Below are 57671 nucleotides of genomic sequence, written 5' to 3'. Positions count from 1 at the left end.
TCGCATCGACGAGCGCCTGCGTTTCCGGCGCAATTTCCCCGCCGGTGCCTGCACCCGGTTCCTCGGCCTGCGGTGTGGGGGTCAGGCTCGCGGTCAGCGCCACCGATGCGATCGCCTGGCTTTGAGGGTCGTCCGCGCGGCCGCCATTGCGCGCCAGCCGGTCGACAGCGCTTTCAAGGCTCAGCGCCGGCTCGTCCTCAAGCCCGCTGCCAAGCAACCGCTCTTCCGCCGACAAGACCGGCGCGCGCGTCCCCGCGAACTCTTCCGAGCGCGTCTCCAGGCGCCGCTCGCAGAACGCGATGACGGCCTCGATGTCGGGCGGGTCTGCGCAAATGTCGGCGCCTTCGACCGCGTCCAGGACGATCTGCCGGTCCGCTTCGGGCAATTGGGCCAGAAGGCGGCTCATCTCCGCGGTGCTGAGCTGCGGCACCGGCTGGTTCACGGCTTCGCCAGGGCTGACCTGATCGGTGGCAAGGCCGCTTTCATCCGGCGCCGGACCAACAGCGCTTTCAGTGATGTCGGCGCGCTTGTGTCCATCGCTCACCTGATCGGTCCAGATCGTTTGCACAGGTGGCTGTACAGGCGGCTGGGCGGTTTCATCGGGCGCGAGCTCGCCGATCTGGACGACTTGCGTGCGGCTTTGGCTGGGTCTGGGCCCTTCGTCTGGCGGGGAAGCGTCCTGAGCGGCGCAGAGCCCAGGCAGCGAGACGAGCCCGACGCCGATCAGCCCAAGGATTGTCCGCTGCGAAAAGACGCTTTGCACGTCATGGCCTCCCTTATTCGCCAACGGCCACAATCGGCAGAGCCTTAATTGGAGGGCGGCGGCGCAAAGGCCACCCCTCCGCCCGAGCTCTGGGTGATCTCGATCACCTGGCCACCGGTCTGCGTCACGCGTGTCCCCTGCCCGGCGGGCGCGGGGCCGAGGTTGGAGCCTGTCTGGGTCCAGGTCAGTCGGTTCCCGTTGCCAAACTGTTCGGCGATCATCGAATTGTTGTCGCCTGTCTGAAGCAGGTTTGCCTGATTGTTGCTGCCGCTTTGTGTCAGCTCGATGCTGTTGCCGACTCCCGCTTGGGCAATCGCGGCCACACTACCGTCACCGCCGAAATCGCTTTGCGACAGCAGAACGCTGTTGCCGTTGCCCTGCTGCGCGAGCAGCAGCGTCGTCGCGCCGGTGCCCTGCTGGCTCAGTTCGACAAGGTTCGCATCGCCATCCTGCAGGATCTGGGCAAAGTGGTCGCCGTCATCGGCCTGTAAAACGCTCGCCTGGTTGTCATCGCCATCCTGCCCGATCTGAACGAACTGACGGGCGCTGGACTGGGCGGTGCTGGCGCGGTTGTTCACTCCGATCTGCGTGATGAACACGCCTGAATCCGCGGCCCGTTCCGGGCGTTCCAGAGTGTCCGAAGCGATCTCGACGTCGCTGGCGGGATCGAGCGACTGGGCCGCCAGCGCGCCGGGCAAGAGGACCAACGCCGCAGCGGCTAGGGCTCGCAGTGAAGTCATCTTGGAACGCATGGCTGGCTTATATCCTGTTCCGAACATGGAAGCGAATCCTGGAAAGATACACTTGGCTCACCGTCGACCCCGGTGCGAGCGATGAGGCTTGAAGCGTGATCAGCCGGGTGAGACGCGGTGGTCGTCTCACCCGACCGATCAGGCGGCCACGCTCAGGGGCTGACCGGAACGTTCTGAGCAACGACAGCCGAGTTGCCGGTGCCGTTCTGGTCGACGCTCGAGAAGTCGGCGACGCCGCCCTGACGCACGCTGGCGAAGTTGTCGAAGCCGCCTTGCATGATCACGGATTCGTTGCCTTCACCCCCGGCGAGCTGTTCGAGCAGGGCGGTGTTGTTGTTGCCGTCCTGCATGATCGTGGACACACCGTTGTCGCCGCTCTGGTTGACGTCCGCGACATTGTCCATGCTCGAGCCGCTGCCGACGAAGAACGTGCTGCCGGTGCCCTGCTGAACGACGGAGTTGTTGCCATCGCCTTGCTGCAACACGTTGGCAACCTGACCGATACCGACCTGGCGGATGCCAACGGCGCCCGCGCTGTCGCCAGCGGTGTTGTTGTTGCCGATCTGCGTGATCGAGGCCTGCTGGAAGCGGCCGTACTGGCGGATCGTGCCCTGGTTGCCGTTGCCTTCCTGGGTGATCGAGGCGCTGTCGAACTCGATGTTTCCACCAAAGGTGAATTGAAAGGCATCCGCCTGACCAATCGCGCCATAATTGCCGTCACCGGTCTGGGTGATCGTGGCGCTCGACGCTTCCGCGCGTTCGCGAATGATCGCCTCGTTGTCGTTGCCGGTCTGGTCAACCCGGGCCAGGGCGCCGCCGTTTAGCTGATCGAGGGTGGAGAGATTGTCGTCTCCGACCTGATCGACATCGACCAGCGCGCCGAGCGCGGTCTGCTCAACGATCGAGCGGTTGTCGTTTCCGTTCTGATCGACATTAATGGTGGCGCCAAGCCCAGCCTGGTCCACTTCCGATCGGTTGCGGTTGCCCGTCTGGGTCACGCTGACATTGGTGAAGGCGCCCGCCTGATCCACAAAGGATTCGTTTTGAGTGCCACTTTGCGTGACGAACACGTTTGCGTTGTTTGCGCTCTGGCCGACTTCCGAGGCGTTCTCCTGACCGGTCTGGATCACCGAGACGTTCGCCCCTTCGCCGGTTTGCGTGACAACGGAGCTGTTGCCGGTCGATCCGGGAAGAAAGTTCGACTGGGTCACGTTCACGCTTGCGCCGTCATCGGTCTGGGTGATTTCCGAGGCGTTTGCATCGCCAAACTGGCTGACCGCTACCGACGAAAAGTCGGAGAAGACGCGCTGATCGACCTCGGAGCTGTTGCCCGAGCCATCCTGGACGACGGTGGCTGTAATGTCGTCACCCGCCTGATTAACGAGCGACAGGTTGCCCTCGCCGGTCTGGCTCACGCTGGCCTCGGCGTTCACGGCTGCCGAGCCTTGCGTGATCAGGGATTCGTTCGCATTCCCGGCGGTGCTTGTCTGTGTGACCGTCGCCGTGTTGCCGGTGCCGGTCTGGTCGATGTCCGAAACCGAGGTGCCGGTTCCACTTTGGCTGACGCTGGCCGTTTCGCCGGTGCCGGTCTGCTCAACGTCAGAGCAATCGCCCGTGCCCGTTGTGGTGCAGTCCGCAACGCCGGGGCTGAGCGGTGTGGCGGTGACAGGCGCCTGCTGCGCGAGGGCCGCGCCGCTGATCGAAAGCGCGAGGGCCGAGGCGCTGATAAGTGCAATTTTCTTCATGGTTTTCTCCTATGGGAGCGCTTGAAAAATGGGTCGGCCGACGGCTCTGGACCGCCGGCCGGACCGGTCAGTTCTGGATCACGGTTGCGGTGTGGCCATTGCCCAGCTGCGTTACGTTCGAGGCGTTGTTGTCGCTCGACTGCGTTACCGTCGCGCTGTTGCCCCAACCGTTCTGGAGAATGTCCGACTGGTTGGCGTCGCCCGACTGGGTCACGTCGGCGGTGTTGCCGAAACCGGACAGGGTGCCGTTTTGCGTGATGGTGCTGGAGTTGTTCTCGCCAGACTGAAGGACATCGGCGTCACCGCCAAAGCCACCCTGCTCGATCAGCGAGGTGTTGAGCAAACCGCTCTGGGTGACGTTCGCGTTGTTCCAGGACTGCGGCCCGCCCGCGCCGATCTGATTGATCCGCGAGACCGAACCGTCCGAACCGGCGAGCTGGTCAACGAAGGCAAAATCGTTGCGCCCGTCCTGGTCGATATACGATTCAGCGCCATCGCCCGACTGCAGAACATCGGCGGTGTTGTTCAGGCCGCGCTGGTCGCTTTCCGAGTAGTTCGCGTTGCCAGACTGGAGCACGGTGAGATTGTTGCCAGCGGTGCCCTGGAAAGCGAGCACTTCGTTGCCGTCGCCGGTCTGGTCGATGTCGGCAAAGGCGGATTTGTTTTCCTGGATCAGGTTCGAAAGGTTTCCATCGCCCGTCTGATTGACTTCGGCGACAAGGCCTCCATCCGCGTTGCCGATCTGGCCAAAGCCCTCATCGCGCTGGGTGACGTTGGACAGGTTTCCGACGCCTTCCTGATTGACCGTCGCCGAGAAACTGGCGGTGCCATCATTGTCGAAGGTCTGCGTGATGTTCGAGGTGCTCGCGCCATTCTGCGTGACGAAAGCGTCGGCGGTGTTGGACCCGTCGCCGAACGCGTTCTGGGTGATGTTCGAGATCGCCCCGTTATCCTGATCGACGCTGGCGAACAGGTTGCCGGAGTTGGCGCCCGCTGCGGTCTGGTTGATCGTCGACGTCGATCCGTTGTCCTGACGGATGATGGCATCGATGACCGTTGCGCCGGTGCCCGACGCGGTCTGATTGACCGTCGAAAACGACCCACCCGACTGGCGGGAGTCGACGTCGAGGAACTTGGAATCGTCGCCCGATGCCACCTGGTTTACGTTCGACGTCGAAGCGTTCTGACGAATGGTGGCGAAGATGTTCTTCGCGTTGTCGCCGGTTGCGATCTGGTCGAGGTCGGACGTGGAACCGTCCGCCTGGATGACCCGTGCGCCCAGAACGCCGGTGAAACCAGCGCCGGTGGCTTGCTGGTTCACATCCGAGGTGTTGCCGCCCACGCTTTGGGTCACATCGGCCGCAATGTTGCGATCGCCGTCACCAGCGGTCTGCGTGACGAACGAGGTGTTGTCGCCACCCGTCTGGACCACATAGGCTTCCGGGTCGAAGGCCTTGTCCGGCTCGGTTCCCGAAGATTGCTGCAGCGTGCTGTCGGTCTGCACGATGTCCGAGATGTTGTTGTTTTCCGACTGGCTGTTGAACGCGCTCGCGCCCTGGGCGTTCTGATCGATCGCCGATACGTTGTTGTCGCCGGTCTGGAAGATTTCCGCCTGGGTGCCGAAAGTATCGGCAACCTGACCCTGATTGATGATCGCGGTGTTGGGACCGCCCGCGCTGGTGGAAACCTGCGTGATGATCGCCGAGTTGTTGAACGTGCCATCGTCGTTCACGATGACGTCTAACGATGCGTTGCCGCTCGTCCCGGCGCTCGATCCGTCGATGCTGTTCTGGTTGATGGTAGCCGAGTTGCCAGGGCCACCGGCTTCCTCCGAGAACTGATCGACACGCGCATAGCCCGCATCACCGGTCTGGTTGATCTCCGACTTGTTGGCCGGAACGCTGAACCCGGCAATGCCCGGCTCGTCATCGTTTTGCGTAACCGACGCGAAGTTGTCCGTGCCGTCCTGATCGATATCGGAATCGTTCTCATTGCCGGTCTGCGAGACCGCCGCGGTGTTACCCGAACCGGTCTGGGTGATGTCGGAATCGCTCGCCTGCGCAAAGGCTGACGAGGCTGTCGAGAGCGCCAGTATGGAGGCGCCTGCTAGAATTATCTTTTTCACGATTGTTTCCCCTGAATTGTGAAAGGTGACTTGTGAAACGTGAATGACGGAATGTGGGCGGGGGCCTTAGAGGCGCCCCCCGCCTGCGATTGAGCTCGGCCTACGGAGCTGTGGGAAGGGCAGCCCCACCCTGCGAGACAGAGGCGGTGTTGCCATTGCCCGTCTGGGTGATGGTTGAGCTGTGACCATTCCCGGCCTGCCCCACCAGCGCGGTGTTATTGAAACCCGTCTGCATGATGCTTGAGAACAGGTCGGAGCCCATCTGCTCGGACAGGGCCACGTTTTCGCGACCGGTCTGCACGATGGTCGAGGTGTTGTTGTCACCGCCACCCTGCACAATGCTGGCAAGATTGTCCGAGCGCAGACCATCGGCGGCGCCGTTCTGGGTGATGCTCGCCGTGGAATTGCTGAGGTCGGCGAGCTGGGTGATGAACGCGTCTTCCTGACGCGCCGTCCCTTGCTGCAGCACGTTGGCTGTGTTCATCGTGCCGAGCTGATCGATCACCGCCCGCTGGTTGGAGCTGCCGGTTTGCGTCAGGTTGGTGGTGTTGTTGCTCCCCCCTTGCGTGACCGTCCCGGTGCCGCCTCCGTTCTGGATGCTGAAAATGCTGTTATCGTTACCGGACTGCGACGTGACCGTCAGCGCGTTACCGACGCCGTCCTGCAACGCGTCGATCAGGTTGGCATCGCCGCTTTGCGTGATGTCGACCGCCTGGTTGCGGTTGAACTGGCTGACGAAGATGTCGTTGCTGTTCCCGCTCTGCAGCACCGTTGCTGAAACATTGGCGTCGCCCACATCGTCGGACAGATCGGGAGTGCCGTTGGTGTTGATGTTGGCCGCGCCCTGATCCTGCTGGAGGATGCTGGTCAGGTTGTCGGTGCCCGACTGGGTGACATCGGCCACGAAGTCGCGCGAGAAATCGGGCCCGGTGCGATCGATGAAGGTCTGGTCGATCTCGACCGTGCTCATACCGTTCTGATTGACGATCGCTTCCTGACCGCCAGAGGAATCGCCCAGAACCGTCTGGTTGATCCGCGCCGTTGCGCCGTTCGCTTGCGTAACATCGGCGTCGATGAAGCCCGCCTGCGGGGTTCCGCCCGGCGTGGTTGTGTCGACGGTCTGATTGATCAAAGACGTCGAACCGCCGGTCTGGACGAGCGTCGCGTCGAGATCGCCGCTGTTGCTGCCGTTGCCAATCTGGTTGATGACCGAGCTTGAATCGTCGGAAGTGACGGTCGCGCGGAAGTTGCGGATGCCCTGCCCATCGCCGGTTTGCACGACATCCGAGGTTGAGCTGCCGGTCTGGATCACGTTGGCGCGATACGTGCCGGTGAAGCCCGGTCCATTGGCGTTCTGGTCGATCGACGACATGTTGTCGTCGCCGGTTTGAAGAACGTCGACGACAAGGTTGCGAGACCCACCATTGGGGTTTGCATCCTGGTTCACGAACGAGGTGTTGAAGTTGCCGACCTGGGTGACGGTCGCCTCGGGGTCGAACGGCGCATCGAGACCGCCGCCGATCGACTGGGTCAAGGTGCCATCGTTCTGTGTAATGAACGAGGTGTTGTTCTGCCCGCTCTGGATGTTGATGGCGCCCGCGCCCAGCGCTTGCTGGTTGATTTCCGAAGCGTTGCCATCGCCGAACTGATCGATATACGCCCCATTGCCATACACGGGGTCACCGGGGGCGCCCTGGGTGATCGTGGCGGTGTTGGGCCCGCCAGCCGTTCCAGCCGACTGGACGATGATCGCAAGGTTGTTGGCCGGATCCGAACCGGGCACGAAATCTGCCACCGGCACAATCGCAGGAGTGGCCTGGGCACCGCTGCCGGCCGCCCCGTCGACACCGTATTGGGTGATCTTCGCCGAGTTGCCCGGACCGCCGGCTTCGCGTGTCGTCTGGTCAACCAGGGCATACCCGCCCTGACCGAACTGCTGCACGTCCGACGCGTTCGCCGGTGTGCTGAAACCGACCGTGCCCGGTTCGAGATCGCGCTGGGTGACGATGGCTGTGTTGTTCTCCCCGTCCTGTTCGACATCGGACACGTTTTCGACGCCCGCTTGCGTAACGAGGGCATCGTTTGCGGTGCCGGTTTGGTCGATTTGCGATTGGTTGGCTTGAGCAAAGGCCGGGGAGCCCATTGCGAGCGCCAGGGCCGAGGCGCTCAGAAGCACGGACGTTTTCATCTTGCATCACCTTCTTCAATAGGCGATGGCAAGGATTCACCACGGCGCAACAGAACGCCGGGTGCCTTGCATCACCGCAATTACACACTGCACGCATCGGAGTGGCAGCTCCTTTGCGTGCTTCTCTTTTTGCGACCGTGAAACGCGCTTTCTTTTTCTTTGAAGCGCGCCCGTATTCCTTCGGGGCGGGGTAACGATGCCCTTTAGAATTCTTCTTCGTCTTTATCCTCCTTGTCGACGATGGTCAGCGCGGTCAGCGAGCCGGCCTTGCGCACGGCGTTCTGCACATCGCGCGCGTCATAAATCCCATCGCGTTCGGCCCGATACGTGCTCCTGAGAGCTTCCGCAGCGGCCATGTCCTGAAAACGCCACAGATCGAGTTCCACTCCTTCGAGAACGAGCCCGTAGACCGCTTTTTCGATCGCTTGTTGCAGCGCGACCTGATCGGGCTCGTTGGCGGTTATGCCCCATTCGGCCTCGAGCAATTCCTGAAACGCCACGAACTTGTAGGCGTTCGCACCGATGGCCTGGCTGGCGATTGTCTTCGATGTCTGGACGTTGGCCAGCACCTCGCCGGTGCGGACCGATACGGCGCGCAGGTAGACCGTCACCGTATCCTGGCGATACTCCGTGCGAGCGCCGATCCCAAGGAAAGCCGCGCCAGCGCCTCCAGTCACCGTGTTGGTGTCGTATCCGACAATGCCGCCTTCGAGCAGAACGCCGGCAAAAAGCAGCGCGGGCAGGGCGTTGGGGTCCACCCGCTCTTCGCCGAGATAGCGCTTGCGCATCTCGCCGATGATCTGGCGTTCCTTGAGCAGGTTATCGAGACGCTCGCGCTCGACCACCGTGAACCAGGACCTCTGGCCCGCGTCCTGGAGCGCTTTGACCAGGATCGCCCCGGCGCCTTGCGTGACCGCGCGCGAAAGCGTTTGCCCGGTCTCCGAGGGCTTGAACTGACCCGTCTGATCGGTGAACCCGTAAACCGCAATCGCGACCTGGCGTTCGGGCGGAGGCAGCTCGTTGAGCAGGTTCTGGGTCTGTGTTTTCTTCGGGAAGTAGGCGAGCGAGGTGTTCTCGGGCAGCAAAGCGCGCCCGTCATCGCCAACAGTCGTGATGCAACCGGCAAGGCCCAGGCTCAGCGCCGAAACAACCATCGCCGCGAACCGCGACTTCATCACTGCATCCCCCATCAAAACTATCTGATCAATTCACTTCGACAAACAAAGGCACCACGATGCGCGTTTCCTCTCCCGTCCCCTCATCGCGAATGATCAGCGTGACTTCGTCAAGCGAACGGAAGAATTCGATAGTCTGTTCGCCAAAACTGATCGTCCCCTGATCTTCGGGGTTCTCGCCAAAGATGGCGTCCACGACTTGCGTGGAGAGCGCGGAAAGCAGCCGCGATTCAAGTTGCCGGGCAAAGGCGTCCGCTTGCGTTTCTTCATTCTGGGTGCGCGGATCACGCGTGTCGTTCTGCGCGTTGGCGATGCCAAGGATGTGCGTCGAATTGAAAGGATTGCCGCCAAATGTGGGCGAAATCGGTTCGTGCACGAGGTCCTGCGCGTACGCAGGATGACAGAGCATCGCCGCAGCAAGTGCCGCAGCGCTAAGCCGGAAAACGTTCATCAAGCCCCTCTCGCAAAAATTGTGACGGTTGCGCCCGTTAACAGATCGTTAGTCGAAGTCCGGGCCGGAAAGAAAGGTTGATTCCGTCAGAGTCTGGGGGTGTCCCATTTTTGGATTCGCGCGTTCGCCTAGGGAATCCGCTGGCCGACGGTGAATTCCGGTCATCTAGCCTGCAAAAAATTTCACCGCCTTGCGCTGACCCCAGTTTTGAGCGCGGAAATTTTCGTGCACGCGCTGCCCCTAATGTAACATTTTGTATCATCAACTCGTAATCTTGCCGAATCCAGACCGGCGAGCGGTGCGAATCGACGTCGCCGAGTCGCGCGGTTTCGTGGCGTGAGACCGCTCCCAACCTCCGCGCCTTCGGGCGACGATGCCGTTGCGACAGACCGTCCTTTGGAAGCAATGGATTAAGGCTTTGCGGCTAATCCTGCGGCGGTTCGCCCACTAAGCGCGCGCCGCTGGATTAGCGGCCAGAAAAAGGGGAGCAGAATGAAACCCGGAGCCTTTATCTCGGCCTTTCTGGCTGGCGGTCTAATCGCGTTGTTGCCCGCTTGCGCAACGGCTCGCGCTGGCGCTGCGACCGCTGCCGATCTGGAGGCAGACGCCGTTAGCCTGGAAGACGCGGTGGAGGGTTCGAATGCCTTCGCGCTCGATCTGTATCGCGAAGTGGCGAAAGATGGTGACAATCTGTTCTTCTCCCCCGCCAGTGTCTCGCTTGCCATGGGCTTCGCCTATCGCGGCGCGGACGGTGAGACGGCTGAACAAATGGCTAGGGTGATGCGCTATCCCGGCAGCCCTGTTTCCTATCTGCGCGCCGCGGGAGAGCTTGATCAGACGATGAACCTGTCGGGCGAGGGCCGCGAACTGCGCAGCGCCAACGCCTTCTGGGTTCACAAGGATCTAAAGCTCGAGCCGGATTACACGGCCGATCTCGAGCAAAAAGCATCTGGCGCTTTCAGGCGGGTCGATTTCACCGCCGATCCCGAAGCGGCGCGTAAGGCGATCAACCTTTGGGTCGCAGGCCAGACCGAGGACCGGATCGCGAACCTTATTCCCCCAAAGGTTATCCGCGAAACAACGGCGGCTGTGCTGGTTAACGCGATCTACTGGAAGGCCGATTGGCTCAAGCCCTTCCGCAACGAGCAGACCAAGACCGAGCCCTTTACGATGAGCGACGGCGAAAAGATCGACGCGGAACTCATGAACACGCGCAACGACTTCCGCGGGATCGAGCGCGGCTCGGTCAAGCTAGTGGATCTGCCTTACAAGGGCGAAGAGGTCAGCATGGTCGCCATTCTGCCCGATAGGCCTGATGGTCTCGCGCGGCTGGAGCGCACGCTTTCGGCCGGGAAGCTTGAGAAGTGGCTGGAGGAACTCGACCAAACAGAACCTCGCGACACTGTGTTGACCGTCCCGAAGATGAGTCTCGATTGGAGCGCCGACCTTGCAAAGGTGATTGAGGCCATGGGCGCGCCGCTGCCGTTTTCGAAGCAGGCGAACTTCGATCGGATGGCTCGCTTTCCTCTTACTGAAGACAGAATGCCAACCGTGACCATTGGCGACAAGTCCACCTGCGGCTTGACCATCTCGAATATTATTCATCAAGCCAACATCGATGTCGACGAGAAGGGCTCCGAAGCCGCAGCCGCCACGGCGGTCGTGATGGGAACGATTACTGTAACTAGCGCGAAAAGAGGCCCTCCGCCTCCGCCGCCCTTCATCTTTCGCGCGGATCATCCCTTAATGTTTCTGCTGCGGGACAAACGGACGGGCGCGATCCTGTTTGTCGGGCGGCTGGTCGATCCACGTCAGGAGACCACCGATGGGCCGGCGCCCGATCTGTCGCCTGATCCTGTTGTCAGCGCAGCGCAAGGCTGCCCGCCCAAGCTGTAAGCGCACACGAAAAAGGGCGGCGCCATCGCTGGCACCGCCCCTTCTTTGTCCGACCAAGCGGATCGAGATCCCGGATCAAGTCCGGGATAACGCTGCGACTAAGGCCCGCGCTCGCGCGCGACCCAAGTCTCGCGTTACTTGAGCTCGACGGTGCCGCCGGCTTCTTCGACCTTCGCCTTGATCTCTTCGGCTTCGGCCTTGGGCGCGGCTTCCTTCAGCGGCTTGGGCGCGCCTTCGACCAGCGCCTTGGCTTCGGTGAGGCCCAGACCGGTGATCGCGCGAACGACCTTGATGACCTGGATCTTCTTGCCGCCGTCGCCGGTGAGGATGACGTCGAATTCGTCCTTCTCTTCGGCAGCGGCTTCGCCGCCACCACCGCCAGCGGCGGGGCCTGCCACGGCGACAGCTGCGGCGGCGCTCACGCCCCACTCTTCTTCCAGCGCCTTGGCGAGTTCAGCCGCCTCAAGGACGGTCAGCTTCGAAAGTTCTTCAACAAGCTTGGAAATATCAGCCATGATGGTTCACTCCAATTAAGTGGCGGGGTCGATTGGACCCCAAATGTTTCGTTGTTCGCGAATACGTCTGTTCGGCCTCCCCTTGAGGAGGCGTCTCTTAAGCGTCTTCCTTGGCGCCATAGGCACCAAAGACACGGGCCAGCTTGTTGGCGGGCGCATTGACGACCTGAGCGATCTTGGTCGCCGGGGCATTGATGAGGCCAACAAGCGTGCCGCGCAGCTCGTCGAGGCTGGGCATCGAGGCGAGCGCCTTGACCCCGGCTTCGTCGAGAACCTGCGTGCCCATCGAACCGCCGACGATCTCCAGCTTGTCGTTCGACTTGGCGAAGTCGACAGCGGTCTTGGCAGCCGCGACCGGGTCCTGCGACCAGGCCAGCGCGGTCGGGCCGGAGAGAAACTCTTCGATCCCGACATAGTCGGTGTCCTTCAGGGCGAGCTTGGCGAGACGGTTCTTCGCAACCTTGTAGGAAGCTCCGGCTTCACGCATCTTGCCGCGCAGTTCGGTGGACTGGTCCACGCTCAGGCCGAGATTGCGGGTCACAACGACCACGCCAACCTCATTGAAGACGTCGTTGAGCTGGGCAACCGCTTCGGCTTTTTGCGAACGATCCATGCCATACTCCTTCACTAATGGCCGCGCGCGATTTGAGCGCGCACGACCGGCTCATATTCACCCATGCCGAGCATCGACACGAGCGTAAGGTCCAGCGATGGGGAAGGAGGGTGAGCCACAAGGCTCGAGGGCAAACGTCACGAATGACGCAGCGAATAATCTCGTTTCCCCGTCTAGGCTGCGAATTAAGAGCGGTGTGTTCCGCTCAGCAACGGTCTTGGACGGATGACCGGTTACCCGGTCGGCCCGCGCCATTAGCCGCTGCGCCGGCAAAGTCAAGCGTTGCGGAGTTTTAAGCGTTCTCCCGGCTTGTGAAAGCGAGGCCGCGCGCTAAGGACGGCCCGACCGGTCGCGCGAGGGTCGCGCGGTGATCGACAAGGGGGTTCCCGGTGAACGAACAACAGGCCTTTGAGCCCGCGCGCGGCTTCGATCTCTTCTCGATACCCGAGCTGACCGAGAGATCGCGCTACGAGTGCGAGAAGCGGATCAGGGCGCGCTGCCAGAACGCGTATCTCGGTTCCGACATCGCGCTTTGCAGGGTGCTTGGGCGGTACAAGATGTTTGTGGATACCAACGATCGCGACATGTCGCCGCATCTGATGTTTGATGGCTTCTGGGAATTCTGGGTCACCGAGGCGGTGTGCGAGCTGGTGAAACCCGGAATGGTGGTCGCCGATATTGGCGCCAATCACGGCTATTTCAGCCTGCTGATGGCCGAGCTGGTCGGGCCGGAAGGCTTCGTCCACGCGTTCGAGCCGAACGCGCGCCTTGCCAAGCTTGTGACGCAGTCGCTCGCGGTGAACGGATTTGGCGAGCGATCCGAGGTGAACACAGTCGCGCTGGCTGGCGAGGATCGCGTGCCCATGGCTCTGGTGATCCCGCCTCAACAGGAAAGCAAAGCCTATCTGGAGCCCTGGGAGGGCGAGCTGTCCGAACACGCGGCGCTGGTCCAGACGCGCCGCCTCGATAGCGAGGAGCGCTGGTCGCAAATCGAGCTCGCCAAGGTCGATGTCGAGGGCGCCGAGGAGCTTTTGTGGGCGGGGGCGAGAGGTCTGCTCGATAGCGGGACGCTCAAGACCGTGCTGCTTGAATTCACGGCCGCGCGATACAGCGATCCCGCTGCGTTTCTGGATCGGCTTGCCGCCCCCGGCTTTACAATTTTGCGGATCGATCACGTGGCCGGAATTGTCCCGACCACGCACGAAGAACTGTTGGCGCGTTCGCCGATGGAGGACGTGATGCTGGCGCTTCGGCGTTGAGGAAACGGGAACAGGCGCGCCATCGCCGCGCACCTGCTTCCGATCAAAGACCGCTCGCCTCGCTCTCATAGCTCAGCAGATCGCCCGGCTGGCATTCCAGTTCGCGGCAGATCGCGGCGAGCGTGGTGAAGCGGATCGCCTTGGCCTTCCCGGTCTTGAGGATGGACAGGTTGGCGAGGGTCAGGCCGACCCGCTCCGCCAGTTCGGTCAGCGTCATGCGGCGTTCGTGCAGCAGGTCATCGAGTTTGACCATGATCGCGGCTCCTTCGTCGTCTGCCAGAGGTTTGGGAGGCATCACACGGTCCCTTCGAGATCTTCGCGCATTTCGGCGCCATGCTTGAACACGCGGGCGAGGATGAAGAGGATGACGACCAGCAGCAGCCCCTCAAGCTCGATGCCGACATCGATGGTGGCCTCCACGTTCTCCATGGGCTCAGCCCATTTGGCCAGAAACAAGGCGAGTCCCCCGATGGGAAGGATGATCACCTGGCACGCCAGCATGATCCACGCCATCAGCTCCAAACGCACGGCGTTGATGGGCGCGAAGGGATCGCCTTCGCCGACCGTGCCGATGATCGCTCGCAATTTGCCGAAGAACACGAAGGCGAGGCCTAAAAGGGCAATGATCAGACCGATCAGGCCGATGATCGCAAGCAGCGGAAGCTTGCCCACGTCTTCGCCGAATTCGGCCAAGATCTGAGCGTTGATCTCGCCCTGAAAGACGATCACCAAAGGCAGCGCGATGACGCAGGCGATCGCTCCCAGTGCAAGGAAGAACTGCATGATGAGCGCCAGCGCCTTGCCCGCAAGCAGCAGCAGGTCGTTGGGTTTGTCTGTCATTTGATAGCCCCTCTTGGTGGTGTTCAGGCCAGCGCCGGCGTCAAGGTGACGGCCTGGGCCGCCGGAACGGTGACGATCGCGCTAACCGAGATGATCGTCAGAAACACCGCGGCGAAAGCGGCGACTGATTGGGAAACGATGCGGTTCATATTGATCTCCTTGATGTCCCTTATTGAAATTCAATAAGTCACAGCTAGGCCGATTCGGATTTATTGTCAATCAATAATATTGAAAAACAATATGTCGAAGATTGTTTTGCGATAATTCCGCGTCGACGAAATTGACGAAGTTGACACCCTGTCATCCGGGAAATCCACAAGATTTGGCTTTGAAAATAGTTGCTTGGTGAAGCAGAGCGAAGTTGACACTTTTCCAACTTCGAATGGCCTTCGGGCGAACGGGGGTGGTATGCATCGCCATGGCGTCGGCGCTACTCATCCACTGGCGAGTAGGAAAGTTTTCGGCCGATACCTCGATCCGGCGGGCACTTTGGTTTGCGCGCGGACTTCGCTCTTTACAAATTGGGCAGAGCTCTTACATGCCTCCTCACACGCCGACTTCGAGACGGTCTGATTCATGCGCGTAGGATCGGGCCAAGAATGGAAGCGGCGCACTGCCATATTCGCGACCCAGGGAACCTGCTGCTGAACGGGCCGATGAGCCTCGTCAGGTGGTCGGGTTTTTTGCGTGGGTGATGGCTTGGTTTTCGCGTGACATCGCACGATCCCCCAGGCGAGTGGGCCGATCCACTCGCGCGTTCTGATAAAAAGAGGCACAGCTCTCCATGGCAACCAAGGCTCCGAGCTCAAAAAAGCCGGTTCGCTCGCGCACGGCGCAGGGCACCGCAAAGCGGCGCATCCGCAAGATTTTCGGCGACATTCACGAAGTCGTCCAGATGCCCAACCTGATCGAGGTCCAGCGCGAAAGCTATGAGCAGTTCCTGCGCTCGGACAAGGAAACGGGCTATGTGTCGGGTCTTGAAAAGACGCTGCGCAGCGTCTTCCCGATCCGCGACTTTGCCGGGACCGCCGAACTCGACTTCGTGCATTACGAACTCGAAGAGCCGAAATACGACACCACCGAGTGCCGTCAGCGCGGCATCACCTACGCCGCGCCGATGAAGGTGACGCTGCGCCTGATCGTCTTCGAAGTCGACCAGGAAACCGAAACGCGCTCGGTTCTCGATATCAAGGAGCAGGACGTTTACATGGGCGACATGCCGCTCATGACCGAGAACGGCACCTTCATCGTCAACGGCACCGAGCGTGTGATCGTTTCGCAGATGCATCGTTCGCCTGGCGTCCTTTTCGATCACGATCGCGGCAAGACGCATTCGTCGGGCAAGCTCTTGTTCGCTGCCCGCGTGATCCCCTATCGCGGCTCGTGGCTCGACTTTGAGTTCGACGCCAAGGACATTGTCAACGTGCGCATCGACAGGAAGCGCAAGCTGCCGGTGACCGCGCTGCTATACGCGCTCGGCCTCGACAGTGAAGGGATCCTGCATCACTTCTACGACACGGTGAAGTGGGAGCGGGCAAAAGACGGCTGGAAGATCCCGTTTGTCGCCGAGAACTGGCGCGGTCAGAAGCCGGCCTTCGCGCTGGTTGACGCCAAGACGGGCGAAGAGGTTTTCCCCGCCGGGCAGAAGATCAGCCCGCGCGCGGCCAACAAGGCGGCCAAGGATGGCCTTGCCGAGCTGCTGCTACCGACCGAGGAAGTCATCGGTCGCTACGCTGCGTATGACATGATCAACGAGCAGACCGGCAGCATCTATATCGAAGCGGGCGACGAAGTGACGCTGGAGCACATCGAAGCGCTCGACGATGCTGGCTTCGACGCGATCGAGCTGCTGGACATTGACGAGGTCAACACCGGCCCGTGGATCCGCAACACGCTTAAGGTCGACAAGGCCGAGAACCGCGACGAGGGCCTTGAAGCGATCTACAAGGTCATGCGTCCGGGCGAGCCGCCGACCAAGGAAACCGCCGAAGCGCTGTTCGAGGGTCTGTTCTTCGACAGCGAGCGCTACGACCTTTCCGCCGTTGGTCGCGTGAAGCTCAACATGCGCCTTGGCCTTGACGCCGAGGACACGGTGACGATCCTGCGCAAGGAAGACATCCTAGCCGTGGTCAAGGAACTGGTTGGCCTCAAGGACGGCAAGGGCGAGGTTGACGACATCGACAATCTCGGCAACCGCCGTGTGCGTTCGGTCGGCGAACTGCTGGAAAACCAGTACCGCGTTGGCCTGCTCCGTATGGAGCGCGCGGTCAAGGAGCGTATGTCGAGCGTCGATGTCTCGACCGTGATGCCCAACGACCTCATCAACGCCAAGCCCGCTGTGGCCGCTGTGCGTGAGTTCTTCGGTTCCTCGCAGCTCTCGCAGTTCATGGACCAGACCAACCCGCTCTCCGAAGTGACGCACAAGCGCCGCGTCTCGGCGCTTGGGCCCGGTGGTCTCACGCGTGAGCGCGCAGGGTTCGAAGTGCGCGACGTGCACCCGACGCACTATGGCCGCATCTGCCCGATTGAAACGCCCGAAGGCCCGAATATCGGCCTGATCAACTCGCTTGCGAGCTTTAGCCGGGTCAACAAGTATGGCTTTATCGAAACGCCGTATCGCCAGGTGGTCGACAACAAGGTCACGGGTGATGTGATCTACCTCTCCGCGATGGAAGAGCAGAAGCACACCGTCGCGCAGGCTTCGGCCGATCTGGATAGTGATGGCGCGTTTGTCGATGAGCTGGTCTCCGCGCGCCACGCGGGCGACAACCTGATGGCGCCCAACGATCAGATCACGCTGATGGACGTGTCGCCGAAGCAGCTTGTCTCGGTTGCGGCCTCGCTCATCCCGTTCCTTGAAAACGATGACGCCAACCGCGCGCTGATGGGCTCGAACATGCAGCGTCAGGCGGTGCCGCTGGTCAAGGCCGAAGCGCCGTGGGTCGGCACCGGGATGGAAGAGACCGTGGCGCGCGACAGCGGCGCGGCGATTGCAGCGAAGCGCGGCGGCATCGTCGATCAGGTCGATGCAACCCGTATCGTCATCCGCGCCGTGGGCGATGTCGAACCCGGCCAGTCGGGTGTTGACATCTACACGCTGCAAAAGTTCCAGCGTTCAAACCAGAACACCTGCATCAACCAGCGTCCGCTGGTGAAGGTGGGCGAGACGATCGAGGCGGGCGACATCATCGCCGACGGTCCCTCGACCGATCTGGGAGAGCTGGCGCTCGGCAAGAACAGCCTCGTCGCGTTCATGCCCTGGAACGGCTACAATTATGAGGACTCGATCCTCATTTCCGAACGCATCGTGAAGGACGACGTCTTCACCTCGATCCACATCGAGGAATTCGAAGTGATGGCGCGCGACACCAAGCTGGGCCCCGAAGACATCACCCGCGACATCCCCAATGTCGGCGAGGAAGCTCTGCGCAACCTCGATGAGGCGGGCATCGTCTATATCGGCGCCGAAGTGCATCCGGGCGATATCCTGGTCGGCAAGATCACGCCCAAGGGCGAAAGCCCGATGACGCCGGAAGAAAAGCTGCTTCGCGCGATCTTTGGCGAGAAGGCATCGGACGTACGCGACACCTCGCTGCGTCTGCCGCCGGGTGTGGCCGGAACGATCGTCGAGGTTCGCGTCTTCAACCGTCACGGTATCGAGATCGACGACCGTACGCGCGCGATCCAGAACGAGGAAATCGAACGTCTGCGCAAGGACGCTGCCGACGAGCGCAACATCCTCAACCGCGCGACCTATAACCGCCTCAAGGACATGCTGCTGGGCCAGACTGCCTCGGCCGCGCCCAAGGGCGTGAAGAAGGGCATCGAGATCGGCGAGCAGGTGCTCCATGATGTCGAACGCCACGAATGGTTCAAATTCGCGGTCGCGGACGACAAGCGCCAGGCGCAGCTTGAGGCGATCAAGTCGCAGTATGACGAAGCGGTCGCGATGATCGATGCCAAGTTCGAAGACCGCAAGGAGAAGCTCGAACGCGGTGACGAGCTGGCTCCGGGCGTGCTCAAGATGGTCAAGGTCTTTGTCGCGGTGAAGCGCAAGCTGCAACCGGGCGACAAGATGGCGGGCCGCCACGGGAACAAGGGTGTGATTTCGCGCATCCTTCCAGTTGAGGACATGCCGTTCCTCGAAGACGGGACGCCGGTCGATCTGGTGCTCAATCCGCTGGGCGTGCCGAGCCGCATGAATGTGGGGCAGATCTTCGAGACGCACCTGGGCTTTGCCGCGCGCGGCGTGGGTATGCAGATCAAGGACGCGCTGGAGGAATGGCACCGCGCCAACCCCAACGCCGCCGAAGACTACGCCGACGCCAAGCCTCCGCAAGCGGTGGTGGAGCGTCTCAAGGACGTCTATGGCGAGCAGTATCACGAGGACCTCGACAGCCGCTCGACCGAGCAGATCGTCGAGCTTGCGGGCAATCTGACCGCCGGTGTCCCGATGGGCACGCCGGTGTTCGACGGCGCGCGCGAAGCGGACGTGACGGACATGCTGGTGAAGGCCGGTGTCCACTCCTCGGGTCAGTCGGTGCTGTACGATGGGCGCACGGGCGAGGCGTTCGACCGCCGCGTGACCGTCGGCATCATCTACATGCTGAAGCTCCACCACCTCGTCGACGACAAGATTCACGCTCGCTCGATCGGGCCGTACTCGCTCGTCACCCAGCAGCCGCTGGGCGGTAAGGCGCAGTTCGGCGGACAGCGCTTCGGCGAGATGGAGGTCTGGGCATTGCAGGCATATGGCGCCGCCTACACCTTGCAGGAGATGCTCACCGTCAAGTCGGACGATGTCGTGGGCCGGACCAAGGTCTACGAAGCGATCGTCAAGGGCGACGACACCTTCGAAGCGGGCATTCCGGAGAGCTTCAACGTGCTCGTCAAGGAAATGCGCTCGCTGGGCATGAATGTCGAATTGAAGTCGCTGTCTGACGGCGAGGACGAGGACGGCGATATGCTGGAGGCAGCGGAGTAAATTGCCTCCCCTCCCCATCGGGGAGGGGATTGAGGGGTGGGGGCTGCGGCCTCTGCCTGAGAGCACTGACCCCCCACCCCCACCCCCTCCCCGAGGGGAGGGGAGCAGGAAGGCGGAAACGAAATGAACGAACTGACCAAATTCACCAACCAGCTGGCCAAGCCGGAAACCTTTGACCAGATCCAGATCGGTATCGCTTCGCCTGAGCGTATCCGTTCCTGGTCTTTCGGCGAGATCAAGAAGCCGGAGACGATCAACTACCGCACGTTCAAGCCCGAGCGTGACGGCCTGTTCTGCGCGCGCATCTTCGGTCCGGTGAAGGACTACGAATGCCTGTGCGGCAAGTACAAGCGCATGAAGTACAAGGGCGTCGTGTGCGAAAAGTGCGGCGTTGAAGTCACCGTCACCAAGGTGCGCCGTGAGCGTATGGGCCATATCGAGCTCGCCGCCCCGGTCGCGCATATCTGGTATCTGAAGTCGCTGCCCTCGCGCATCGGCCTGCTGCTCGACATCCAGCTCAAGCAGCTGGAGCGCATCCTCTACTTTGAAAGCTATGTCGTGATCGAGCCGGGCCTGACCCCGCTTGAGAAGTATCAGCTGCTCACCGAAGACGAGCTGCTCGAAGCGCAGGACGAATACGGCGAAGACGCGTTCTCGGCCGATATCGGCGCGGAAGCGGTCAAGGTCATGCTGATGGACCTCGACCTGGAGCAGGAGCGCGAAGACCTTCTGGAAGAGCTGGCGACCACCAAGTCGACGCTCAAGCCCAAGAAGATCATCAAGCGTCTGAAGGTCGTCGAGAGCTTCATCGAATCCGGCAACCGTCCCGAGTGGATGATCCTCGAAGTCATCCCCGTGATCCCGCCCGAGCTGCGCCCTCTGGTGCCGCTCGATGGCGGTCGTTTCGCGACCTCGGATCTCAACGATCTCTATCGCCGCGTGATCAACCGCAACAACCGCCTAAAGCGCCTTATCGAGCTGCGCGCTCCGGACATCATCGTACGCAACGAAAAGCGCATGCTTCAGGAAGCGGTGGACGCGCTGTTCGACAACGGTCGCCGTGGCCGGGTCATCACCGGCGCGAACAAGCGTCCGCTCAAATCGCTCAGCGACATGCTCAAGGGCAAGCAGGGCCGCTTCCGCCAGAACCTGCTCGGTAAGCGCGTCGATTATTCGGGCCGTTCGGTCATCGTGACCGGCCCCGAACTCAAGCTGCACCAGTGCGGCCTGCCCAAAAAGATGGCCTTGGAGCTGTTCAAGCCGTTCATCTACGCGCGCCTTGACGCCAAGGGACTGTCGATGACCCTCAAACAAGCGAAGAAGTGGGTCGAGAAAGAGCGCAAGGAGGTCTGGGATATCCTCGACGAAGTGATCCGTGAGCACCCGGTTCTCTTGAACCGTGCGCCGACGCTTCACCGTCTGGGCATCCAGGCGTTCGAGCCGGTTCTGATCGAAGGGAAGGCGATCCAGCTTCACCCGCTGGTCTGCTCGGCCTTCAACGCCGACTTCGACGGTGACCAGATGGCGGTCCACGTGCCGCTTTCGCTGGAAGCCCAGCTCGAAGCGCGCGTGCTGATGATGAGCACTAACAACATCCTCTCGCCCGCCAACGGCAAGCCGATCATCGTGCCCTCGCAGGACATGGTGCTGGGCCTCTACTACCTCTCGATGGAGCGACAGGAGAAGACGCCCGAATTCCTCGAAAACGAGGATGGCTCCAAGGTCGAGAAGCTGCCGCGCTTTGCCGATATGGCCGAAGTGCACCAGGCGCTCGAAACGAAGGCTGTCACGCTGCACACCAAGATCCTCGCCCGCGTTCCGCAGGCCGATGAGGATGGCAATATCGTGATGAAGCGGTTCGAGACGACGCCGGGCCGCATGCTGATCGGTGAGTGTCTGCCCAAGAACCACAAGGTGCCCTACGACATCATCAACCGCCTGCTCACCAAGCGGGAAATCGGCGACGTGATCGACCAGGTGTACCGTCACACCGGCCAGAAGGACACGGTGCTGTTCGCCGATGCCATCATGACGCTGGGCTTCCGCCACGCGTTCAAGGCCGGCATTTCGTTCGGCAAGGATGACATGATCATCCCCGATGCGAAGGAAGGGCTGGTTGCCGAGACCAAGGCGCTCGTCTCCGATTACGAGCAGCAATATCAGGACGGCCTCATCACCCAGCAGGAAAAGTACAACAAGGTGATCGACGCCTGGGCCAAGTGCGGCGACCAGGTGGCCGACGCGATGATGGAGCGCATCAAGGCGACCCCGATCGACGAGGATGGCCGCGAGGCCGAGATCAACTCGATCTACATGATGAGCCATTCGGGCGCGCGTGGTTCGCCCGCGCAGATGAAGCAGCTCGCCGGGATGCGCGGCCTGATGGCCAAGCCTTCGGGCGAGATCATCGAAAACCCGATCATCTCGAACTTCAAGGAAGGCCTCAACGTTCTTGAATACTTCAACTCCACCCACGGCGCGCGCAAGGGCCTCGCGGATACCGCGCTCAAGACGGCGAACTCGGGCTACCTGACCCGCCGTCTGGTCGACGTCTCACAGGACTGCACGATCGTCGAGGAGGACTGCAAGACCGAGAACGCGCTGGAAATGCGCGCCATCGTGCAGGGCGGCAGCGTGATCGCTTCGCTGGGCGAGCGTATTCTGGGCCGCACCGTGGCCGAGGATATCGTCAACGCCTCGACCGATGAAGTGATCGTCAAGGCGGGCACGCTGGTCGATGAAGCGATGGTCAAGGTGATCGAGGAAGCCGAGGTCCAGTCGGCCAAGATCCGCTCGCCGCTGGTCTGCGAATCCGAACAGGGCGTGTGCGCGACCTGTTACGGGCGTGACCTTGCGCGCGGGACGCCGGTGAATATCGGCGAAGCCGTGGGCGTCATCGCGGCGCAGTCGATCGGCGAGCCGGGCACCCAGCTGACGATGCGGACCTTCCATATCGGCGGCGCGGCACAATTGAACGAGACCAGCCACCTTGAATCGATCTCGGACGGTAAGGTCGAATATCGCGACATGCCGACGATCACCGACAAGAAGGGCCGGATACTTTCCATGGCCCGCAACGGTGAACTGGCCGTGATCGACGCCGAGGGCCGTGAGCGTGAGATGCACAAGGTGCCCTATGGTACCGTGCTGATGTTCAAGGACGGCGCGAAGGTGAAGGAAGGCGACCGGCTTGCGGAATGGGATCCGTTCACGCTGCCGATCATCACCGAGCAATCGGGCGTGGTGCGTTATCAGGATCTGGTCGAGGGCACGACGCTCGAAGAGCAGACCGATGACGCCACCGGTATCGCGCAGCGCGTGGTCACCGAGAACCGCGCCACGGGTCGCAAGAAGAAGGAAGAGCTGCGTCCGCGCCTCATGCTCCAGGGCGAAGGCCAGTCGGCGGATGACAGCGATGCGCAGCGCTATATGCTGGCTCCGGGCACCACGCTCTCGGTCGAAGACGGTCAGCAGGTTGAGGCCGGCGACATTCTGGCGCGCGCGTCGCGCGAGGCGGCCAAGACCCGTGACATCACCGGCGGTCTGCCGCGCGTCGCCGAGCTGTTCGAAGCGCGTCTGCCCAAGGACAACGCGATCATCGCCAAGATTTCGGGCAAGATCGAGTTCGTCCGCGAGTACAAGGCCAAGCGCAAGATCGCGATCGTTCCGGAAGACGGCGATCCGGTCGAGTACCTGATCCCCAAGACCAAGGTGATCGACGTGCAGGAAGGCGACTTCGTGAAGAAGGGGGACACCCTGATTTCCGGTTCGCCTAACCCGCACGATATCCTTGAGGTTCTGGGCGTCGAGGCGCTGGCCGAATATCTCGTCAACGAAATCCAGGAAGTCTACCGACTGCAGGGCGTGAAGATCAACGACAAGCACATCGAGGTGATCGTTCGCCAGATGCTGCAGAAGGTCGAGATCACCAAGGGCGGCGACACCACGTTGCTGCCGGGCGAGCAGGTCGACCTTGCCGAGATGCTCGAGATCAACTCGAAGCTGGGCAAGGGTAAGGAACCCGCGGAAGGCACGCCGATCCTGCTCGGGATCACCAAGGCGAGCCTTCAGACCCGCAGCTTCATCTCGGCCGCCTCGTTCCAGGAGACGACCCGTGTGCTCACGCAGGCGAGCGTCGAGGGCAAGAAGGACACGCTGATCGGTCTCAAGGAGAACGTGATCGTGGGCCGTCTCATCCCGGCGGGCACCGGCGCGGGGATGAACCGCATGCGTGTGGCCGCGTCCAGCCGCGACGCCGCCTTGAAGGCGCAGTGGAAGAAGCAGCAGGAAGCTTTGGCCGCAGCCAATGCGGTCGAAGAAGAGCCTGCCGCCGATCCGGTCTCCAGCGAGGAAGCGATGAAAGCCGCGATGGGTGCTGCCAGCAGCGAAAGCAGCGAGACTCCGGCAGCGGAGTAAGCCTCGCGCTTGAACAAGCAGGGTCTGGCCCTCAAAAACCCCGCCGAAAGCGCGTGCTTCCGGCGGGGTTTTGTAAAGCTGCAATCAGGACGCGCAGCGCGGGACTGCGCGCTGATCGACTTGCGTTGCGATTACGAAATCGACTTCGGCGCCGCTGTCGAAATACGGCGACAGATCGAAGGTTAAGCGCTCGGGGATGATGGCTTTGCCCGTGTCGTTATTGCCATTGTGGCTGAGGTACAGAGTCGCTTTGGGCGGATTCGATTTATCCAGCGCGCTATCCCAGCTCGGGCGGAAGTCGTGCCGCGCAATGCCTCCGCCATAGCGAACATCAGCAATGAGCTTATCGTCATTCACGCAAACCGCTTCAAGAAAATACATGTCGTCGCCAATCGGATCGCCCTCTTTCACCAGACCCCTGATGGAGGCGATATGATCCAGCGATGATCCTCTAATCCGTGCCCCTTCGGCCCATGCGGGCAAACTGCCGCCGAGCGGGAACACTTGCAAGGCTGGTAAAGTATACGGGCCAGAAGGCGGGGTCACTGACAAAACGAATTCTTGGATTTTGTCGTTCGGCTCAACAACATAGATGATAGGGTCGAGCGAAACCCTGTATCCTAATGTTGGCGCAACGAAGTTTGCGCTGATGTGAAACGTGCCATCTTTTCCAAAAAGATCGAGATCAGCAACATTGTGCATATCAGTCCTCCAGTCACTGGTGTTACGCGACCCGGACCTTCACTTTTTTCTTAACATGAAACGCAAATGCACGGCTGGCAGGAGTCTTGGATCAAAGAGTCATTCTTGGCCCCAAAATGCTATTGATAATCGTTCGCGATAATGTAGGATGGGAATCGCAACACCAGAGGAGTCCTTGTGACCAAGCCCATTCGCCGGTTCGCCAAATCCGCCGCCCCCGACCACGCCCCCGACCACGCCAGCGCATCCAGCCTCATCGAAGAACTGGCGCGGCCCGCGCGTCTCGCCTCGCTCGGCCCGATTGCGGCACGCTTTCTCTATTCGCTCCGTCTCATCGCGCTGCACGAGCGGGCAAAGCGCGATCCGGTGCCCGAACTTGCTGTCCGCCTGGGCAGTGTCGAGGTTGCGGCCAAGGCGTTGCACCTTAGTCAGGCGATTGCTTCGAGCTGGCCGGAAAACGTTCAGCTTTCGTGCTTTTGTTCACCCCGGCTCACGCATGACGAGGCGACAATCGGCGCGTTGCTGGATACAGCGTCCGCGCGCGATCGCGGGGGTTTCGAAGCGCAGATCGACGGGCTGATCCGGCCTGCGCGCGTGCACCGTCTATGGGAAGCGGTGCTGGGTCTGGTCGCGGCGGAGGCCCGCGCTGCCCAAGCGCCGCAATAGCTTGCAGGCATCGGGTGGGCTGGCTACCGCGCTCGCCATGACCAGTGATCCCAGCTCGATAACCACCCGCTTTGCACCCTCGCCCACGGGCCGTCTTCACGTCGGCAATATCCGCACCGCTTTGCACAACTGGATGCTGGCGCGCGTTTCGGGCGGCGAATTCGTCTTGCGCATCGATGACACCGACGCGGAGCGCTCGAAAGAGGAATACGTCGAGGCGATCCGCGCGGACCTGGCGTGGCTTGGCCTTGATCCCGCGCGCGAAGAACGCCAATCGGCCCGGCTCGATGCCTACGAAGCGGCCTTTGAGCGGCTACGGGAGGCGGGGCGCATTTACCCGGCCTACGAAACGCAGCAGGAGCTTGAGCTCAAGCGCAAAGTCCTGCTTGGGCGCGGCAAACCGCCGATCTATGACCGGGCTGCGCTGGCGCTGAGCGAGGAGGAGCGCGCCGCCAAGGAAGCCGAAGGTACCCGGCCCCACTGGCGCTTCAAGCTCGATCACGAAGAGGCGATCGCCTGGGAAGACGGCGTGCGAGGCGCGGTCAAATTCGATCCCGCCCAGCTCTCCGACCCGGTGATCCGGCGCGCCGATGGCTCGTGGCTCTACATGCTGCCGAGCACGGTCGATGATATCGATATGGGCATTACGCAGGTGCTGCGCGGCGAGGATCACGTCTCCAACACCGCGGTGCAGATCCAGATGTTCACAGCGCTGGGTGCCGAGCCACCATCCTTCGCCCACGAGGCGCTGCTGGTGGGTAAGGAAGGCAAATTGTCGAAGCGTCTCGGCTCGCTCGGCTGCGACGCGTTCCGCGAACGCGGGATAGAGCCCGAAGCCATCGTCGCGCTGCTTGCGCGGCTCGGGACTTCGCTCCCGGTCGAGCCGATCGCCGACCGCGCCGCTCTGCTCGCCACCTTTGATCTTTCCACATTTGGCCGCGCGCCCGCCAAGTTCGACGAGGCTGAGCTTGAGCGCGTGAACACCGCCATCGTCCACCAGATGGAATACGCGGCGGTGAAAGCGCGCCTTCCCGAGGGGATGGACGAGGCCGGTTGGCACGCAGTGCGCCCCAACGTGTCGACCATCAACGAAGTGGGCGAATGGTGGCGGCTGGTCACGGGGCCGATTGAAGCGGTCGCTTTCGACGGGGAGACGCGCGGCTATCTGACCCAGGCCCTGAGCGCACTCGAATGGGGCGATGACCCTTGGGGCGCGCTGACTTCAGCGCTCAAGGAAAGCACGGGGCGCAAGGGCAAGGCGCTCTTTCTCCCGCTGCGCCAGGCGCTCACCGGCATGAATCACGGTCCCGACATGGGCGAATTGCTCCCGCTGATCGGCGAGGACGAAGCGCGCGCGCGGCTGGCACACGCCGCGCAAGGCTAGGTCGGATCGCCCTTCGCATTGTCACTCGGCCGGCTGACGAGCCCTCAGCTCGATATGATAGAGCTTGGACCAGAGCTTCCCGGTCACGAACAGCCGCTTGCCTTCCGCGTCCCAGGCGATCCCGTTGAGCACGCCGTCCGGATCGGTGCCCTCATATCCCGCTAGCGCCCGGCAATCGATCACCGCGCGCACCGCGCCTGTGCGCGGGTCTATGCCGACGATGTAGTCGGTCTTCCAGATATTCGCGAGGATCAGGCCATCGACGACTTCGAGCTCGTTGAGGCTCGCCAGCGGACGGCCGTTGAGCGTGACGTCGATCGAGCGCACGACTTTATACGTGTCGGGATCGAGAAAACGCAGCGTGGCGGTGCCGTCGGAGGCCACCAACGCGTCTTCGTATCGGGCCAAACCCCACCCTTCATAGGGATAGTCTGCAAAGCTGCGGACCGGTGCAAGGTCGCTCAGCCGCCAACGGTGAACCACACCATCGCGCCAGGTCAGGCTGATCAGTTCGTCCTCCCACAGGGCAAGCCCCTCGCCGAACTGGCCAAAGGGGATCGGGCGATCCCTCTCGACCCTGCCGGTGGCGAGATCCACTTTGCGCACACGCGAGGCGCCGACGCGCCCGGTGCTTTCATACAGCCACCCCTCGTGCCACAGCAGACCTTGTGTAAAGGCGCCCGGATCGTGCGGGTAAGTCGCCATGACCTCGACATTGTACACGGTGACGAGCTGAGGCGGTTGCGGCGCATCGGGGCCGAGGCTGGGGGCGGGCGCGGGCGGCTCGGCTTGCCGGGCCCATCCGATAGGGGCCAAAAAGACGAAGACCAGAAAGACGGGGCCGACAAGGAAAAGGAGACGCGCGTGCACGGTGTTTGTCTAGGGTGCCAAGGCGCGGCTCGCCAGAGATAAGAACGCAGAGCCTGAGCGATGGCCGCGATCCGCTGTAGGTTGGGCGATTGACACGGCCGCGTATCGGCGCGACGGCGTCGGCATGAAGATCTTCCAATCGCTGTCCGGTATGGCCACGGTGCTGGCCCTTTTGCTTCCATGCGCAACACACGCGCAAACACCGCAATGCCCCGATCCGGCCGAGGCGCGTCTTGAGGTCGAACAGACCATCCGCGATTTCTTCGACGCGCTGCGCGGCGAGGGTGAGGCATCGTTTGAAAGCCTCACCACCTCGTCGATGTATTCCTTCGATGTGGGCGAGCGGTTTGAAGGGCGCGCGCTCGCCGACGTGATCATAGGGGCGCTCGAAGACGGCGTGGAGATCAACTGGACGCTCGGCCCGATGGACACCGCGGTGCGCTGTGATGTCGCCTGGTCTCAGTGGGAAAACACCGGAAGTGCGGGCACACCGCCCGACGTCGCTCCGGTCCGATGGCTGGAATCGGCGGTGCTGGTCTACGAAGAGGGGCGTTGGAAGGTCGACTTTTTCCATTCGCAGCGAGCAAGGCCGGAATAGTCGGGCGCGCTAGCGTGTAAGTCTCTAGCGACGCCGAATCGAGGAGCGCCCATGCCGGACAAGACCTATCTCGACGCCAACGAGCTGCTTGAGCTGTCCTTTGCGCTTGCCAATCAGATCGTCGATTCCGGATTTGTCCCGACGCACATCGTCGGCGTTTGGCGCGGCGGCGCGCCGATCGGGATCGCGGTGCAGGAGCTGCTCGAATATCGCGGCATCTCGTGCGATCACATCGCCATTCGCACCTCCTCTTACACCGGGATCGGCCAGCAGGCGCGCATGGTGAAGGTCTACGCGCTGGGCTATCTGATCGACACGCTCAACACCGAAGACCGGCTGCTGATCGTTGACGACGTGTTCGACACGGGCAAATCGGTCGAGGCGTTCATCAACGAGCTGAAGAAGCGCTGTCGGCGCAACACGCCTTCGACGATCCGGATCGCCACCGTGTTCTACAAGCCTTCGAAGAACCAGACCTCGCTGACGCCGGATTACTACATCCGCTCGACCGAGGAATGGCTGGTCTTCCCGCACGAAATCGACGGGCTGACCGAAGAGGAAATTCGGCGCCACAAGCCAAGCGCCGACGAAATTCTCCGGCGCCCCGCGGTAAAGGAACAAGCCAATGAACCAGACTGAGCGTGAGACGCGAAACGCCTTCATCGCCGCGGTGCCCAAGGCGGAGCTGCACCTGCATATCGAGGGGTCGCTGGAGCCCGACATGATGTTCGCGCTCGCCAGGCGCAACGGCGTGGACCTGCCCTACGCGACGGTCGAGGACGTGCGCGCGGCGTATCGCTTCTCGAACCTGCAGGAGTTTCTCGACCTCTATTATCTGGGAATGGGAGCGCTGATCGAGGAGCGCGACTTTTACGAACTGACGCTGGCTTATCTGGAGCGCGCGCACGCGGACAGCGTGCGCCATGTCGAGATATTCTTCGACCCGCAGGGCCACACCCAGCGCGGCGTGGCCTTCGACACCGCGATCTCGGGTATCGTGCGCGCGCTTGAGGATGGCGAGGAGCGCTTCGGGATCAGCTGGAAGCTCATCATGTGTTTCCTGCGGCACCTCAGTGAAGAGGCCGCTTTCGAGACCCTTGAAGAGGCGCAGCCCTGGCTCGACCGCATCGCGGGTGTCGGGCTCGATTCGTCCGAAGTCGGCCATCCGCCGGAGAAGTTCGCGCGCGTGTTCGCGCGGTGCCGCGAGCTCGGGCTCAAGCTCGTCGCGCATGCGGGCGAGGAAGGGCCACCGGACTATGTCTGGCAGGCGCTCGACACGCTCAAGATCGATCGGATCGACCACGGCAACCGCGCGCTGGAGGACGAGGCCCTGACGGACCGCCTCGTGCAAGAGGGCCACACGCTGACCGTCTGCCCGCTCTCCAATCTGAAGCTGTGCGTGATCGATGACATCGCCGACAGCCCGGTCAAACGGATGCTCGATCGCGGGATCAAGGCGACCGTCAATTCGGACGATCCTTCCTATTTCGGGGGCTATATCAACGACAATTACCGCGCTGTTGCCGACGCGCTGGACATGAGCGTTGAGGATATGGCCACCCTCGCGATCAACTCGTTCGAGGGCTCGTTCCTCGACGAGGCCACCATTGCGCAGCGGAGGGCCGAGGTTGAGGCCGTGCTGAAACGGCACGCGGGCCTGTAACTCGGGTCGCCAGCCTCCCTCTCGCTTAGCCGTTGTGCTTCTTGATCTCGTCGCCCCTGAGGGTGACGATATGGAGCAGGTTGGTCGAACCCGGCGTCCCGAACGGCACCCCCGCGAGCACGATCTGCTTTGATCCGGCGACGCCGAAGCCGTGGCGCAGGGCCATGCGTTTGCCCTTGGCGATCATCTCTTCAAAACTGCCGATATCCTTGGTTGCCACCGCGTGCGCGCCCCACAAGAGGCCCACCCGGCGCGCGGTCTGCATCGACGGGGTGAGCACCAGCATCGGCGTTGCCGGGCGTTCGCGCGCAACGCGGCGCGCGGTCGAGCCGCTCGATGTGAAGATCGTGATTGCGCTGATCGGAACCGTGTCGGCGATGGTCATGCAGGCGTGCGCCAGCGCGTCGGCGGTCGTCGCATCGGGCGGGGTGTCGGAAAAGCGCACGCGCGCCGTGTACTCCTCATCCCCCTCCACCTGGGCCGCGATGCTGTGCATGATTGCGACCGATTCCTCGGGCCATTCGCCCGCCGCGCTTTCGGCTGACAGCATCACCGCATCGGCCCCGTCATAGACCGCGTTGGCTACATCGGAGACTTCGGCGCGTGTGGGGCTGGGGCTTTCGATCATGCTCTCGAGCATTTGTGTGGCGACGATCACGGGTTTGCCCGCGTTGCGGCAGGCCGCGACGATCCGTTTTTGCAGGGGAGGGACATCGTAGAGTTCCAGTTCGACGCCCAGATCGCCGCGCGCGACCATGATCCCATCGGACAATTCGATGATTTCGGCCAAGCGCTTGACCGCTTGGGGCTTTTCGATCTTGGCGCACAGCGCAGGCCCCTGCGCCGGTTTCCCGGCCTGCGCGGCGGCGATCAACCGGCGCGCTTCGGCGAGGTCTTCTGGGCGCTGGACGAAGCTCAGCGCGATCCAGTCGGCGCCATGTTCCACCGCGAAGGCGAGATCCTTGCGGTCCTTGTCGGTCAGCGCGGGGATCGGCACTTCGGCGTCGGGCACGTTGACGCCCTTGCGGTCCGTAATTACGCCGCCCACTTCGGCGGAGCAGCGAATGCGGTTCTCGTCCGCCTCGCGCACCACCAGCCGGATCTTGCCGTCGTTGAGCACCAGCCGCTGGCCACGCTCCAGCAGTCCGAACAGCTCGGGATGGGGCAGGCAGACCCGGCTGTCATCGCCCGGCGAGGGGTCGCGGTCGAAATTGAAATGGCCACCGTGACGGATGACCGCCTTGCCGCCGACAAATTCGCCCACCCTCAGCTTTGGACCCTGAAGATCGGCGAGGATCGCGATGGGGCGTCCAAACTCCCTTTCCAGCGCGCGTATGGCCTTGATCGCCTTGGCGTGATCGGCGTGCTCGCCATGGCTCATATTGACGCGAAAGGCGTCCGCGCCCGCGCGAAACAGCCGACGCAGCATGTCCGGAGATCGGCTCGCCGGGCCAACGGTTGCAAGGATCTTGACCTTGCGCCCGCGCGGATCGATTTTGGCGGTGCGCCGCTCGCCCTTTGCCGATCGTCCTGAAACTGGTGTCTGCGTTTCCATGATCCCTCCCGCCGCTCGAACAGCTATGGCATAGCTGGTTTGCAAGACAACGATATTTCCAAAGGAGGTCCACGGGAAAATGCGACAGGAAACAGACGCGCTCGATACTCTCGACGACGCGGTGGCGGCGGCGGCCTTTCGCCGACTGGTGCGCCATCTGCGCCACCGTCACGACGCGCAGAATATCGATCTGATGGGGCTGGCGGGTTTTTGCCGCAATTGCCTGGCCGACTGGATCCGCGAGGCGGGCTATGAGGGCGACAAGGCCGCCGCGCGCGAGCTGATCCACGCCATGCCGCAGGACGAGTGGAAGGCCACCCGCCAAAGCCCGGCCACCGAGAAGCAGCTGGCGCGCATGGAAGCGAGCCTGAAGCTTAACGCCAGGAACGCGCGCGATTGACGCGGGCGACCCACAGGCTTTTCCACCGCGACCACTTTTGAAGCGGCGCGCGCACCCTTAGGGCCAAGGGCAACGCATTTTCCCGATTCGACTGGAGACACACGACAATGGCCGAAGCCACCGACGACCGCCTGCGCCTTCTCATCGAGCGTATCGAGCGCCTTGAGGAAGAGAAGAAGGGCATCGCCGACGACATTCGCGACGTTTACGCCGAGGCCAAGGCGGTGGGTTATGACACCAAGATCATGCGGCAACTCATCCGCCTGCGGAAGATGAAGCCCGATGACCGCAGCGAGCAGGAAACGATCCTGGAAACCTACAAGGCCGCGCTGGGGATGGGCTGACCGGCCCAGCGGGAACCGCGCCCTTGCCATTCTGGAGCGCTTATCTGGATCTTCTGAGACAGCCCGTCGGCTGGCTGGCCGCGATTGCGCTGGCGGTGGTCGGGATCCCCGTCGATATCGCCTTGCAGACCCGCTTGGCTGATGCGGATTACTGGACATACTACGTCGTGAACGAGGCGATCGGGATCGCTCTCTTCATCCCGTTCACGCTGTTCCTGATCCGCGCGATCATGCGTGGGCGGATTGTCATGGGTCGCCCGCGCTACGCTGTCTGGATCGGCCTGCTGGTGGGCCAATCCGTTGTCCGGACGCTGATGACGTGGGGCGGGTTGATAGTTGTATATCTTTTGGTGCCGGACCTGCTGCAATGGCTCGATCCGGCTTGGCACGATTATTTTGCTGCAAGCCTGATTATTCCGCTGCTCCTGGGCGTCTTCGTGTGGGAGACGGCGATTGTCCTTGGCCTTCGCAGGCCGACATTCGGACGCGCGCATCGGTTCGTATTTGTCGAGTGGCCCTCAATGGTGATGCTCTATCTGGCCATTTCCATGCTCGATTTCGCTTTTGTCTATGGTCTTGCTCAAATGGGTGCAGAATGGCCCAGACCCTGGCTGATCGTCGCCTTCAACATCCAGTATGGCTTCGTAAGCTGGGCCATTTCGCTGTTCGCGCTCGCTCTGCTTCTCACACTGCTTGATAGTGAGCGCCCGGTGACAGAGGTGTTCGAGTAAGGCTGGTTCCTTGCGACGCAAGTGAAGGTGTAATAGGGGCGCAATACACACAGATGAGGAGAACCCAATGCCCACCGAATGGAAAGACGCGCGCGGTGTTATCGTCACCACCACCCCCACGATCGAAGGCCGTCCGATCCAGGACTACGCCGGGATCGTGGTCGGCGAAGTGATCGTTGGCGCCAATCTGTTCCGCGATCTGTTTGCGAATATTCGCGATATCGTGGGTGGGCGCTCGGGTTCCTATGAGCGGATCCTCAAACAGGCGCGCGACGAGGCGATTGCGGAATTGCAGGCCGAAGCCGCCAGCCGGGGGTGCAACGCGGTCGTTGGCGTCGATCTCGATTACGAAGTGGTGGGGGACACCGGATCGATGCTGATGGTCAGCGCCAGCGGGACGGCGGTGAAGGTCTAGCCGGGGCTTACGCGGCTGGCGCGGTTTCGCCGAGGCCGCCCAGCACCGCGAGGCCAAACAGCACCGCGTTATGCACCGCGTGCAGGACAATGGCGGCCACCAGGCTGTAATGCACGCGCAGATAGCCCAGCATCGTTCCCAACAGGAATTGGGGCAGCACCAGGAGCAGCAAGATGGGGAGCGAGCCCTCGGTGTAGTTGGCAAGGTGGATGAGCGCGAAGGCGGCGGTGCTCAGCCAGAAAAACACCGGAAAGTGGTTTGCAAAGAACGCGGGCACGGGGCGCTTCAGCAGGAGGAAGGCGCCAAGTGGCGCGCCAATCAGCGCCGCCAACGCGCCTGCGAGGCCGAGCGCGAGAGCGATGCTGGAGCCCTCGGGATACAGCGCGCCGATAGTCAGCAGCGCAAAGCCAAGAACGACGCACGCGGTCGCCGCCATGACCCCCGGATGGCCCCTAAGCCAGCTTCGGAAGATCAGCTCTTCCCCGATCGGCGCGGCGAGCACGATCAGTGCGAGGGTCGCGAGGTCGGGCGTGAGCGCGTTGTTGACGTTGTCGGGCAGGGTGAAGCCGAACGCCTGCGCGGCGCTGAGCGTTGCGAAAAACAGCATCATCAGCGCCAGATCCAGAGCCAGAAGGCGGCCGATTGCGGGGTAGCTGCCGGTCTCGGTCCCCGCAGATGGCAATCGCGGGCGCTTTAGAAATCCCGCGTATCGCCGCCATTCTTCGCGCGCGCTTGCGGGCGCGGGCGGGGGTGCAAGATCGCCAAAGGCGCGCTCGATTTCGGGTTCTGTTAGAGGGCTTGTCGTCATATCGCTCAACGGGCTAATGCGGGGCTTTCCATGGCGCCCTTTTCACTCGCGCACCCTTACCATTTCGACAAGAAGAATTCCTCCAAGGAAAACCAATGGCTGGCCATTCCAAATTCAAGAACATCATGCACCGCAAGGGTGCGCAGGACAAGAAACGCTCCAACCTGTTTTCCAAGCTGAGCCGCGAGATCACGGTGGCGGCCAAGATGGGCATGCCCGATCCCGACATGAACCCGCGCCTGCGTCTGGCGGTCAACAACGCCAAGGCGCAGTCCATGCCCAAGGACAACATCCAGCGCGCGATCGACAAGGCGAGCGCGGGCGATGACGAGAGCTATGAAGAGGTGCGCTACGAAGGTTATGGCCCGGGCGGCAGCGCGATCATCGTCGAGGCGCTGACCGACAACCGCAACCGCACCGCCACCGCCGTGCGCACCGCGTTTTCCAAGAACGGTGGCAATCTGGGCACCGAAGGCTCGGTCGCGCACGGGTTCGAGCGGCTCGGCTACATCGAATACGGCGCGGAGGCGGGCGATGAGGAAGCCGTGCTCGAAGCCGCGCTCGAAGCGGGCGCGGAGGACATTTCCTCTTCCGAGGACGGCCACGAGATCTGGACCGCGGCCGAAGACCTGCACGGCGTCTCCTCGGCGCTCGAACAGGCGCTGGGCGAGGCGAAGGAAGTCAAGCTCGCCTGGAAGCCCAACCTCACCGTCGAGATGGACGAGAAAGGCGCGGGCACGCTGATGAAGCTGATCGACGCGCTGGAAGACGACGACGATGTGCAGACCGTTTGGGGCAATTACGAGATCCCCGACGATGTGATGGAAAAGCTCGACGCTTGAGCTGGCGCGAATGGGCCTTTGCGCTGAGTCTGGGCGCCGCGCTGCTGCTGGCGTTCCTGTGGCGCGTCGGCTGGCTGGTGGGGTTGTGAGTTTCCTATCCCTCCTATCTGGGAGGGGGGACCATGCGCAGCATGGTGGGTGGGCGGAACCCGCTCTGCCCCTCCACCACCCTACGGGCGGTCCCCCTCCCCGTTTCGGGGAGGAAGAGCTGTGACCCTCATTCTCGGCCTCGATCCCTCGCTGTCCTGCACCGGCTGGGGCCTTGTGCGCAGCGAGGGCTCGCGCCTGGCTCATGTCGCGAACGGCCAGCTGCCCACCGACGCGAAGGCCCCGATCGCCGAGCGGCTTGCCGCGCTTCAGGCGGGGATTGCCGACGTGATCGCCGCGCATGCGCCCGATCGCGCCGCGTGCGAGGAGATCTTCGTCAACAAGAACGCGCAATCCACGCTCAAGCTGGCGCAGGCGCGCGGCGCGGTGCTGGCGGCGTGCGGGGCGGCGGGTTTGGCGGTGAACGAGCACGCCGCGCGCAAGGTCAAGCAATCGGTCGTCGGCACGGGCGGAGCGGACAAGGTCCAGGTTGCCGCGATGGTCAAGGTGCTGTTACCGGGCGTTGCGATCGCTGGCACGGACGCCGCCGACGCGCTCGCCGTGGCTATCGCCGATGCACAGGTGTCCTACACCGCGACCGGGCGCTAGAAGAGGCCTTATGAAAGCTCCGGCCTCCCTTGTGCGATTGTCTTGCGAAGGCGCGATCCAAGCGCTGCGTTTTTCGCCTCAGGACAGTGTTCCATGTGTATCAAGCGTTCCGTGCATGCGACGAACCGAGTGTGAAGGAGAGCCCCAGTGACGCTGCAAGTCTATGGCATCCCCAATTGCGACACCGTGAAGAAGGCGCGCAAATGGCTCGATGCAAACGGCCTCGACTACGCCTTTCACGATTACAAGAAGGAAGGCGCGGAGGCTGAAAGGCTCGAAAGCTGGATCGCGGCCAAGGGCGTTGAAACCGTGCTCAACAAGCGCGGCACGACCTTTCGCAAGCTGTCCGATGAGCAAAAGGCACAGGCCGAGGATCGTCACGGCGCCGTCACCTTGCTCGTTCAGCAGCCCAGCATGATCAAGCGCCCGGTGGTTGAGCATGCGGGCGGTGTTCTCATAGGTTTCAAGGAAGACGAATGGTCAGCCGCGCTCTTGTAAGGCTTGTTCTGGGCACTCTGGCGATGGCTCTCCCCATGGCCGCGCAGGCTGAAACCGCCGACGAGGGTACGCGTGCGAGCCGCCCGCTGATCATCGCGCATCGCGGGGCGAGCGGCGAGCGGCCCGAACACACACTCGCCGCCTACGAGCTCGCGATCGATCAGGGTGCGGACTACATCGAACCCGATCTGGTCGTGACCAAAGACTTGCAGCTTGTCGCGCGCCACGAAAACGAGCTGTCCGGCACCACCGATGTCGCGAGCCGGGAAGAGTTCGAGGACCGTCGCCGAACCAAGATGATCGAAGGTCAGCGCGTCGCCGGGTGGTTCACCGAGGACTTCACGCTGGAAGAGCTGCGCACCCTGCGCGCCCGCGAGCGTGTGCCCGGATCGCGCCCGGCAAGCGCGCGGTATAACGGCCTCTATCCGATCCCGACCTTTGCCGAGATCGTCCAGCTTGTGCGCGCGAAGGAGGCGGAAACGGGTCGGGCCATCGGGCTCTACCCAGAGCTCAAGCACCCGACGCTGATGCTTGAGCAGGAAGGGATCGACATGGTCGATCTGCTGGCGATCGAGCTGGCGAAATTCGACCTCGATCGCGCGGATGCGGCGGTCTTTATCCAGATCTTCGAGGTCGGCCCGCTGCAGCGGCTCAACAAGCTGGTCGACACACCGCTGGTTCTGCTGATCTCATCGACGGGCGGCCCTTACGACGAACCGTCCATGCGCTGGACCGACATGCTGGCGCCGCTTGGTCTTGCCGAAATTGCGACCTACGCCGATGGCATCGGCCCGTGGCTTGGCCACGCGCTTGACCCGGCGACGATGGAGCCGACCGCGCTTGTTGCGAACGCGCACGCCGCCGGGCTCAAGGTTCATCCCTGGACGCTGCGTAAAGAGAACGGCTTCCTGCCCAGCGCACTGCGCAAGCCGGGCGGCGATGCCGAGGACGGCGACTATCGCAAGCTGTGGAGCGCGGCCCTTGCGACCGGCGCGGATGGCTTCTTCACGGATAACGTCAAGGAGCTGGTCGCGCTGGTTGAGAGCGAGGCGGACTAGGCTCAGGGCGCGTGGCGGGCGGAAAGGATGTAATTGATCGAGGTGTCCTCGGAGAGATGAAGCCCCTTGCCCGGACGAAAGGCGATGCCGCGCTGATCGATGCGTTCTAGGCCGACACCGGTGAGGAGCTCTTCGAACTCCTCGGGATTGATGAAATCGCGCCAGCGATGCGTGCCGCGCGGCACGTAGCCGATGGCCTCCGCCGCCCCGACAAGCAGCACACGGCTCGCGGCGGTGCGGTTGGGGGTCGACATGACCAAGAGCCCACCGGGAGCGAGACGCGCTGCAATATCGGCGATGAAGGCGCGCTTGTCCGCCACATGCTCGATGACTTCGACGCAGGTGACCAGATCGAAGGCGCCGATATCGAGCTTGCCCACTTCGCCCGCCATGTAGCGAATGTCGAGCCCGACCCCTTCGGCGTGCGCGGCGGCGACGCTGACGTTCTCGGCGCTCGCATCGACGCCGGTCACATCCGCGCCCAGACGCGCCAGCGGCTCGCACAAGAGCCCCGCGCCGCAGCCGATATCGAGCGCGGACTTGCCCGCCAGCGGCTTCGCATTGCCTGCCGATCCGGGCCAATGCGCATCGATCGCGTCGCGCAGGAATTCGAGCCGCACCGGGTTCACCTCGTGCAGACTCGCCATCTTGCCAGTGGGATTCCACCAGTCGCGCGCCAGCTTGGAGAAGAACGCGGCTTCCTCTGGCCTAATGGTCGTATTTGCGTTTCCCATGGCGGATCCTTAACAGCGCCTCTCAGCATAGACCAGCAACACGACGCACAGGAGCGCGGCGCTTTTGGCTACTGACAAGCCTCAACGTATCGTCATGAAGTTCGGCGGCACCTCGATGGCCGGGACCGAGCGCATTCGCCGCGTGGCGGGGCTGGTGCGCGCTCAGGCCGCTGGCAAGGGCGGGGCGCGCAACGAAGTGGCCGTGGTTGTGAGCGCGATGGCCGGAGAGACGGACCGGCTGATCAACTTCTGCCGCGAGGCGAACCCCTTGCACGATCCGGCGGAATACGACGTCGTGGTCGCCAGCGGAGAGCAGGTCACGAGCGGGCTGCTTGCGCTGACGCTCCAATCACTCGGTGAAAGGGCGCGCAGTTGGCTGGGCTGGCAGATCCCGGTGCGCACGGTCCAGTCTCACGCCAAAGCGCGCGTTGAGGCCATCGAAGCGCCGGAGATGCTCGAAACGCTCAAGCAAGGCGAGATTGCCGTCATTCCGGGGTTTCAGGGCGTCAGCCAGGACGGGCGCGTCACGACGATGGGGCGCGGGGGATCGGATACGTCGGCGGTGGCGGTTGCGGCGGCGATCGGCGCGGATCGCTGCGATATCTACACCGATGTCGACGGGGTCTACACAACCGATCCGCGCATCGTCGCAAAAGCACGCAAGCTCAAGGCTGTGACCTATGAGGAGATGCTGGAGCTCGCCAGCGTCGGGGCGAAGGTGCTCCAGACGCGCTCTGTAAGCCTCGCCATGAAGGCAGGAGTGCGGCTTCAGGTGCTCTCCAGCTTTGTCGAGGACAGCGCGAACGCGTCTGCGGATGATTTGCTCGGGACGCTCATCGTCTCCGAAGAAGAAATGGACCAAATGGTGGAGAAGGGGCTGATGGAACGCCAGCTTGTGACCGGGATCGCGCACGACAAGACCGAAGCGAAGGTGATCCTGACCCGTGTGCCCGACAAACCCGGCGCCGTGGCGCACATCTTCGAACCGCTTGCGGACGCCAGCATCAATGTCGACATGATCATCCAGAACGTGGGCCGCGACAAGGGCGAGACCGATGTGACCTTCACCGTCCCGCAGGCGGACCTAGCGCGCGCGCAGGCGCTGCTCGAAGACCGACGGGACCTCATCGGTTTCAACCGCATCATCACAGACAGCCAGATCGCCAAGATCAGCGTCGTCGGGGTCGGAATGAAGAGCCACGCCGGCGTTGCGAGCACCATGTTCCGCGCGCTCTCGGATCGCGGGATCAACATCCAGGCGATCTCGACCTCGGAGATCAAGGTGAGCGTGCTGATTGACGAAGACGAGACCGAGCTGGCGGTGCGCGTGCTGCACACGGCCTACGGTCTCGACGCGGTCGAGTGACGCACGTGCGGCGCGTTGCCCTCTGTGAGCCGCATTAGCGCAACGTCTGGTCCTTGTTAGGACTCTTTCCTAACCAGATCTTAACCCGTTGCGCTCGACGCATATCGCTCCACTCAGACGGAGAGATATGCAATGGCGCTGAAGGCCCACCTCGAGCACGATATCCAAAAAGACGGGCGCGAGGACGCGCGGCGCGATGAAAGACGCTCGCTCTTTCTTGAAACGAGCGGAAGCCTGCCGGGCGGCCTCGAGGCGAACGTGCTCATTCACAACATTTCGGCTTCGGGGCTGCTGATCGAAACCGACATGGCGTTAGCGGTCGATGAAAAGTTGATCCTTGACCTGCCCGAAGCGGAGGCCGTGCGCGCGACAGTCGTGTGGCAGAGCGGGTTCTTGTATGGTTGCGCTTTCGAGGAGGCTCTGGAACCCAACGCGATGGCTGCTGTTCAGCTGCGCGCCGATCCGGTTGCCGCGCCGTCTGGACCAGCGCTGGAGTCGCCGCCCGAGCCCCTGGGGGTCAAGCTCAACCGTTTGCGCCGGGAACGCGGATTGACACTGGCTCAGGTCGCGTCCGTTCTGGGGGTCAGCAAACCAACGGTCTGGGCGTGGGAAAAGGGCAAGGCCCGACCCTTGCCGGATCGTATCGAAGCGATCGCGCAGGTGCTTGGGGTCGAAGCGCAGGAATTGGAAGAGCGTTTGGGCGACGCGCAGCACTCCGCCCTGGTTCAGGAATGCCGCGTACGTATTGCCACGGCTTACGGAACGCACCCCTCGAAAGTTCGTATCATGATTGAAGTCTGATGGGGTCAGATAAGACGAACCGTGCAATTTATCCGACTGTATCAGTAAAATATGGTAAACGAACTTTGGTTGTGATTCGATTTTTAGTCAGTAAGACTTACGGAGCTTACAAGTAATCTGCCAGTGATTGGAATTCCAGGTCTCTCCTTCCGTCGCTACAGGTTGATTATTAGCATCGAGACTTACTTTCGAAGATTTGCAGCCGGAGTAGATGATACGGGCCGGGGGCTATTGAACTATGCACATGCGTATCAGTTTGGCGGAAGGAGCCGCCCTGCATGGCTTGCTGGAAGAGGCGACGGGTGACATCGTCGTTAAGGTTGATCCACATGGTTTCATCGAAACCGCGTCATCCAACATCATCGAGATCGGCTATGACCTTTCGCAACTGCTGCTCAAGCCGCATCTGGCCGATCTGGCCAAGCGCGAATACGCCGCTGAACTGAAGGCGCATCTGGAGGCCGTCCTTGCCGGGTCGCCCGAAGAGAATGCATCGGTCGAGTGGTTGGAGTTTCCGGTGGGGATCGCCGAGACTCCCTCTCACCTTGAAGCCAGGCCGCACCAGAAGGTCTGGTACGCCCTAAGCCTGAGGGCCATGAAGAATGAGGACGGCGCGGTGATCGGCGCTCTTGGGCTGCTGAGATCGGTCGAACGGCTAAGAGCTCTCGAAGGTGAAGTCTATTCGCGCGCGCGCATCGACCCCTTGACCGGGCTTGCCAACCGCCACGCGATTTGCGCTTCTTTGCGCAGGCAATTGGCGGCCGGGGAAGAGGGAGCGTTGGCGCTGTTCGAGATTGACCGCATGCGCGCCGTTTATCTTCAGTACGGCCAGCGAACCGCTGATGAAATCATCTGCGGGTTTGCCAAGTTTCTTGAAGCGGTGGTGCCGAAAGACTGCGAACTGGGGCAGTTCGACGGAGAAAGGTTCTGCGTCATCTTGCCAGGCCTCGCGCGCAAGGCCAGTCTGGACTGGGCGCAGGAAGCGCTGGAGACCTTCGCATCGCTGACCCTCACAACCACGGCCCGAAGCCCACGCCTATCGGCGAGCGCTGGATTGGCTGTGATTGAGACCAGCGTGGACTGGACGCTAAGGCAAGCCGAACTTGCGCTTGTTATGGCGCGGGCACGCGGCGGAATGCAGGTCGCCCAGAGCCAAGAGCCCAGCCTCACGCGCTCGCGCGTCGCGCTTTGACTTGAGAGGCTGCCCCGCTAGGGCCAATGGCCATGGCGCATATCTCGACAATCCTTCTGCTGGGCTCTGGCGAACTCGGGCGCGAATTCACCATCTCGGCAAAGCGTTTGGGCGCGCGGGTTATTGCGTGCGATGCCTACGCCAATGCCCCGGCCATGCAGCTCGCCGATGCGTGCGAGGTCTTCTCGATGCTCGATGGCGAAGCCTTGCGATCAGCGGTCTTGCGCCATCGGCCAGACCTCATCGTGCCCGAAGTCGAAGCGATCCGGACTGAGGTTCTGGCCGAACTTGAAGCGGAAGGCTTCACGGTCGTACCGTCAGCGCGCGCGGCGCAGCTCACCATGAACCGCGACGCCATCCGTGACCTTGCCGCCGGAAAGCTTGGTCTTGCGACCTCGCCCTACCGTTACGCCACCAGCCTCGCCGAAGCGCAAGCCGCCGCCGAGTTCACCGGGTTTCCCTGTATCCTCAAACCGGTCATGTCCTCGTCGGGCAAGGGTCAGAGCAAGGTCGAGGACCCAGGGGAATTGGAGGAGGCCTGGGAATACGCGGTGGCCAATATGCGCGGCGACCGTGCGCGTGTGATTGTCGAGGGCTTTATCGACTTCGACTATGAAATCACGCTGCTGACTGTGCGACACGCTGGCGGTCTCACCTTTTGCCCACCGATCGGGCACCGCCAGGAGCGCGGTGACTATCGGGAAAGTTGGCAGCCCGCTGCGATGTCGGACGCTGCGCTGAGCGAAGCCCAGGCGATGGCAGCGCGCGTCGTCGGCGCCTTGCAGGGCGATGGGCGTGGCTGGGGTCTCTATGGCGTTGAGTTCTTCGTGCGCAGCGGAGCGAATGGCGAAGAGGTGATATTCTCCGAACTTTCGCCACGCCCGCACGACACCGGTATGGTTACGCTCGCCTCGCAGGACCTGTCCGAGTTTGACCTCCACGCGCGCGCGGTCCTTGGGCTGCCAGTGCCCGAGGCGATCGGCGCGAAACCCGGCGCATCGGCCGTCATTCTGGCCGATCGGAACAGCGGGGTCTTCGCCTATGAGGGGCTGGCTGACGCGCTTGGTCTGGACGCTCGGGTCGATGTGCGACTTTTTGGAAAACCTACCACCCGGCCCCATCGCCGCATGGGTGTTGCGCTTTGCGTTGCAGATGACGTGGACATCGCGCGGGATCTCGCTCGCCGCGCGGCTGCGAGGATACGCATCCGATACTAAGCCTGCGCCGCCGCTCGAAAAGGGCGGCTTAGTCTCTTCTCAACCCCCGCCAGTCGCGGTTATGGTGGCGATATGACACCCGACAATCCGCCGGATGAGACCGCTCTCTCCCCGAAATCACGCGACGCGGCGGCCGAGAAGCTGTTCAGCTGGGTCGAGAAGTTCCTGCTTCTTATCACAACAATGATGACGCTGGCGGCTGTCGCCGTCGAGGTCGCCAGCGTGATCGAGCGCGGGACAATCGAACTCGCCGACCTGCTGCTGATGTTCCTGTACACCGAAGTTATCGGCATGATCGCGGTCTATTACACCGGGAAGGGATCGTTCTTCGCCTTCCCGATCTTCATTGCGATAACCGCGATTGCCCGGCTGATCGTGCTTCAGGGCAAGGACATGGCGCCCGAGAATGTGTTGTTCGATTCCGGGGCCATCCTGCTTCTGGCGTTGGCTGCGGTTGTTATCAGCCGTTTCCGGTCGGAATAGCCAACCGTCCAGCGCAGCCTTCCTGGGTCACACCGTGATCGACGTTCCGCGATAGATCTTCGAGCGATAGCGCGAATCCTGGGCGTCGGGTAGCGGCGCTCCTACCAGCAAGACCCCGCGCACAAAGCGGCGAAGCTCTTCTTCGTGCTCTTCCTGATTGCGCGGTTCCTCGCTTCTGACCCGGCGCGTCAGGTTGATCTGGTTGACCGGCACATCGTGCACCAGCCGCTCGTTCTCGACTGCGAGGGTGGCGGTAAAGGCGTGCAGGCTTGTCTTCACGAAATTGGCGAGCGCAAATCCAGGACCATCGCTACCATAAGGAACGTCTGGCGAGACAAGGACAAGCTGGCATTGGTCATAGAGCGAGGCCTTGCGCGCCACGCGATAATGGCGGGTGACCTGGTCTTCCACCATCTGCGCAAAGTCCTGTGTCGCGAGCACCGCGCCCTCGTCAAACAGGCGTTCTGGCAAAGGCTCTGGCGGCATCGAGACGACCGTGGTGGGCCTGCCCCATTGCGCGAGCGCCTCGTCCATCGCTTCCTCGATCCCATCACCGGCGACAAGCACATGGAGCGCGTCATTCGTGATCGATTTGGGCAAGAGGTCGCGCACCGCCTTTTCACGGGCCCGATTGCCGGTAATCAGGACGACATGGGCAACCGCGCAGTCTTCGATCATCGCGCGGATAGTCTCGGCGACATAGTCTGCCAGGTGACCGCCGAGAACCCAGACGGTCTTGCCCTTCATCTTGTCGAGCCGTTCCTGCTTAGGGCTGCCGAACAGTTCGCGCTCGGTGTTCGAGCGTTCGACGCGCAGGCCTCCTGAAGGCATGAAGGTCTCACCGCTGACGGCTCGATCGGCGAGGAAGAAGACAGTCGCCTGCGCCACGTCGGCTTCGGTGGGCATCGCTCCGAGATGGAGATGCGAGATCACGCCTTTGCCAACGCCGTCCGCGACCTTCTCAACTTGGGCGGCGGGCAGGAACGGGCTGCCCTCGGGCGGGACGAGTTGGAGCCAGGTGCCGCTATCAGAATCCTCAAACTGCAATCATTCGTTTGATCCCATAAGAAACCCGCCTCGAAGAAGGCGAACAAGCAGACGCCGCGCCATGCCGTCGGTCAGCAGATACTGGTCCCAGGTGCACAGGCCGTCCCCGGCGCTGGCAAACTCGAGAGCAAGCTTTCGCAGCGTCTCAGGCGCCTCTGCGTCGTGGGAGAGCGTGCTGGTGCTGTTGCGGGAAAGCCGGGTCAGGATTCTGCTCGCGTCCGCCCCCTCGCGGATCGCGTCGATCACCGCGGCGTAGACAGCGTTGAGGCGCTTGTTCTCGAGAATCACCTTGGCGCGCCGCAGAAACAACCCCGGCTTGCCGCCCGTGCCCGAAAGCCTGTCTCCATCGACCGGTCCCGGCGCGATTGCGTTGCATTGCACTTCAGGACCGAGGAAGGGTGAAAAGCTCTCGGGCATGGCCCGCTGTCCGGCCTTCGAAAGGCCGTAATCGGCGCGATTGGGATAGGCCACCGCGAGAAATTTCTCGCCGCCGAAATAGGACGAGACGTTTAGGACATATCCCGAGCCCTGTTCCTTCATCAGCGGTACGACACGGCTCATAAGGTGGTAGTTGGAGATAAGGTTCGCATCGAGCGTGAAACGCCAGGCGTCGGGCTCCATGTCGATAACCATATCTTCCGCGCCCGCGACGCCCGCGTTGTTGATCAGGTAGTCGATCCGTCCGAATTCCTCGAGCGTTGCGTCGATCGCGCGGTCGAGCGATGCGCTGTTCGCGGAACAGGATGCGCGTGGCGTGGCCAGCGGCGAACTGCGTGTTCTCGCTTTCCGTATTGGTCGAGCGGATGATCTGATTGCTCCAGACCGCGTGATGCGTTTCGCAATTCTTCGCCTGGACGCGCTCTTCATCACGCCACACACGGATGAGCTGCGTAAGACCCGCCGATAAAAGACCTGAGAACGAATTGCCGCGCGCATCGGCCGGATTGGACATGAACACGCAGCGTGGCGCGGATTGTAGACCTTCATGCCCCCTCCAGTACCGCGCTAGGCTGCGCGCCACCGCGATGGAGCCGACAAGCTCCATGTCAATGAACTTCGAAACCGTATCATCGCTCGCTCCGAGCAACGGACCACAAAAGTAACCGGCAGGCTTTAGCGGCATCACAATCGCGCCGGTGATTGCGCCGCCAGCCTCCTCTGCAAAGGTGGTCAGCTCCTCTTCCATCGATGCTGGTTCGTTGCGGTTGAAGCGGGCGACGGTCAGCTCTTCGCCGAAATTCTGCGCGCCAAGCCTCGCGTTCGCCTGGGCGAGATCGGCGGAGCGAGCCAGACCCAGGCGAACCCGCGAACCCGAACGGACCAGAATTTTGGCGGATTCGAGCGCGTCGTCCCATTCCTCGCCCGCGGCGATAAATACGTTGAGCCCCGCGCCATCGAGCGACCGCATCGAGGGCCGCGTCAAGTAGGTCGAACTGGAATGGCGATTGACGTCAAGGCCATGGCTTACGTCGACCTCTTCGCCAGTGATACCTGAGGCTTCATCGCTCGCCAGGAATAGACACGTCGCTGCGATATCCCTGGGGACGGGCAGAGGCTTTCCATCCGTCTTGCCGTTGTTCATCGCGCGGTAGCGCTCGACCAGTTTCTCGCCTTCACGCTCCCACTCGATCGCGGCTTGCGGATCATCCGGCACGCACGTGAAGCAACCCGCCAACTCGGGATCCTTGCGATTGATCGCGCCAACCGCGCCTTGCGATTTGACGAAGTCAGCGCGGTCTTCGCTCGACACGAGTCCCGTCGCCGACAGGCCCGTTCGCACTGAAGATTTCAGAGCGTCGAGCCCCGTACCAGTGGCCGAGCCTTCGACGAAAATCGTCTTGCCGGGGCTGATTTGCAGCGTGGTGAACAGGCAGCGCGCGACCGTGCCCAGGTTGAGTGTGTAGGCTCCGGCCTGTTCCAGCGTCAGGTCAGCCGGCGGCTTGTGCAGCTGCGGGCCTTGCACTGTCAGAAATTGCGCGTGACTGCCTGTCTTGGTCTCGTATCCCTGGATCGAGAAACCGGCGTACATCGGATCATCGCCCGCCGCAGGCGAGAGCAGGTCGCTGGTGCCCGAATAGACCGAGACCAGATCGCCGATCTGGAGGCGCCCCTGTTCTTTCAGCGCGCTCCCAAGGCCAACGACAAGCGCGAGACCACCTGAACCCGTGATCCGCACATCCTCATCATGCGCATCGAAGGGCGAGACCGGAATGCCGGTCAGGGCCCAGATATCGTTGAAGTTCACCTCCGAGGTGAGAAAATGGATGAGCGCTTCGTTGGCGCTCGGGACGGGAATCTTGACGAAGAGTTCGCGTTCATGGGTCGCGGGCGGACCAAAGCGCGGCGCGCCTGTGACCGGGTCGCGCGCGATACCAAAGGCGATCTGATTGGGCGGTATGGGGGTCACACCGGGATAGAACGGCGCACCAACGGGCAGCAGATCGCCCGCATCGATCATTGCCTGCTTGCGGGTCTCATGTCCAGCGTCGATCCACACTCCGTCACGGCGCACCGGCAAGGGTGGGCTCTGCTTGTCCATGAATTGCTGGATGCCGGTCTTGCCGCCTTTGGGGTCGACAATGGCTTGCGCGAAGTTCTCCGCCTCGCGGGCGAGGCCCGCGGCCATGCCCTCGTTCCAACCGGTTCGTATGGCGTCGAGCGCTCGCTCGCCCGCCTTGTCTCGCCCAGCCCATTCAAGCTGTCTAAGAATCCGCTGGAGAAAAGCGTCGTTCAAAACCGCATCGAGATCGATAGCGGCGGGGTTACGCCAGCTTTCGGTCTGCGAACGGCGTTCGGTGAAGGCCTTGCCGAGCGCGCTGGCTGCAGGATCGGCGGCGTAGGCGCGAACCATGGCGTGCGCGAGCGAAAGAGCGTCCTGCGACCCGCTCGCCAGATCATCGACCGCTCCAATGGCAAGCGCTTGCTCCGCATCGATCGATCGCCCACCCAAGATGAGGTCGAGCGCATCGCGCAGGCCCGTTTCGCCCTTCCGGCTGGCGAGCAGGCGCGCAAGGCGCTGTGTGCCGCCATAGCCGGGCAAAAGCTTCAGATTGATTTCAGGCTGGCCAAAGCGCGCCCGCGGCTCGGCGATCCGGTAGTGGCAGGCGAGCGCGAATTCCATCCCGCCGCCCAGAGCCACGCCCTGAATGGCCGCGATGCAGGGCTTGCCCATAGCCTCGATCGTGTTGAACGCAAGCTGCGCGTTGTCGGGCAGAGCCTTGGCTTCTTTGGCGGAATTCACCTCTTCGAGCATCTGCCGAATGTCCGCGCCTGCAACAAAGCTCGCTGTACCCGCGCCGGTAAAGACCACGGCGATGACATCGTCTTTGCGGGCCAGGTGCTCGGCAACGATCACAAGCTCATCGAGCGCGCGTTCGTTAAGAGCGTTGACCGGCGGGTTTTTCACCGTAACCGTCGCCACCCGTTTGCCGCCGCCAAGCGCATTGTACTGAGTAGTGAAGAAGCGATACCGTTCGAAGAGCGCCTGATTGTCCGCAAGGTTCTGACGCGCTCGCCACGCATCAATCGAGCGCTCAAGCTCCTCAAGACTCTCCGGATTGCGCAGCGTTGAGATGTCGCCGACATCTCCACCTTCGACCACCGCGCGCACCATTCGCTGCATATACTTGCCTGAGCGCGTCTTGGGGAATTGCGAAAGCTCAATGAAGTCCGACGGGACCGCGACAGCGCCTTTCTCGGTCCGAACGAGGCCGGCGAGGCGTCGCTGGTCATCCTGTGTGAGCCGTCGGCCTTCAACCGGGGTCACGAACGCAATCGGGGTCACACCCTTCTGGCTGTGCGGCGCGCCGGTAACGATCACATTGCCAACTGGCGAAGCCGGGTCGAGCGCCTTGTCGCGCAGGATCGCGCCTTCGATCTCCTCGGTCCCGATCCGGTGGCCCGAGACGTTGATGACATCGTCCGATCGCCCGTGGAGTGAGAACGAGCCGTCGGAATGACGCACTCCGAAATCGCCTTGCGTATACGCCCATGTTCCGCGCCAGCGTTTCCAGTACGTGTCGGCGTAGCGCTGTGTGTCTCCGCGCCAAGGCGAGATCAGGCGCGCCATCGGCCCAGAGGTTTCGACCGCGAACGTGTCGGCGTTGCCCCAGATTGTGCGGGTCGAATACGGATAGGGCCGGGCGATTACTATCTCGCCTTTCTCCCCGTCAGCCGCGCGTCTCCTTGGCACGCCGCCGTCGGTATCCGGTCGGACTTTTCCCGGCGCCACCGCGTTGGGAAGCGCATCGGCATCTTCGACCCACACATCCCCGGCAATCCAGGGAAGGGGGAAAGTGCGTGCGTTTGCCTCCAGCGCGAAATCCGGATTGCCCTGGAAGTGCGTCCAGACGATGCCGCCGTGTTCGGTCGCCCAGTAGGAATTGATGTAGCGAGGGGTCACATGCTCCATCGCGAAGGCCTGAACAACCGGGGACACCGGCTCGGCGCAGAAGGTGGCGACCTTGAGCGAGGACAAATCGTAGCCTTCTATGTCTTTCAGGTTCTCCGGGTTCTGCATGACCGATTTCAGGAAAGTTGCGCCCGCCTTGAAAATGGTCACACCGTACCGTTCGATGATCGACGCGAACCGACCAGCGTGCGGGAAGACCGGGGAGCCCTCGGTCACGACGGTTGTAACCCGCGTCAGCAGCGCGGCGGCGATCAGGTAGCTTTGTCCGGTAATCCAGCCCGGATCGGCCACGACGTACAGGACATCGCCGGGCTCGGCGCCGAAAGCTGCCGACATGGTCGCGGCAACGCCGCTTGCATACCCGCCGTGAACATGGACGACCCCCTTGGGCTTTCCGGTCGAGCCGGACGTGTAGATGATGAAATTCGGGCATTCGGCGTCAACGGCGATGGGCTTGGAAGCGGCCCAGATAGCTCTGACAAATTCCTGGTCTGGAAGGGCCAACAGCGAGGCTTCGTCCGTCACGGCAAGTCCCGCATCGCGCGCGGCGGACAAGAGCGATTCGCTCGCCGCGTCGGTAAGGTCGTGGCTCCAATGGTCGCGCTGCGAGTTCCATGGCAGATCGGGCTGGGCCGTATGCTTGACCACTATGACCGCTTCCACGCGCGCAGGTGAATCAACGAGCGCGCCCGCGATCGCTATTCGAAGCTGGGCCGCCTGGCGCGCCGACATGGGTTCGGCTTCGGTCTCTCCCTCGGCAAGGCTGGCGAGTGCGGAGCCGACACCGCGCATCACGTCGGATCGCTCGACCGTTACCTCGCCAGCGAGCAGGTCGACGACTGTGGCCTTGATGAGTTCGCGCTGTTTCTGCGTGAGGTTGAGCTCGCTCGCTCCCAGCGCTGTCTCAAGCAGTTCGATGGCCACGGAAACGGCGATAAAGTTATCGAGCGCCGGATCTGTGTAGCTCGGCTTGAAGGGCACCATCTGCGCGTTGCGGTAAGACCCGTCGGCCGTCACGACGATTTTCGCGCCAGCGTCGGCGATGCGATCAGAGAGCGTCTTGTCGCCGAATCCGCCGAACACGGGCGTGTAAACAACACCGAGCCGATTTGCCCCTTCGGTCCAGAAGATTTGCTCGGGAATGCTCGGCATGTTGAGCGCTATCCGATCACCGGGCTTCGCGCCAAGGGCCTGGAGCGCGAGCGCGCATTTGGCGCTTTCAAGCATCAGCTTTCGGCGGGAGACGACCTCGCTATCGACCGGGCCACCACGCCCGTCCTCGCTGGCCATGTTCCAGCGGTCGCCTTCGTAGATCAGGGCCGCTTCGTTGCCATGGCCGGCAAGCACATGCCGGTTCACTTCATTGAAAGCCACATTGGTCAGGCCCCCTTCGAACCATTTCCAGTCGGGCGGCGTGTCATCGTTGAACGCGCGATCCCACGGATCGAAGCTCTCCGGCAAATCGAGGCAAAGCGGAAGAGCGGTGTGCGCATCCCAGCCCGACCAGCTTCCGGCATCATCGTCAAGGAAGGCCCATGCACCGTTGTCGCCAACGGTCGGGATAAACCAGCAGATCTGTCGCTTGGCTATGTCGCCATGATAGCGCCCGGGGTCATTGACGCAGGCCGACTGGATAGCCTCGAAAGTGGATCGGCTGTCTATGGTAGGGGCGGATCGCCCAATAGTTTTGGCTTTCGCGAACGAAATTAGCGCCTACCCCGTTATTGGTATTTTATTCTTGCCCTGTGTAATGCCAGAGCTTGCCGAAAATTCCGGCAAGGGGCTTGGCGCCGATCGGAAGTGGACTTCAATATCGACGGCACTCTTGCAGCGGTCGCATAAATGAGTGCATCCCGAGCGCTTGCCCGGCGCTGCGGTTTCGCGCATGGCTTTGAATGATATCGCAGTTCAACGATGTGTCAGGGACGCCCCATTATGACCACGCCACCATCCCCCCTTGCTGACCGGCTCGTCGTGGTTTTCGGGGGCAGCGGCTATATTGGCAACTACGTCGCGCAAAGCCTGCTCAGTCGCGGCGCACGGTTGCGTATCGCCAGCCGCCATCCTGAGCGCAGCCACTCGCTGAAGCCGCTTGCCAATCTGGGCCAGCTGCAATTTGCGCGCTGTGATATCCTCAATCAGGACAGCGTCGAGGCCGCGCTCCGGGGCGCCGACTATGTCGTTAACCTAGTGGGCGCCTTTGAAGGCGATCTTGAGAAGCTGATGGGCGAAGCGCCGGGAGCTATGGCCCGCATCGCGAAAGCCCAGGGGGCTCAGGCGTTCGTCCATGTCAGCGCCATAGGGCCGGACGCCTCATCGAGCGCAGCCTACGCTCGGGGAAAGGCCAAGGGCGAGGAGAACGTCCTCGAAGCGTTTCCGGAAGCGACCATCCTTCGGCCATCAATCGTGTTCGGCAAGGATGACAACTTTCTAAACATGTTTGGCCAGATGATCGAAATGGCCCCCGTGCTGCCGGTCTTCGGACCGGATGCAAAGCTTCAGCTTGTCTACGCCGACGATGTCGCGGAGGCGGTGGCGGTCGCGCTTGAGAATCCAGCTGAGCATGCCGGCCATATCCACGAGCTCGGTGGCCCTGAGCAGCTCACGATGATGGAAATCAACGAACGCATAGCGACCGCTCAGGGACGACAGCGTCGCTTCATCGCCATGCCGGATGGGATATCCGCTTTCTTTGCGGCGCTGCCTTTGACACCGATGAGCAAGGATCAGTGGACCCTTCTCAAGCCCGGAAGCATCGTGTCGGGGGAGCATCGCACTTTTGCCGAGTTGGGGATCGAACCGAAACCCTTGGGGTTGTTCCTCGACAAGTGGATGACACGTTACCGGCGCTTTGGCCGTTTCGGCCTAAGCACTCAGCGAAACAAGGAGCGCGAGGCGCGCGGATTGCCGCCCGTACCGACGGGCGAAGGCGCTGAGCTGACGGTCCCGCGCGATCCGTAAACTAGGCCAAAGCGCTGGAATACAGCGCGAGCAAGTCGGCGTAGGCTTTCTCTGCGGCCGGCTCTGCGTAGGCGGGGCTGTCAGGTACAGTCCAACCGTGGTCGCCTGCGTAGACCTCGACCATGGCAGAGCGTCCGGCGTCTTTCGCAGCGGCGGCGAAGACGGTCTTGTCTTCGGGCGCAGCCGCGTCATCGTCCCGAGCAACGGCGATGAGGAATTGCGCGGTTGCATCGCCAAGCACCTTGTGCGGGCTCTTTTCGTAGTCTTCGCGCACTAACCCGCCTCCGTGGAAGCTCGCGGCTGCCTTGATACGGCTCGGCACGGCGGCCGCGCTCCAGACGGTGAACGGGCCGCCCATGCAGTATCCCTGTGTCCCGACGCCTTTATCTGTGTCCACTGAAGGCTGCTGATCAAGCCAAGCGACCGCGCTGGCCGCGTCGCGTCCGATCGAAGCCGCATCGAGTTTGGCGCGCCATGGGCGGACCCTTGCGAAACCATCGTCAGAGATGAACGCGGCAAAGTCGGCAAACTGTTCCCCGGTCACATCGCGATAATATGGGTTCAAGACCAGAACCGCGTAGCCTTCCCCAGCAAGGCGCCGGGCCATATTTCGCTTGGCTTCGCGAACCGAGGCGATGTCCGGCCAAAACACGACCGCGGGGTGTTTGCCCTCAGCGGGGTGGACAAAGAAGGCATCCATCGTGCCGTCGGCGGTCTCGAAAGTTACGCCTGTTTCGGAGAGACCCGAGCTTGAGGGCGCGGCGCTGGTTTCGCCATTCGCGGCTTCCGGCGCGCAGGCTGCGACGGCAGCCGCTCCTGTGAGCGCGGCAAACTGCCGGCGCGAAACAGCGTCACGCGCCCATTGCTTAAGCTTTGCTTCGTCACACATCGTTTGCCTCTCGCATTTGCAGAACTATCCACGTCATAGTCGCCTCGGCGGCGAGTGGCCAGAGGCCATCATTCCATGTGATGGGGCCACCGCTTACGGCCATTCGGTCGCTCAATCTCGATAGGGGCGTTGCAGGAACGGGCATGGCGCTCGCTCGGTGCCGGTCGAACGCGCCCTTGGTAGCAGGCTCCCTAGCAACCTCTTCCCGCTGCAAGCAGAGCGCCGCCGCGTCCTTGCTCCCGGCGCTCCACGCGCCGGCTTGCCTCTCTCAGTCGCTGACAATCGAACCGGGCACCCGAGGCAGACGCGCGCTCAGTGATATCGACAAGCGCTTCCGGAGGGAAGATCAGCGGCGCCCTGCCAAGAAAGACGCGATGCCACCGGTCAGCGCCCGCGACGATTTGTGCGAAGACCTGTCGTGCTTCGTCGCTTTCTGGCCCAAAGACTCTCTCAGCCAGTTCCTGCATCTCAGTTCGCTCGCCACCGCCGCGAACGAAAAGCGCGGCGAAGCGCCTAGCGGCCTCGGGCTGATCTCGTGCCGCGAGGGCCAGCTCCAGCATCGTGCTCTGAGAGGGCCGATCCCGCCAGCCCCTTCGCGCGGCAAGCTGTATCGAGTAACTGCTCTCTTCCAGTTGGCCCGCCTGCAGTTGGGCAAGGCTGAGAAGGCGCAAATGCTCCGCCGGCATTGGGCGGCGCGCCACAAGGGTTCTCGCGTGCTCAACCGCTTTAGCACGATCGTTGTCGCGCAAGGCATCGACCAGAATATGGCGTTGCGAAAAGGCTCGCGCTGGCTTCGGCACAAACTCGGCGAGACCCGGTTCATAGCGCGACTGCCGATCGATTTGTATCGCTGCCGTGCCGACACCGATGAAGATCCAAAACGCGATCCAGCAGGCTCTTGCAATCATCGCCCTTCCTCCAAGACGGGCGAATTCGAAGATACGGCGTTGCGCATCAGGAGCAGGACAGCGAAAGCGGCGAGAGCGAGCATGGTCTGATTGCGCAAGGGATAATCGGTCGCCGATTGCAGAGCGATGATCAGGCAAATCGCGGACCCGCTCCACGCGCTCCAGCGGCGCGGCACTGCGCGCGCGCACCATGAGAACCAAACCACGAGGATGAGCCAAGCTGCGATCAGCGCAAGGCCGGGGAGGCCAGCTTCAATTGCAACTTCGATATAATCGTTGTGCGCCCGACCGGCCCTGCGCTGGGTCATGTTCTCAAGCGATTCATCGACCTGGAACACTTCATCAAACGTTCCCATCCCCGACCCCACCGGCCAGTATCGCGAACTGACGAACAAGGCGTCATCCCAAATGTATGTGCGAGCGTCTCCGACCCGTTCGAACCGCTCCAGCGTATCGTCAAGGCGACCGGGCGAGGCCAGCAAAAGCGACCCTCCCAATAAGATCGCCAAACCGAGAGCGCCCAAGGTAAAGATCGCGCCGTTCGATCCGTCAGACCTTGTCTTTCCCAGCTTGAGGCGTGTGAGTACAAGCTTCACGCCTACAAGAAGAACCGGAATGGCGGTGAGAACGAGCGCGGTGCGGGAGCGCGTCAGAACGATCGCCACTATCAGCAGGAGACATACCGAAAGGCGCGCTACACCGAATATGGGGTGCGGTTTGGGTGGAGGAAGCAGACTGGCGAGGGCCAGGCATCCGACAAGGAAGAGTCCGGCGGAATTGCGATTGGCAAAAGTCCCGAAGAGCACGCCCTGCATGGGCGTTTCCGGATAGAATGAGGCCAGCGCGTTGACGCTGAAAGCCTGGCTGAGGCCAATCAACGCGTTGGCGATGCCCAAGAGGACAAAGAGCCAGCCCAGGGTGTGCAGTTGGTCGCGCCTGACAGCCCAACCCACGCTCAGGATCGTCAACGGCACGATCAGGCCGCTGAGCGCGACAAGGGTTCTCGCGCTGTCGAGGCTGATCGGAGCCCATCCGTTGGCACCAACGGCCTCGCGGGCGCTGGCTGCGAGCGTTCGGCCTGGTATTCTGGTCCAGACCGCTTCGGGCAGAGGAAGCACGTGCAGCAAGGGGAGGGCAACACTTGCCAGCGCTAGGAACACCAATGCGCGAGGCGCTTGCGACCAGAAGTCAAAGAACGCCTTGCGAAAGCATGCCAAAAGGCCGAGCGCCGTGATCTGCACCAGCAGATTTGCCAGTCCATAGCGAACGCCGCCTCCTCCAAACGCAACCGCAATCGCAACAAGAAGAGCAAGACCCCAAAGGTATCGCTGCGACCGGGCGCTGTGTCGAGTGCGAGGTTGTGTCGTTTGGCTCTTGGGTTCGGCTCGCCTCGCCATTGATTTTCCCAAGGAGCTGCCTGTTGGCGATCGTTCGATGCTCACTGGTTGTCTTCTCGATCAGCCATAGTCTCACTGCAGACAAAAAAGCGCTCGACCCTTGGGGTGAGCGCTATTCGCAAAGCAGTCAAACTGCTCTTAGGTCGCAACCGGGCTCAGTTGGCGCCGGGAGACTGGTTGGGATCTGGATCGGGATCACCGACAGACTGATCATCATCCCCATCGTCGATGATGATGAAGATACCGGCCGCAGCCGCTGCGCCCAAGATCGCGACCAGGACACCGGGTGCGACCAACTTCTCGCCTTTCGCATCGCGGCCTTTTCCAGGTTTCGAAGCGCTCGAGGTGTATGTCGGGCTCGTGTCGCTCGCGCGCGTGTTGGCTGTCGCCGCAACCGGGGCGATCGCCAGACTGACAGCGCTCGCTGCCATAAGAAGTCGCGTTGCGTGGCTCATCAATACAACCTTTCCGGTTTCCTTGGTGCGCTAAGGATTAGTTCAACGCTTGTCATAAAGCAAATGCGATCTACGAAAAAAGGGTAAACCGTGCCTTAGCGGAGAAACGAAGCCTTTGGCGCCCCTTCAAGGGGCCGCTGGCCTAGCGTTCGAGGCCAAAGTCCCTTCATTTGCGCCCGGCGATAGGCGCAGCACTCGATCCGCGAGGGCGAGCGTTGCGGTGCGGTGTGTAATGATGATCACTGTCCGCCCGTCCAAGCCTTCGATGCACCGCTCGACGAACGCCGCTTCGCTCGAAGTGTCGTACATGCTGGTGGCTTCATCCAGGACCAGTATCGGGGGATTGAAGAAAAGCGCGCGCGCCAGAGCGATACGCTGCCTTTGGCCCCCCGATAAGCGAACACCCTTGTCACCGATGCGCGTTTGAAATCCGTCTGGAAGCTGTGACACCAGATCCCATGCGCTGCTGAGCCTTGCGGCGTGTTCGACCGCCTCATGTGAAGCGTCGGGTGCGAGCATGGTTATGTTGTCCCAGACGGTGCCGTTAAACAGCAATGTGCGCTGGGGCACGTATCCAATCTGGCGGCGCAAGTCCTGAACATCGAGCGTGCGGATGTCCTGGCCATCGAGCGTAATGACGCCGGACTGTGCGTCGTAGAAGCGCAGCAAAAGCCGGATGAGAGTGGACTTACCCGCTCCGTTAGAGCCCGTAAGAACGACGGTTTCGCCCGGAGCGATACTGAGGCTCACCCCGTCGAGCACTAGGTCGCGGCCAGGGTAGGCGAACCGGACATTTTCGAAGGAGATAGCGCCTTTCGCCCTCGGCGGCGGTGGCGGTGTACCCGAGGCGGTTTCCCGTGGGAGACCGAGCACCTCTGACAAGCGTGTGAGGGTGCCCAAAGCCCATTGGATGTCGCCATAAAGCCGTGCGAGGCTGCTCAGCGGCAAGGTCAGCAGGCCAGCGTAGAGCAGGAAGCTAAACAACTCAGCCGGGTTCTCAGCCTTCTGACTGACCGCACCGGTCGCTCCCAGATAAAGGATTGCGATAACGGTCAGCGAGGCGAGCAGGAGAACCAGCGGGCCGGAGATCGCCGCAAGAGCTGCGTGCTTCAGGTTGGCAAGGCGCGCTTGTTCGACGCTGCCTGCGTAGTTTTGGAGGTAGTGATCCTCCAGCGCAAACGACTTGATCGCAGGGAGTGTGTCGAGGTCGCGTTCGGCCATGGAAAAAAGCGTCACTTCTGTATCGCGCGCGCGCTTCGCGAGTGTTCGAAGCCGACGACCGAACAGGCGGAAGACAGCCAATATGACGAGGATCAGAAGCGGGACTGATAAGGCCAGAGCGGGGTCAAGAAGGATCAGAAGAACCGCCGCCCCAACTGCGGTCATGACATTGGAGGGTACACTGGTCAGGGTTCTCGTCAGCACATTGCTGAGGACCTTCACCTCAGAAGTCATGAGCGAGAGGAGGTCACCAAGCTGCGCCTGTTCATGGATGTGGACCGGCATGGCTTGTACGTGGTCATAGGTTTCGAGCCGAAGGCCCGCAAGGATGCGTCCTGACGCGCGGGCCGACAGATAACGGGTCACAACACCGAACCCAGTCATGGCCACGAGCGCAACGATCAGGAGCGCAAGCGTTTCCTCCACACCAATGCTCACATCCCCGAGAAGGCCGCCAAGCAGTTTACCGGCGAGCCATGGCAGGACAAGCGTCACCGCGGAACCCAACAAGGTCACTAAGCCGATGAGCGCAAGATCGCCGCGGTACTGACTGGCTCGCTGAACTAGGAAGCGAAAATTCATTCCCGTGCGCCCGAAAGACCGATGCCCGCTGCTCGCATATGCCAAACCGGCCTGAAATCGTTCGGCTCCGCGGTCTGCATGGCTGGTCGAATGTCAATGACGGCCCTGCTCTTCATGTTTTGCAGCGAATGGCGGATTTCGGCAATTCTGGCTAGGGGCTTGCAGGCCCCATCGCGATAGCCTTGCAGGACGACTGGCCTCAGCGCCCGGTAGTGAATGGGTGAGAAACAGATAGACTTTGTGATTGACCCCAAATTGCAGCTTTGCGATGCGCCCACCGAACGGGCGTACGGATGAAAGCATAGGAGCTAAGCGTGCCGAAACCTCGCAAGGGGATCATTCTTGCCGGAGGCTCTGGCACGCGCCTTTACCCGCTCACAAGGGGCGTGTCGAAGCAGCTTATGCCTGTGTTTGACAAGCCGATGATCTATTATCCGCTGAGCGCCTTGATGCTTGCCGGTATCCGCGACATTCTGGTTATCACCACGCCCGAGGACACCGAGCAATTCCAGCGCGTCCTTGGTGACGGGTCCGCCTTTGGTGTATCGCTTAGTTACGCTGTGCAGCCTCGGCCAGAGGGGCTGGCGCAGGCCTTTCACATCGGGGCCGATTTCGTCGCGGGGAGCCCGAGCGCGCTTATTCTGGGGGACAACATCTTCTATGGGCACGGCCTCCCAGATCTCCTCAAACGCGCCGACGATAGAGTAAAGGGCGCCACAGTTTTTGCGTATTATGTGAACAACCCGGAGGTGTTCGGTGTGGTCGAATTCGACACAGACGGGAAGGCGGTTTCGATCGAAGAAAAGCCGCCGGAGCCCAAGTCGAACTACGCCGTGACCGGCTTGTACTTCTATGATGACACAGTTGTTGAGCGCGCCCGTTCGCTTGCGCCGTCGAAACGCAACGAGCTTGAGATCACCGATCTCAATCGCCTCTATTTGCGAGAGGGGGCGATGTCGGTTGAAATCATGGGGCGCGGATTTGCCTGGCTTGACACCGGAACCCATTCCTCTCTGATCGACGCGGCGACCTATGTGCGCATTACCGAAGAGCGC

General features: G+C 62.2%; 48 protein-coding genes and 1 pseudogene (2 of these 49 running past the window's edge). 24 read left to right on the top strand and 25 right to left on the bottom strand.

Annotated features, from left to right (window positions below):
• The 7 genes from QNI87_RS12975 to QNI87_RS12945 all read right to left on the bottom strand — a co-directional run.
• Positions 1 to 763, bottom strand: partial view of a hypothetical protein gene (locus QNI87_RS12975; protein WP_300597157.1) — the 5' portion only. The gene continues 35 nt to the left of window position 1, outside the view; the window shows 763 of its 798 coding nt (coding positions 1–763); the start codon lies at positions 761 to 763; the stop codon falls past the left edge of the window.
• A 44-nt stretch (positions 764 to 807) separates the two neighbouring features.
• Complete coding sequence (locus QNI87_RS12970; RefSeq protein WP_300597155.1) at positions 808 to 1515, bottom strand: hypothetical protein; 708 nt, start codon at positions 1513 to 1515, stop codon at positions 808 to 810.
• Between the two features lie 152 nt (positions 1516 to 1667).
• Positions 1668 to 3260 carry a hypothetical protein gene (locus QNI87_RS12965; RefSeq protein ID WP_300597153.1) on the bottom strand — a complete coding sequence of 531 codons (1593 nt, stop codon included), beginning with the start codon at positions 3258 to 3260 and terminating at the stop codon, positions 1668 to 1670.
• 67 nt (positions 3261 to 3327) lie between these two features.
• On the bottom strand, positions 3328 to 5385 hold the full coding sequence (locus QNI87_RS12960) for a hypothetical protein (RefSeq protein WP_300597151.1): 2058 nt from the start codon (positions 5383 to 5385) through the stop codon (positions 3328 to 3330).
• A 100-nt stretch (positions 5386 to 5485) separates the two neighbouring features.
• Entirely contained in the window at positions 5486 to 7573 is a 2088-nt protein-coding gene (locus tag QNI87_RS12955; protein WP_300597149.1) for a hypothetical protein, read from the bottom strand.
• Positions 7574 to 7776: 203 nt separating this feature from the next.
• Positions 7777 to 8748 carry a CsgG/HfaB family protein gene (locus QNI87_RS12950; protein WP_300597147.1) on the bottom strand — a complete coding sequence of 324 codons (972 nt, stop codon included), beginning with the start codon at positions 8746 to 8748 and terminating at the stop codon, positions 7777 to 7779.
• Between the two features lie 28 nt (positions 8749 to 8776).
• On the bottom strand, positions 8777 to 9199 hold the full coding sequence (locus tag QNI87_RS12945) for a curli assembly protein CsgF (RefSeq protein ID WP_300597145.1): 423 nt from the start codon (positions 9197 to 9199) through the stop codon (positions 8777 to 8779).
• A gap of 492 nt (positions 9200 to 9691) precedes the next feature.
• Between QNI87_RS12945 and QNI87_RS12940 the strand changes: the two genes are divergently transcribed.
• Positions 9692 to 11095, top strand: a complete 1404-nt coding sequence (locus QNI87_RS12940) for a serpin family protein (protein WP_300597143.1) — start codon at positions 9692 to 9694, stop codon at positions 11093 to 11095.
• A 134-nt stretch (positions 11096 to 11229) separates the two neighbouring features.
• Here the strand turns inward: QNI87_RS12940 and rplL are convergent, their stop codons facing one another.
• Together rplL and rplJ are read right to left on the bottom strand one after the other, a co-directional pair.
• Positions 11230 to 11610: a 50S ribosomal protein L7/L12 gene (gene rplL / locus QNI87_RS12935; RefSeq protein WP_300597141.1), complete on the bottom strand. Its 381-nt coding sequence runs from the start codon at positions 11608 to 11610 to the stop codon at positions 11230 to 11232.
• 97 nt (positions 11611 to 11707) lie between these two features.
• Entirely contained in the window at positions 11708 to 12223 is a 516-nt protein-coding gene (gene rplJ, locus QNI87_RS12930; RefSeq protein ID WP_300597138.1) for a 50S ribosomal protein L10, read from the bottom strand.
• Between the two features lie 389 nt (positions 12224 to 12612).
• On the opposite strand from rplJ, the gene QNI87_RS12925 reads away from it, so the two are divergent.
• A complete protein-coding gene (locus QNI87_RS12925; RefSeq protein WP_300597136.1) occupies positions 12613 to 13482 on the top strand; it encodes an FkbM family methyltransferase in 870 nt (289 codons plus the stop codon).
• A 43-nt stretch (positions 13483 to 13525) separates the two neighbouring features.
• Here QNI87_RS12925 and QNI87_RS12920 read toward each other — a convergent pair whose 3' ends face one another.
• Genes QNI87_RS12920 through QNI87_RS12910 form a run of 3 tightly spaced genes read right to left on the bottom strand, consistent with a single transcriptional unit; the run spans position 13526 to position 14471 of the window.
• A complete protein-coding gene (locus QNI87_RS12920) occupies positions 13526 to 13777 on the bottom strand; it encodes a helix-turn-helix transcriptional regulator (RefSeq protein WP_300597135.1) in 252 nt (83 codons plus the stop codon).
• Positions 13777 to 14322: a DUF2975 domain-containing protein gene (locus QNI87_RS12915; protein ID WP_300597134.1), complete on the bottom strand. Its 546-nt coding sequence runs from the start codon at positions 14320 to 14322 to the stop codon at positions 13777 to 13779. The genes QNI87_RS12920 and QNI87_RS12915 overlap by 1 nt, the downstream gene beginning before the upstream one ends.
• Before the next feature lie 23 nt (positions 14323 to 14345).
• Positions 14346 to 14471, bottom strand: a complete 126-nt coding sequence (locus QNI87_RS12910) for a hypothetical protein (RefSeq protein ID WP_300597133.1) — start codon at positions 14469 to 14471, stop codon at positions 14346 to 14348.
• Positions 14472 to 15106: 635 nt separating this feature from the next.
• Between QNI87_RS12910 and rpoB the strand changes: the two genes are divergently transcribed.
• The gene (rpoB, locus tag QNI87_RS12905) at positions 15107 to 19306 is read left to right on the top strand and encodes a DNA-directed RNA polymerase subunit beta (RefSeq protein ID WP_300597132.1); all 4200 of its coding nucleotides are present in this window, start codon (positions 15107 to 15109) and stop codon (positions 19304 to 19306) included.
• Positions 19307 to 19429: 123 nt separating this feature from the next.
• Complete coding sequence (gene rpoC / locus QNI87_RS12900) at positions 19430 to 23722, top strand: DNA-directed RNA polymerase subunit beta' (protein ID WP_300597131.1); 4293 nt, start codon at positions 19430 to 19432, stop codon at positions 23720 to 23722.
• 84 nt (positions 23723 to 23806) lie between these two features.
• On the opposite strand, the gene QNI87_RS12895 is transcribed toward rpoC, so the two are convergent.
• Positions 23807 to 24424, bottom strand: coding sequence for a hypothetical protein (locus QNI87_RS12895; RefSeq protein ID WP_300597130.1), 618 nt, complete (start codon positions 24422 to 24424; stop codon positions 23807 to 23809).
• Positions 24425 to 24601: 177 nt separating this feature from the next.
• Between QNI87_RS12895 and QNI87_RS12890 the strand changes: the two genes are divergently transcribed.
• Together QNI87_RS12890 and gltX are read left to right on the top strand one after the other, a co-directional pair.
• Entirely contained in the window at positions 24602 to 25090 is a 489-nt protein-coding gene (locus QNI87_RS12890) for a DNA-directed RNA polymerase subunit beta' (protein WP_300597128.1), read from the top strand.
• Between the two features lie 37 nt (positions 25091 to 25127).
• Positions 25128 to 26474, top strand: a complete 1347-nt coding sequence (gene gltX, locus QNI87_RS12885) for a glutamate--tRNA ligase (protein ID WP_300597126.1) — start codon at positions 25128 to 25130, stop codon at positions 26472 to 26474.
• A gap of 21 nt (positions 26475 to 26495) precedes the next feature.
• Here gltX and QNI87_RS12880 read toward each other — a convergent pair whose 3' ends face one another.
• Positions 26496 to 27344, bottom strand: coding sequence for a glutaminyl-peptide cyclotransferase (locus QNI87_RS12880; RefSeq protein WP_300597124.1), 849 nt, complete (start codon positions 27342 to 27344; stop codon positions 26496 to 26498).
• Between the two features lie 124 nt (positions 27345 to 27468).
• On the opposite strand from QNI87_RS12880, the gene QNI87_RS12875 reads away from it, so the two are divergent.
• From QNI87_RS12875 to QNI87_RS12865, 3 genes are read left to right on the top strand one after another with little or no spacing between them, the layout of a single operon-like run.
• Positions 27469 to 27942, top strand: coding sequence for a hypothetical protein (locus QNI87_RS12875; RefSeq protein WP_300597122.1), 474 nt, complete (start codon positions 27469 to 27471; stop codon positions 27940 to 27942).
• A gap of 51 nt (positions 27943 to 27993) precedes the next feature.
• Positions 27994 to 28581, top strand: a complete 588-nt coding sequence (locus tag QNI87_RS12870) for a phosphoribosyltransferase family protein (protein ID WP_300597120.1) — start codon at positions 27994 to 27996, stop codon at positions 28579 to 28581.
• Positions 28568 to 29605 carry an adenosine deaminase gene (locus tag QNI87_RS12865; RefSeq protein WP_300597118.1) on the top strand — a complete coding sequence of 346 codons (1038 nt, stop codon included), beginning with the start codon at positions 28568 to 28570 and terminating at the stop codon, positions 29603 to 29605. Before QNI87_RS12870 ends, QNI87_RS12865 begins: the two co-directional genes overlap by 14 nt.
• Positions 29606 to 29630: 25 nt before the next feature.
• Here QNI87_RS12865 and pyk read toward each other — a convergent pair whose 3' ends face one another.
• Positions 29631 to 31160 carry a pyruvate kinase gene (gene pyk / locus QNI87_RS12860; RefSeq protein ID WP_300597116.1) on the bottom strand — a complete coding sequence of 510 codons (1530 nt, stop codon included), beginning with the start codon at positions 31158 to 31160 and terminating at the stop codon, positions 29631 to 29633.
• 79 nt (positions 31161 to 31239) lie between these two features.
• Between pyk and QNI87_RS12855 the strand changes: the two genes are divergently transcribed.
• From QNI87_RS12855 to QNI87_RS12840, 4 genes are all read left to right on the top strand, one after another.
• The gene (locus QNI87_RS12855) at positions 31240 to 31560 is read left to right on the top strand and encodes a DUF1244 domain-containing protein (protein WP_300597114.1); all 321 of its coding nucleotides are present in this window, start codon (positions 31240 to 31242) and stop codon (positions 31558 to 31560) included.
• 107 nt (positions 31561 to 31667) lie between these two features.
• A complete protein-coding gene (locus QNI87_RS12850) occupies positions 31668 to 31904 on the top strand; it encodes a DUF2312 domain-containing protein (RefSeq protein WP_300597112.1) in 237 nt (78 codons plus the stop codon).
• A 23-nt stretch (positions 31905 to 31927) separates the two neighbouring features.
• Positions 31928 to 32635: a hypothetical protein gene (locus QNI87_RS12845; RefSeq protein ID WP_300597110.1), complete on the top strand. Its 708-nt coding sequence runs from the start codon at positions 31928 to 31930 to the stop codon at positions 32633 to 32635.
• A gap of 67 nt (positions 32636 to 32702) precedes the next feature.
• Positions 32703 to 33050 (top strand): heavy metal-binding domain-containing protein, encoded by a 348-nt coding sequence (locus QNI87_RS12840; RefSeq protein ID WP_300597108.1) that lies wholly within the window; start codon positions 32703 to 32705, stop codon positions 33048 to 33050.
• A gap of 7 nt (positions 33051 to 33057) precedes the next feature.
• On the opposite strand, the gene QNI87_RS12835 is transcribed toward QNI87_RS12840, so the two are convergent.
• Entirely contained in the window at positions 33058 to 33858 is an 801-nt protein-coding gene (locus tag QNI87_RS12835) for a CPBP family glutamic-type intramembrane protease (protein WP_300597106.1), read from the bottom strand.
• A gap of 95 nt (positions 33859 to 33953) precedes the next feature.
• On the opposite strand from QNI87_RS12835, the gene QNI87_RS12830 reads away from it, so the two are divergent.
• The 4 genes from QNI87_RS12830 to QNI87_RS12815 all read left to right on the top strand — a co-directional run bounded on the left by QNI87_RS12830 (position 33954) and on the right by QNI87_RS12815 (position 36952).
• Positions 33954 to 34700 carry a YebC/PmpR family DNA-binding transcriptional regulator gene (locus QNI87_RS12830; RefSeq protein ID WP_300597104.1) on the top strand — a complete coding sequence of 249 codons (747 nt, stop codon included), beginning with the start codon at positions 33954 to 33956 and terminating at the stop codon, positions 34698 to 34700.
• A gap of 210 nt (positions 34701 to 34910) precedes the next feature.
• A complete protein-coding gene (gene ruvC / locus QNI87_RS12825) occupies positions 34911 to 35396 on the top strand; it encodes a crossover junction endodeoxyribonuclease RuvC (RefSeq protein ID WP_300597102.1) in 486 nt (161 codons plus the stop codon).
• A 147-nt stretch (positions 35397 to 35543) separates the two neighbouring features.
• Positions 35544 to 35894: an ArsC family reductase gene (locus QNI87_RS12820; protein WP_300597100.1), complete on the top strand. Its 351-nt coding sequence runs from the start codon at positions 35544 to 35546 to the stop codon at positions 35892 to 35894.
• Positions 35873 to 36952 carry a glycerophosphodiester phosphodiesterase gene (locus QNI87_RS12815; RefSeq protein WP_300597098.1) on the top strand — a complete coding sequence of 360 codons (1080 nt, stop codon included), beginning with the start codon at positions 35873 to 35875 and terminating at the stop codon, positions 36950 to 36952. The genes QNI87_RS12820 and QNI87_RS12815 overlap by 22 nt, the downstream gene beginning before the upstream one ends.
• 2 nt (positions 36953 to 36954) lie before the next feature.
• Here the strand turns inward: QNI87_RS12815 and ubiG are convergent, their stop codons facing one another.
• Positions 36955 to 37686, bottom strand: coding sequence for a bifunctional 2-polyprenyl-6-hydroxyphenol methylase/3-demethylubiquinol 3-O-methyltransferase UbiG (gene ubiG, locus QNI87_RS12810; protein WP_300597096.1), 732 nt, complete (start codon positions 37684 to 37686; stop codon positions 36955 to 36957).
• 94 nt (positions 37687 to 37780) lie between these two features.
• Here ubiG and QNI87_RS12805 point away from each other — a divergent pair, with 94 nt between their 5' ends.
• The 5 genes from QNI87_RS12805 to QNI87_RS12785 all read left to right on the top strand — a co-directional run bounded on the left by QNI87_RS12805 (position 37781) and on the right by QNI87_RS12785 (position 42745).
• Positions 37781 to 39052: an aspartate kinase gene (locus QNI87_RS12805; RefSeq protein WP_300597532.1), complete on the top strand. Its 1272-nt coding sequence runs from the start codon at positions 37781 to 37783 to the stop codon at positions 39050 to 39052.
• A gap of 132 nt (positions 39053 to 39184) precedes the next feature.
• Positions 39185 to 39853 carry a helix-turn-helix domain-containing protein gene (locus QNI87_RS12800; RefSeq protein WP_300597094.1) on the top strand — a complete coding sequence of 223 codons (669 nt, stop codon included), beginning with the start codon at positions 39185 to 39187 and terminating at the stop codon, positions 39851 to 39853.
• A gap of 244 nt (positions 39854 to 40097) precedes the next feature.
• The gene (locus QNI87_RS12795) at positions 40098 to 41045 is read left to right on the top strand and encodes a sensor domain-containing diguanylate cyclase (protein WP_300597092.1); all 948 of its coding nucleotides are present in this window, start codon (positions 40098 to 40100) and stop codon (positions 41043 to 41045) included.
• Positions 41046 to 41077: 32 nt separating this feature from the next.
• On the top strand, positions 41078 to 42262 hold the full coding sequence (gene purT, locus QNI87_RS12790; protein WP_300597090.1) for a formate-dependent phosphoribosylglycinamide formyltransferase: 1185 nt from the start codon (positions 41078 to 41080) through the stop codon (positions 42260 to 42262).
• A gap of 72 nt (positions 42263 to 42334) precedes the next feature.
• Positions 42335 to 42745, top strand: a complete 411-nt coding sequence (locus QNI87_RS12785) for a phosphate-starvation-inducible PsiE family protein (RefSeq protein ID WP_300597088.1) — start codon at positions 42335 to 42337, stop codon at positions 42743 to 42745.
• Positions 42746 to 42772: 27 nt separating this feature from the next.
• Here the strand turns inward: QNI87_RS12785 and QNI87_RS12780 are convergent, their stop codons facing one another.
• The 3 genes and pseudogenes from QNI87_RS12780 to QNI87_RS12770 all read right to left on the bottom strand — a co-directional run.
• Positions 42773 to 43792 (bottom strand): hypothetical protein, encoded by a 1020-nt coding sequence (locus QNI87_RS12780; RefSeq protein WP_300597086.1) that lies wholly within the window; start codon positions 43790 to 43792, stop codon positions 42773 to 42775.
• Positions 43793 to 44659: an SDR family oxidoreductase gene (locus QNI87_RS12775; protein ID WP_300597084.1), complete on the bottom strand. Its 867-nt coding sequence runs from the start codon at positions 44657 to 44659 to the stop codon at positions 43793 to 43795.
• 1789 nt (positions 44660 to 46448) lie between these two features.
• Positions 46449 to 49493: pseudogene (locus QNI87_RS12770) on the bottom strand (AMP-binding protein); the annotation flags it as partial.
• Between the two features lie 645 nt (positions 49494 to 50138).
• Here QNI87_RS12770 and QNI87_RS12765 point away from each other — a divergent pair.
• A complete protein-coding gene (locus tag QNI87_RS12765; RefSeq protein WP_300597082.1) occupies positions 50139 to 51164 on the top strand; it encodes a complex I NDUFA9 subunit family protein in 1026 nt (341 codons plus the stop codon).
• A gap of 1 nt (position 51165) precedes the next feature.
• Here the strand turns inward: QNI87_RS12765 and QNI87_RS12760 are convergent, their stop codons facing one another.
• The 5 genes from QNI87_RS12760 to QNI87_RS12740 form a co-directional block, all read right to left on the bottom strand.
• Positions 51166 to 52053, bottom strand: coding sequence for a dienelactone hydrolase family protein (locus QNI87_RS12760; RefSeq protein WP_300597080.1), 888 nt, complete (start codon positions 52051 to 52053; stop codon positions 51166 to 51168).
• A 191-nt stretch (positions 52054 to 52244) separates the two neighbouring features.
• Positions 52245 to 52961 (bottom strand): hypothetical protein, encoded by a 717-nt coding sequence (locus QNI87_RS12755; protein ID WP_300597078.1) that lies wholly within the window; start codon positions 52959 to 52961, stop codon positions 52245 to 52247.
• Positions 52958 to 54202, bottom strand: a complete 1245-nt coding sequence (locus QNI87_RS12750) for an O-antigen ligase family protein (protein ID WP_300597076.1) — start codon at positions 54200 to 54202, stop codon at positions 52958 to 52960. The genes QNI87_RS12755 and QNI87_RS12750 overlap by 4 nt, the downstream gene beginning before the upstream one ends.
• 311 nt (positions 54203 to 54513) lie before the next feature.
• Positions 54514 to 54813: a hypothetical protein gene (locus QNI87_RS12745; protein ID WP_300597073.1), complete on the bottom strand. Its 300-nt coding sequence runs from the start codon at positions 54811 to 54813 to the stop codon at positions 54514 to 54516.
• A gap of 126 nt (positions 54814 to 54939) precedes the next feature.
• Positions 54940 to 56616, bottom strand: coding sequence for an ABC transporter ATP-binding protein (locus QNI87_RS12740; protein WP_300597071.1), 1677 nt, complete (start codon positions 56614 to 56616; stop codon positions 54940 to 54942).
• Positions 56617 to 56930: 314 nt separating this feature from the next.
• Here QNI87_RS12740 and rfbA point away from each other — a divergent pair, with 314 nt between their 5' ends.
• Positions 56931 to 57671, top strand: partial view of a glucose-1-phosphate thymidylyltransferase RfbA gene (gene rfbA, locus QNI87_RS12735; RefSeq protein WP_300597069.1) — the 5' portion only. It continues 147 nt past the right edge of the window; 741 of the gene's 888 nt are visible here — the first part of the coding sequence; it begins with the start codon at positions 56931 to 56933; its stop codon lies beyond the right edge, outside the window.

It is taken from the genome of Erythrobacter sp. (assembly GCF_030066995.1).
Taxonomy (GTDB): Bacteria; Pseudomonadota; Alphaproteobacteria; order Sphingomonadales; family Sphingomonadaceae; genus Erythrobacter.
This window is presented reverse-complemented; position numbering and strand designations above follow the sequence as displayed.

Excerpts from the sequence above, each read along its gene's own strand:
- QNI87_RS12745 (WP_300597073.1), bottom strand. The coding sequence starts at position 54,813 with ATGAGCCACGCAACGCGACTTCTTATGGCAGCGAGCGCTGTCAGTCTG.
- QNI87_RS12815 (WP_300597098.1), top strand. The coding sequence starts at position 35,873 with ATGGTCAGCCGCGCTCTTGTAAGGCTTGTTCTGGGCACTCTGGCGATG.
- rplL (WP_300597141.1), bottom strand. The coding sequence starts at position 11,610 with ATGGCTGATATTTCCAAGCTTGTTGAAGAACTTTCGAAGCTGACCGTC.
- QNI87_RS12800 (WP_300597094.1), top strand. The coding sequence starts at position 39,185 with ATGGCGCTGAAGGCCCACCTCGAGCACGATATCCAAAAAGACGGGCGC.
- QNI87_RS12950 (WP_300597147.1), bottom strand. The coding sequence starts at position 8,748 with ATGAAGTCGCGGTTCGCGGCGATGGTTGTTTCGGCGCTGAGCCTGGGC.
- pyk (WP_300597116.1), bottom strand. The coding sequence starts at position 31,160 with ATGGAAACGCAGACACCAGTTTCAGGACGATCGGCAAAGGGCGAGCGG.
- QNI87_RS12850 (WP_300597112.1), top strand. The coding sequence starts at position 31,668 with ATGGCCGAAGCCACCGACGACCGCCTGCGCCTTCTCATCGAGCGTATC.
- QNI87_RS12910 (WP_300597133.1), bottom strand. The coding sequence starts at position 14,471 with ATGAACCGCATCGTTTCCCAATCAGTCGCCGCTTTCGCCGCGGTGTTT.
- QNI87_RS12865 (WP_300597118.1), top strand. The coding sequence starts at position 28,568 with ATGAACCAGACTGAGCGTGAGACGCGAAACGCCTTCATCGCCGCGGTG.
- QNI87_RS12805 (WP_300597532.1), top strand. The coding sequence starts at position 37,781 with ATGAAGTTCGGCGGCACCTCGATGGCCGGGACCGAGCGCATTCGCCGC.
- QNI87_RS12755 (WP_300597078.1), bottom strand. The coding sequence starts at position 52,961 with ATGATTGCAAGAGCCTGCTGGATCGCGTTTTGGATCTTCATCGGTGTC.
- QNI87_RS12765 (WP_300597082.1), top strand. The coding sequence starts at position 50,139 with ATGACCACGCCACCATCCCCCCTTGCTGACCGGCTCGTCGTGGTTTTC.
- QNI87_RS12830 (WP_300597104.1), top strand. The coding sequence starts at position 33,954 with ATGGCTGGCCATTCCAAATTCAAGAACATCATGCACCGCAAGGGTGCG.
- QNI87_RS12965 (WP_300597153.1), bottom strand. The coding sequence starts at position 3,260 with ATGAAGAAAATTGCACTTATCAGCGCCTCGGCCCTCGCGCTTTCGATC.
- QNI87_RS12955 (WP_300597149.1), bottom strand. The coding sequence starts at position 7,573 with ATGAAAACGTCCGTGCTTCTGAGCGCCTCGGCCCTGGCGCTCGCAATG.
- ubiG (WP_300597096.1), bottom strand. The coding sequence starts at position 37,686 with ATGGGAAACGCAAATACGACCATTAGGCCAGAGGAAGCCGCGTTCTTC.
- QNI87_RS12840 (WP_300597108.1), top strand. The coding sequence starts at position 32,703 with ATGCCCACCGAATGGAAAGACGCGCGCGGTGTTATCGTCACCACCACC.
- QNI87_RS12760 (WP_300597080.1), bottom strand. The coding sequence starts at position 52,053 with ATGTGTGACGAAGCAAAGCTTAAGCAATGGGCGCGTGACGCTGTTTCG.
- rpoB (WP_300597132.1), top strand. The coding sequence starts at position 15,107 with ATGGCAACCAAGGCTCCGAGCTCAAAAAAGCCGGTTCGCTCGCGCACG.
- purT (WP_300597090.1), top strand. The coding sequence starts at position 41,078 with ATGGCGCATATCTCGACAATCCTTCTGCTGGGCTCTGGCGAACTCGGG.
- QNI87_RS12875 (WP_300597122.1), top strand. The coding sequence starts at position 27,469 with ATGAAGATCTTCCAATCGCTGTCCGGTATGGCCACGGTGCTGGCCCTT.
- QNI87_RS12870 (WP_300597120.1), top strand. The coding sequence starts at position 27,994 with ATGCCGGACAAGACCTATCTCGACGCCAACGAGCTGCTTGAGCTGTCC.
- gltX (WP_300597126.1), top strand. The coding sequence starts at position 25,128 with ATGACCAGTGATCCCAGCTCGATAACCACCCGCTTTGCACCCTCGCCC.
- QNI87_RS12920 (WP_300597135.1), bottom strand. The coding sequence starts at position 13,777 with ATGCCTCCCAAACCTCTGGCAGACGACGAAGGAGCCGCGATCATGGTC.
- QNI87_RS12940 (WP_300597143.1), top strand. The coding sequence starts at position 9,692 with ATGAAACCCGGAGCCTTTATCTCGGCCTTTCTGGCTGGCGGTCTAATC.
- rplJ (WP_300597138.1), bottom strand. The coding sequence starts at position 12,223 with ATGGATCGTTCGCAAAAAGCCGAAGCGGTTGCCCAGCTCAACGACGTC.
- rpoC (WP_300597131.1), top strand. The coding sequence starts at position 19,430 with ATGAACGAACTGACCAAATTCACCAACCAGCTGGCCAAGCCGGAAACC.
- QNI87_RS12970 (WP_300597155.1), bottom strand. The coding sequence starts at position 1,515 with ATGCGTTCCAAGATGACTTCACTGCGAGCCCTAGCCGCTGCGGCGTTG.
- QNI87_RS12835 (WP_300597106.1), bottom strand. The coding sequence starts at position 33,858 with ATGACGACAAGCCCTCTAACAGAACCCGAAATCGAGCGCGCCTTTGGC.
- QNI87_RS12740 (WP_300597071.1), bottom strand. The coding sequence starts at position 56,616 with ATGAATTTTCGCTTCCTAGTTCAGCGAGCCAGTCAGTACCGCGGCGAT.
- QNI87_RS12855 (WP_300597114.1), top strand. The coding sequence starts at position 31,240 with ATGCGACAGGAAACAGACGCGCTCGATACTCTCGACGACGCGGTGGCG.
- QNI87_RS12895 (WP_300597130.1), bottom strand. The coding sequence starts at position 24,424 with ATGCACAATGTTGCTGATCTCGATCTTTTTGGAAAAGATGGCACGTTT.
- QNI87_RS12915 (WP_300597134.1), bottom strand. The coding sequence starts at position 14,322 with ATGACAGACAAACCCAACGACCTGCTGCTGCTTGCGGGCAAGGCGCTG.
- QNI87_RS12795 (WP_300597092.1), top strand. The coding sequence starts at position 40,098 with ATGCGTATCAGTTTGGCGGAAGGAGCCGCCCTGCATGGCTTGCTGGAA.
- QNI87_RS12775 (WP_300597084.1), bottom strand. The coding sequence starts at position 44,659 with ATGAAGAGCGCGTCCAGGCGAAGAATTGCGAAACGCATCACGCGGTCT.
- QNI87_RS12945 (WP_300597145.1), bottom strand. The coding sequence starts at position 9,199 with ATGAACGTTTTCCGGCTTAGCGCTGCGGCACTTGCTGCGGCGATGCTC.
- QNI87_RS12785 (WP_300597088.1), top strand. The coding sequence starts at position 42,335 with ATGACACCCGACAATCCGCCGGATGAGACCGCTCTCTCCCCGAAATCA.